This is a genomic window from Halomonas colorata (assembly GCF_014897985.1).
Taxonomy (GTDB): Bacteria; Pseudomonadota; Gammaproteobacteria; order Pseudomonadales; family Halomonadaceae; genus Vreelandella; species Vreelandella colorata.
This window is the reverse complement of record NZ_JABUZA010000009.1, coordinates 57,672-115,342: the sequence shown is the minus strand read 5'-3', so window position 1 is coordinate 115,342 and position 57,671 is coordinate 57,672. Positions and strand designations below refer to the sequence as shown.

Annotated in this window: 56 protein-coding genes, 4 tRNA genes and 1 pseudogene (2 of these 61 cut by a window edge); 13 read left to right on the top strand and 48 right to left on the bottom strand. The window is 55.6% G+C overall.

Annotated features, from left to right (window positions below; genetic code table 11):
* From rplO to INT33_RS06985, 39 genes are all read right to left on the bottom strand, one after another.
* Positions 1–195, bottom strand: the 5' portion of a protein-coding gene (gene rplO, locus INT33_RS07175) for a 50S ribosomal protein L15 (protein ID WP_018917721.1). Its footprint begins 240 nt before the window's first position; the window shows 195 of its 435 coding nt (coding positions 1–195); it begins with the start codon at positions 193–195; its stop codon lies beyond the left edge, outside the window.
* A gap of 3 nt (positions 196–198) precedes the next feature.
* Positions 199–381, bottom strand: a complete 183-nt coding sequence (gene rpmD / locus INT33_RS07170) for a 50S ribosomal protein L30 (RefSeq protein ID WP_018917722.1) — start codon at positions 379–381, stop codon at positions 199–201.
* A 6-nt stretch (positions 382–387) separates the two neighbouring features.
* The gene (gene rpsE, locus INT33_RS07165) at positions 388–888 is read right to left on the bottom strand and encodes a 30S ribosomal protein S5 (protein ID WP_192536494.1); all 501 of its coding nucleotides are present in this window, start codon (positions 886–888) and stop codon (positions 388–390) included.
* 11 nt (positions 889–899) lie between these two features.
* On the bottom strand, positions 900–1,250 hold the full coding sequence (rplR, locus tag INT33_RS07160; protein ID WP_018917724.1) for a 50S ribosomal protein L18: 351 nt from the start codon (positions 1,248–1,250) through the stop codon (positions 900–902).
* Positions 1,251–1,259: 9 nt separating this feature from the next.
* Positions 1,260–1,790: a 50S ribosomal protein L6 gene (gene rplF, locus INT33_RS07155; protein WP_018917725.1), complete on the bottom strand. Its 531-nt coding sequence runs from the start codon at positions 1,788–1,790 to the stop codon at positions 1,260–1,262.
* Between the two features lie 9 nt (positions 1,791–1,799).
* Complete coding sequence (gene rpsH, locus INT33_RS07150) at positions 1,800–2,192, bottom strand: 30S ribosomal protein S8 (protein WP_193091504.1); 393 nt, start codon at positions 2,190–2,192, stop codon at positions 1,800–1,802.
* A gap of 32 nt (positions 2,193–2,224) precedes the next feature.
* Positions 2,225–2,530 carry a 30S ribosomal protein S14 gene (gene rpsN / locus INT33_RS07145; RefSeq protein WP_192536492.1) on the bottom strand — a complete coding sequence of 102 codons (306 nt, stop codon included), beginning with the start codon at positions 2,528–2,530 and terminating at the stop codon, positions 2,225–2,227.
* Between the two features lie 10 nt (positions 2,531–2,540).
* Positions 2,541–3,080 carry a 50S ribosomal protein L5 gene (gene rplE, locus INT33_RS07140; protein WP_018917728.1) on the bottom strand — a complete coding sequence of 180 codons (540 nt, stop codon included), beginning with the start codon at positions 3,078–3,080 and terminating at the stop codon, positions 2,541–2,543.
* Positions 3,081–3,098: 18 nt separating this feature from the next.
* Positions 3,099–3,413: a 50S ribosomal protein L24 gene (gene rplX, locus INT33_RS07135; RefSeq protein ID WP_018917729.1), complete on the bottom strand. Its 315-nt coding sequence runs from the start codon at positions 3,411–3,413 to the stop codon at positions 3,099–3,101.
* Between the two features lie 14 nt (positions 3,414–3,427).
* Positions 3,428–3,799, bottom strand: coding sequence for a 50S ribosomal protein L14 (rplN, locus tag INT33_RS07130; RefSeq protein WP_009723896.1), 372 nt, complete (start codon positions 3,797–3,799; stop codon positions 3,428–3,430).
* Between the two features lie 51 nt (positions 3,800–3,850).
* Positions 3,851–4,111, bottom strand: coding sequence for a 30S ribosomal protein S17 (gene rpsQ / locus INT33_RS07125; protein WP_009723897.1), 261 nt, complete (start codon positions 4,109–4,111; stop codon positions 3,851–3,853).
* A gap of 1 nt (position 4,112) precedes the next feature.
* A complete protein-coding gene (rpmC, locus tag INT33_RS07120; protein WP_018917730.1) occupies positions 4,113–4,304 on the bottom strand; it encodes a 50S ribosomal protein L29 in 192 nt (63 codons plus the stop codon).
* Positions 4,304–4,717, bottom strand: a complete 414-nt coding sequence (gene rplP, locus INT33_RS07115; protein ID WP_007112000.1) for a 50S ribosomal protein L16 — start codon at positions 4,715–4,717, stop codon at positions 4,304–4,306. Before rplP ends, rpmC begins: the two co-directional genes overlap by 1 nt.
* A gap of 15 nt (positions 4,718–4,732) precedes the next feature.
* Positions 4,733–5,437, bottom strand: a complete 705-nt coding sequence (rpsC, locus tag INT33_RS07110; protein WP_018917731.1) for a 30S ribosomal protein S3 — start codon at positions 5,435–5,437, stop codon at positions 4,733–4,735.
* Between the two features lie 11 nt (positions 5,438–5,448).
* Positions 5,449–5,781, bottom strand: a complete 333-nt coding sequence (rplV, locus tag INT33_RS07105; protein ID WP_009723900.1) for a 50S ribosomal protein L22 — start codon at positions 5,779–5,781, stop codon at positions 5,449–5,451.
* 18 nt (positions 5,782–5,799) lie between these two features.
* The gene (gene rpsS, locus INT33_RS07100; RefSeq protein WP_009098993.1) at positions 5,800–6,075 is read right to left on the bottom strand and encodes a 30S ribosomal protein S19; all 276 of its coding nucleotides are present in this window, start codon (positions 6,073–6,075) and stop codon (positions 5,800–5,802) included.
* A 33-nt stretch (positions 6,076–6,108) separates the two neighbouring features.
* Positions 6,109–6,939, bottom strand: a complete 831-nt coding sequence (rplB, locus tag INT33_RS07095) for a 50S ribosomal protein L2 (protein WP_018917733.1) — start codon at positions 6,937–6,939, stop codon at positions 6,109–6,111.
* 17 nt (positions 6,940–6,956) lie between these two features.
* Entirely contained in the window at positions 6,957–7,253 is a 297-nt protein-coding gene (gene rplW / locus INT33_RS07090; RefSeq protein WP_009723902.1) for a 50S ribosomal protein L23, read from the bottom strand.
* Complete coding sequence (gene rplD / locus INT33_RS07085; RefSeq protein ID WP_018917734.1) at positions 7,250–7,855, bottom strand: 50S ribosomal protein L4; 606 nt, start codon at positions 7,853–7,855, stop codon at positions 7,250–7,252. The genes rplW and rplD overlap by 4 nt, the downstream gene beginning before the upstream one ends.
* Before the next feature lie 15 nt (positions 7,856–7,870).
* The gene (gene rplC / locus INT33_RS07080; RefSeq protein WP_192536491.1) at positions 7,871–8,509 is read right to left on the bottom strand and encodes a 50S ribosomal protein L3; all 639 of its coding nucleotides are present in this window, start codon (positions 8,507–8,509) and stop codon (positions 7,871–7,873) included.
* 151 nt (positions 8,510–8,660) lie between these two features.
* Entirely contained in the window at positions 8,661–8,972 is a 312-nt protein-coding gene (rpsJ, locus tag INT33_RS07075; RefSeq protein ID WP_007112007.1) for a 30S ribosomal protein S10, read from the bottom strand.
* A 159-nt stretch (positions 8,973–9,131) separates the two neighbouring features.
* Positions 9,132–10,325: an elongation factor Tu gene (tuf, locus tag INT33_RS07070; RefSeq protein ID WP_192536490.1), complete on the bottom strand. Its 1,194-nt coding sequence runs from the start codon at positions 10,323–10,325 to the stop codon at positions 9,132–9,134.
* A 29-nt stretch (positions 10,326–10,354) separates the two neighbouring features.
* A complete protein-coding gene (fusA, locus tag INT33_RS07065; protein ID WP_193091503.1) occupies positions 10,355–12,478 on the bottom strand; it encodes an elongation factor G in 2,124 nt (707 codons plus the stop codon).
* Positions 12,479–12,725: 247 nt separating this feature from the next.
* On the bottom strand, positions 12,726–13,196 hold the full coding sequence (gene rpsG / locus INT33_RS07060; protein WP_018917738.1) for a 30S ribosomal protein S7: 471 nt from the start codon (positions 13,194–13,196) through the stop codon (positions 12,726–12,728).
* Between the two features lie 163 nt (positions 13,197–13,359).
* Complete coding sequence (gene rpsL, locus INT33_RS07055; RefSeq protein ID WP_106374972.1) at positions 13,360–13,734, bottom strand: 30S ribosomal protein S12; 375 nt, start codon at positions 13,732–13,734, stop codon at positions 13,360–13,362.
* A gap of 188 nt (positions 13,735–13,922) precedes the next feature.
* On the bottom strand, positions 13,923–18,137 hold the full coding sequence (rpoC, locus tag INT33_RS07050; protein WP_193091502.1) for a DNA-directed RNA polymerase subunit beta': 4,215 nt from the start codon (positions 18,135–18,137) through the stop codon (positions 13,923–13,925).
* Between the two features lie 10 nt (positions 18,138–18,147).
* Positions 18,148–22,224: a DNA-directed RNA polymerase subunit beta gene (gene rpoB / locus INT33_RS07045; protein ID WP_193091501.1), complete on the bottom strand. Its 4,077-nt coding sequence runs from the start codon at positions 22,222–22,224 to the stop codon at positions 18,148–18,150.
* Between the two features lie 257 nt (positions 22,225–22,481).
* The gene (rplL, locus tag INT33_RS07040; RefSeq protein WP_087108966.1) at positions 22,482–22,853 is read right to left on the bottom strand and encodes a 50S ribosomal protein L7/L12; all 372 of its coding nucleotides are present in this window, start codon (positions 22,851–22,853) and stop codon (positions 22,482–22,484) included.
* Between the two features lie 111 nt (positions 22,854–22,964).
* Complete coding sequence (rplJ, locus tag INT33_RS07035; RefSeq protein WP_106374976.1) at positions 22,965–23,468, bottom strand: 50S ribosomal protein L10; 504 nt, start codon at positions 23,466–23,468, stop codon at positions 22,965–22,967.
* A 303-nt stretch (positions 23,469–23,771) separates the two neighbouring features.
* Positions 23,772–24,464: a 50S ribosomal protein L1 gene (gene rplA / locus INT33_RS07030; RefSeq protein WP_192536486.1), complete on the bottom strand. Its 693-nt coding sequence runs from the start codon at positions 24,462–24,464 to the stop codon at positions 23,772–23,774.
* Positions 24,465–24,466: 2 nt separating this feature from the next.
* On the bottom strand, positions 24,467–24,898 hold the full coding sequence (gene rplK / locus INT33_RS07025; protein WP_018917744.1) for a 50S ribosomal protein L11: 432 nt from the start codon (positions 24,896–24,898) through the stop codon (positions 24,467–24,469).
* A gap of 117 nt (positions 24,899–25,015) precedes the next feature.
* Complete coding sequence (nusG, locus tag INT33_RS07020; RefSeq protein ID WP_018917745.1) at positions 25,016–25,549, bottom strand: transcription termination/antitermination protein NusG; 534 nt, start codon at positions 25,547–25,549, stop codon at positions 25,016–25,018.
* An 8-nt stretch (positions 25,550–25,557) separates the two neighbouring features.
* Positions 25,558–25,941 carry a preprotein translocase subunit SecE gene (gene secE / locus INT33_RS07015; protein WP_018917746.1) on the bottom strand — a complete coding sequence of 128 codons (384 nt, stop codon included), beginning with the start codon at positions 25,939–25,941 and terminating at the stop codon, positions 25,558–25,560.
* A gap of 71 nt (positions 25,942–26,012) precedes the next feature.
* A tRNA-Trp gene (locus INT33_RS07010) sits at positions 26,013–26,088 on the bottom strand.
* Between the two features lie 157 nt (positions 26,089–26,245).
* Positions 26,246–26,320, bottom strand: a tRNA-Thr gene (locus tag INT33_RS07005).
* 14 nt (positions 26,321–26,334) lie between these two features.
* Positions 26,335–26,408 (bottom strand) — tRNA-Gly (locus INT33_RS07000).
* A 104-nt stretch (positions 26,409–26,512) separates the two neighbouring features.
* Positions 26,513–26,596 (bottom strand) — tRNA-Tyr (locus INT33_RS06995).
* A gap of 118 nt (positions 26,597–26,714) precedes the next feature.
* Positions 26,715–27,554, bottom strand: a complete 840-nt coding sequence (locus INT33_RS06990; RefSeq protein WP_192536485.1) for a type III pantothenate kinase — start codon at positions 27,552–27,554, stop codon at positions 26,715–26,717.
* The gene (locus INT33_RS06985) at positions 27,551–28,534 is read right to left on the bottom strand and encodes a biotin--[acetyl-CoA-carboxylase] ligase (RefSeq protein WP_192536484.1); all 984 of its coding nucleotides are present in this window, start codon (positions 28,532–28,534) and stop codon (positions 27,551–27,553) included. The genes INT33_RS06990 and INT33_RS06985 overlap by 4 nt, the downstream gene beginning before the upstream one ends.
* 163 nt (positions 28,535–28,697) lie before the next feature.
* Here INT33_RS06985 and typA point away from each other — a divergent pair, with 163 nt between their 5' ends.
* The 6 genes and pseudogenes from typA to INT33_RS06955 all read left to right on the top strand — a co-directional run bounded on the left by typA (position 28,698) and on the right by INT33_RS06955 (position 36,299).
* A complete protein-coding gene (typA, locus tag INT33_RS06980) occupies positions 28,698–30,524 on the top strand; it encodes a translational GTPase TypA (protein ID WP_018917749.1) in 1,827 nt (608 codons plus the stop codon).
* Positions 30,525–30,900: 376 nt separating this feature from the next.
* Positions 30,901–32,346 (top strand): annotated as a pseudogene (locus tag INT33_RS06975) (sodium-dependent transporter).
* Positions 32,347–32,394: 48 nt separating this feature from the next.
* On the top strand, positions 32,395–33,165 hold the full coding sequence (locus INT33_RS06970; RefSeq protein WP_193091500.1) for an ABC transporter ATP-binding protein: 771 nt from the start codon (positions 32,395–32,397) through the stop codon (positions 33,163–33,165).
* 65 nt (positions 33,166–33,230) lie between these two features.
* Positions 33,231–33,956, top strand: a complete 726-nt coding sequence (locus INT33_RS06965) for an ABC transporter ATP-binding protein (protein WP_193091499.1) — start codon at positions 33,231–33,233, stop codon at positions 33,954–33,956.
* Positions 33,957–33,969: 13 nt separating this feature from the next.
* The gene (locus tag INT33_RS06960; RefSeq protein WP_018917753.1) at positions 33,970–34,974 is read left to right on the top strand and encodes a branched-chain amino acid ABC transporter permease; all 1,005 of its coding nucleotides are present in this window, start codon (positions 33,970–33,972) and stop codon (positions 34,972–34,974) included.
* Positions 34,974–36,299: a branched-chain amino acid ABC transporter permease gene (locus INT33_RS06955; protein WP_193091498.1), complete on the top strand. Its 1,326-nt coding sequence runs from the start codon at positions 34,974–34,976 to the stop codon at positions 36,297–36,299. Before INT33_RS06960 ends, INT33_RS06955 begins: the two co-directional genes overlap by 1 nt.
* A gap of 78 nt (positions 36,300–36,377) precedes the next feature.
* On the opposite strand, the gene INT33_RS06950 is transcribed toward INT33_RS06955, so the two are convergent.
* The 3 genes from INT33_RS06950 to INT33_RS06940 all read right to left on the bottom strand — a co-directional run bounded on the left by INT33_RS06950 (position 36,378) and on the right by INT33_RS06940 (position 39,477).
* Positions 36,378–37,589, bottom strand: coding sequence for an ABC transporter substrate-binding protein (locus INT33_RS06950; RefSeq protein ID WP_192536478.1), 1,212 nt, complete (start codon positions 37,587–37,589; stop codon positions 36,378–36,380).
* 120 nt (positions 37,590–37,709) lie between these two features.
* Positions 37,710–39,248, bottom strand: a complete 1,539-nt coding sequence (locus tag INT33_RS06945; RefSeq protein WP_193091497.1) for a phospholipase D family protein — start codon at positions 39,246–39,248, stop codon at positions 37,710–37,712.
* Positions 39,241–39,477 carry a hypothetical protein gene (locus INT33_RS06940; protein WP_193091496.1) on the bottom strand — a complete coding sequence of 79 codons (237 nt, stop codon included), beginning with the start codon at positions 39,475–39,477 and terminating at the stop codon, positions 39,241–39,243. Before INT33_RS06940 ends, INT33_RS06945 begins: the two co-directional genes overlap by 8 nt.
* Positions 39,478–39,544: 67 nt before the next feature.
* On the opposite strand from INT33_RS06940, the gene INT33_RS06935 reads away from it, so the two are divergent.
* Together INT33_RS06935 and rapA are read left to right on the top strand one after the other, a co-directional pair.
* Positions 39,545–40,348, top strand: coding sequence for a TlpA family protein disulfide reductase (locus tag INT33_RS06935; protein ID WP_193091495.1), 804 nt, complete (start codon positions 39,545–39,547; stop codon positions 40,346–40,348).
* A 115-nt stretch (positions 40,349–40,463) separates the two neighbouring features.
* Entirely contained in the window at positions 40,464–43,409 is a 2,946-nt protein-coding gene (rapA, locus tag INT33_RS06930) for an RNA polymerase-associated protein RapA (RefSeq protein WP_193091494.1), read from the top strand.
* Positions 43,410–43,412: 3 nt separating this feature from the next.
* Here the strand turns inward: rapA and INT33_RS06925 are convergent, their stop codons facing one another.
* Positions 43,413–44,324 carry a TIGR01777 family oxidoreductase gene (locus INT33_RS06925; protein WP_193091493.1) on the bottom strand — a complete coding sequence of 304 codons (912 nt, stop codon included), beginning with the start codon at positions 44,322–44,324 and terminating at the stop codon, positions 43,413–43,415.
* Positions 44,325–44,832: 508 nt separating this feature from the next.
* Between INT33_RS06925 and INT33_RS06920 the strand changes: the two genes are divergently transcribed.
* Both INT33_RS06920 and phrB read left to right on the top strand, forming a co-directional pair.
* The gene (locus INT33_RS06920; RefSeq protein WP_192536472.1) at positions 44,833–45,753 is read left to right on the top strand and encodes a MerR family transcriptional regulator; all 921 of its coding nucleotides are present in this window, start codon (positions 44,833–44,835) and stop codon (positions 45,751–45,753) included.
* Positions 45,754–45,850: 97 nt separating this feature from the next.
* Positions 45,851–47,263 carry a deoxyribodipyrimidine photo-lyase gene (gene phrB / locus INT33_RS06915; protein WP_193091492.1) on the top strand — a complete coding sequence of 471 codons (1,413 nt, stop codon included), beginning with the start codon at positions 45,851–45,853 and terminating at the stop codon, positions 47,261–47,263.
* Positions 47,264–47,278: 15 nt separating this feature from the next.
* Here phrB and INT33_RS06910 read toward each other — a convergent pair whose 3' ends face one another.
* On the bottom strand, positions 47,279–49,111 hold the full coding sequence (locus INT33_RS06910; RefSeq protein WP_193091491.1) for a putative bifunctional diguanylate cyclase/phosphodiesterase: 1,833 nt from the start codon (positions 49,109–49,111) through the stop codon (positions 47,279–47,281).
* A gap of 369 nt (positions 49,112–49,480) precedes the next feature.
* Between INT33_RS06910 and fabA the strand changes: the two genes are divergently transcribed.
* Both fabA and fabB read left to right on the top strand, forming a co-directional pair.
* Positions 49,481–49,996, top strand: coding sequence for a 3-hydroxyacyl-[acyl-carrier-protein] dehydratase FabA (fabA, locus tag INT33_RS06905; protein ID WP_018917764.1), 516 nt, complete (start codon positions 49,481–49,483; stop codon positions 49,994–49,996).
* 12 nt (positions 49,997–50,008) lie between these two features.
* On the top strand, positions 50,009–51,226 hold the full coding sequence (fabB, locus tag INT33_RS06900; RefSeq protein ID WP_192536469.1) for a beta-ketoacyl-ACP synthase I: 1,218 nt from the start codon (positions 50,009–50,011) through the stop codon (positions 51,224–51,226).
* Positions 51,227–51,327: 101 nt separating this feature from the next.
* Here fabB and INT33_RS06895 read toward each other — a convergent pair whose 3' ends face one another.
* The 4 genes from INT33_RS06895 to INT33_RS06880 all read right to left on the bottom strand — a co-directional run bounded on the left by INT33_RS06895 (position 51,328) and on the right by INT33_RS06880 (position 55,191).
* The gene (locus INT33_RS06895; RefSeq protein WP_193091490.1) at positions 51,328–52,062 is read right to left on the bottom strand and encodes a lysophospholipid acyltransferase family protein; all 735 of its coding nucleotides are present in this window, start codon (positions 52,060–52,062) and stop codon (positions 51,328–51,330) included.
* Positions 52,059–52,949 (bottom strand): sugar nucleotide-binding protein, encoded by an 891-nt coding sequence (locus INT33_RS06890; protein ID WP_192536467.1) that lies wholly within the window; start codon positions 52,947–52,949, stop codon positions 52,059–52,061. The genes INT33_RS06895 and INT33_RS06890 overlap by 4 nt, the downstream gene beginning before the upstream one ends.
* 76 nt (positions 52,950–53,025) lie before the next feature.
* Positions 53,026–53,715, bottom strand: a complete 690-nt coding sequence (locus INT33_RS06885) for a single-stranded DNA-binding protein (RefSeq protein WP_193091489.1) — start codon at positions 53,713–53,715, stop codon at positions 53,026–53,028.
* A gap of 99 nt (positions 53,716–53,814) precedes the next feature.
* Positions 53,815–55,191 (bottom strand): MFS transporter, encoded by a 1,377-nt coding sequence (locus INT33_RS06880; RefSeq protein ID WP_192536465.1) that lies wholly within the window; start codon positions 55,189–55,191, stop codon positions 53,815–53,817.
* A gap of 169 nt (positions 55,192–55,360) precedes the next feature.
* Here INT33_RS06880 and uvrA point away from each other — a divergent pair, with 169 nt between their 5' ends.
* Positions 55,361–57,671: the 5' portion of an excinuclease ABC subunit UvrA gene (uvrA, locus tag INT33_RS06875; protein ID WP_193091488.1), read on the top strand. 533 nt of this gene lie beyond the right edge of the window; 2,311 of the gene's 2,844 nt are visible here — the first part of the coding sequence; it begins with the start codon at positions 55,361–55,363; the stop codon falls past the right edge of the window.

The following is a 57,671-nucleotide window of genomic DNA, read 5'->3' as shown; positions in this document are numbered from 1 at the left end:
GCCGAACTTCGGTAGACGACGCTGTAACGGCATCTGACCGCCTTCGAAACCAGGCTTGACGCTACCGCCACTGCGTGATTTCTGACCTTTGTGGCCACGGCCGCCGGTCTTACCAAGACCGGAACCGATACCACGACCAACGCGCTTTTCAGCGTGTTTGGAGCCCGGTGCCGGACTCAGGGTATTGAGTTTCATGGATTACTCTCCCTCAACGCGCACAAGGTAGTTAACCTTGTGGATCATGCCGCGTACGGCAGGGGTGTCTTCCAGTTCAACCGTATGACCGATGCGACGCAGACCCAAGCCCTTCATAGTAGACTTGTGCTTGGGCAAAACGCCGATGGTGCTGCGGATCTGGGTAACCTTGATCGTTGCTGCCATGGTGCCTTACCCCGTGATCGCTTCGACAGACAGACCGCGCTTGGCGGCGATGTCTTCCGGTGCTTGCATGGAAGAGAGACCTTTAACAGTCGCTCGAACCACGTTAACCGGGTTGGTGGAACCGTAGCACTTGGCCAGTACATCGTGGACACCAGCAAGCTCTAGTACAGAGCGCATAGCACCACCGGCGATGATACCGGTACCTTCGGAAGCCGGCTGCATGTAAACCTTGGAAGCGCCGTGACGGGCTTTCACAGGATACTGCAGCGTGCTGCCTGCAAGGTTAACCTTGACCATGTTGCGACGAGCCTGATCCATTGCTTTCTGGATCGCAACCGGCACTTCACGCGCCTTGCCACGACCGAAACCAACACGACCTTTACCATCACCTACGACGGTCAGTGCGGTGAAGCCGAAAATACGACCACCCTTGACCACCTTGGCGACGCGGTTGACCTGCACTAACTTCTCTTGCAGATCACCGTTTTGCTGTTCGTTCTTCGCCATCGTAAAACCCTTTAGAATTCCAGGCCGCCTTCACGAGCGGCGTCGGCCAGAGCCTTGACGCGACCGTGATACTTAAAGCCAGCACGGTCGAAGGCCACCTGGGTGATGCCTGCTTCTTTAGCGCGTTCGGCAATCAGAGCACCGACCTTAGAGGCCGCTTCTGAGTTGCCGGTCGCACCCTCGCGCAGTGCTTTGTCCAGCGTTGAAGCGCTGGCCAACACTTTGCCACCATCCGGCGAGATAATCTGCGCATAGATGTGACGCGGGGTACGGTTGACGCACAGGCGATACACGCCCAGCTCGCGGATCTTGGCGCGAGCGCGGCGGGCACGACGGAGACGAGATTCTTTCTTCGCGTTCATAACCCTGCCTTACTTCTTCTTGGCTTCTTTGCGACGCACCTGCTCGTCGGCGTACCGAACACCCTTGCCTTTATACGGCTCAGGCGGACGGAAAGCGCGGATTTCCGCGGCGCACTGACCGAGCTTCTGCTTGTCCGCGCTTTTCAGCACGATAACGGTGTTTTTCGGCGTTTCCGCGACAACACCTTCAGGCAGAATGTAATCGACCGGGTGCGAGAAGCCCAGTGAAAGATTGAGCGTCTGGCCCTTAGCTTGGGCACGATAACCGACGCCAACAATTTCGAGAGTCTTTGTGAAACCCTCGGATACGCCCTGTACCAGGTTCTGAACCAAGGCGCGGGTAGTACCGGCCATTGCCCAGCTCTTGGCTGATTCGCTCGGGACGAAGGTCAGCTGGCCGTCTTCTTGACCAATCACCACGTCCTGGTGAATGGGCATAGACAGCGTGCCCTGGCCGCCTTTAGCAGTCAGCTGGCCAGCATCGATTTTAACATCGACGCCAGCAGGCACTTTAACCGGATATTTCGCTATGCGGGACATTCCAGCCTCCTAGAATACGGTGCAGATGACTTCGCCACCGACGCCAGCTTGGCGTGCGGCACGGTCGGTCATGACACCATTGGAAGTGGTGACAATCGCGATACCCAGACCATCGGCAACCTTAGGCAGGTTGTCCTTGCCTTTGTATTGACGCAAAGACGGCTTGGAAACCCGCTGAATGTGCTCAATAACCGCCTTGCCCTCAAAGTACTTGAGAGTCACGGTAAGCGTAGGTTTAACGCTTTCAGCCACCGTAAAGTCGGTAATGTAGCCTTCTTCCTTTAGCACGCGGGCCACTTCCACTTTCAACTTGGAAGACGGCATGGTAGCCGTCTCCTTGGTGGCCATCTGCGCATTGCGGATACGAGTAAACATATCCGCCAGAGTGTCTTGCATGCTCATTTAATGTGCGCTCCTGATGAATCTACGTGGCGTTACCAACTGGACTTTTTCAGACCAGGAACGTCGCCACGCATGGCGGCTTCACGCAGCTTGTTACGGCCAAGGCCGAACTTGTTGTAAAAACCGTGCGGACGACCCGTGATGCGGCAGCGGTTACGCTGACGCACCGGGCTTGAGTCGCGCGGCAGTTGCTGCAGCTTCAGCGTCGCCTCGAAGCGCTCTTCCTCAGACGTATTCACGTTTGAGATGATTGCCTTGAGCTCAGCACGCTTGGCCGCATACTTCTCGACCAGCTGCGTACGCTTGAGCTCACGCTCTATCATACTTTTCTTAGCCATGATCCAACCCTTATTTCTTGAACGGGAAGTTCAGTGCTGCAAGCAGCGCACGACCTTCCTCGTCGGTGTTGGCAGTAGTAGTGATAGTGACGTCCAACCCACGGATACGATCGATTTTATCATACTCGATCTCCGGGAAGATGATCTGCTCACGCACACCCATGGAGTAATTGCCGCGACCATCAAAAGACTTCGGGTTTAGACCACGGAAGTCACGCACACGAGGAATCGCGATGTTTACCAGACGGTCCAGGAAGTCCCACATACGCTCAGCGCGCAGTGTAACTTTGACACCGATAGGCCAACCTTCACGCACCTTGAAGCCCGCGATGGACTTACGTGCTTTGGTCACCAGCGGCTTTTGACCGGAGAGTTTCTCCAGGTCGCCGACGGCATTGTCGATCAGCTTTTTATCACTAACCGCTTCGCCGATACCCATGTTCAGAGTCACTTTAGTGACCCGGGGTACCTGCATAACGTTGGCGTAGCTGAACTGCTCTTTGAGTTGAGCTACCACCTCGTTTTGATAACGTTCTTTCAAGTTCGCCATTTTGCTACCCGACTCGCGTTAGGCGTCGATCTGCGTCTGCGTCGACTTGTAGATACGTACCTTGGTACCGTCTTCCTTAACTTGGAAGCCGACGCGATCCGCCTTACCGGTCTCCGAATTGAAGATGGCTACGTTGGACGCGTGAATCGGAGCCTCACGCTCGACGATACCGCCCTGATTTCCCGCCATGGGATTCGGCTTGGTGTGACGTTTAATCATGTTCACACCGGACACCACGAAGCGGCTTTCTAGTACCCGCTTAACAGTGCCACGTTTGCCTTTATCCTTCCCGGCGATGACGATGACTTCATCGTCACGTTTGATCTTTTGCATATCCGCCTCGCTCCTTACAGCACTTCAGGCGCTAGGGAAATGATCTTCATGAACTTCTCATTACGAAGCTCACGAGTAACCGGCCCGAAGATGCGCGTGCCGATCGGCTGTTCGTTGGTGTTATTCAACAAAACTGCCGCATTTCCATCGAAACGGATCAGCGAACCGTCACTACGACGGACGCCACTACGGGTGCGAACTACTACCGCTTTTAGCACTTGGCCTTTTTTGACCTTGCCACGCGGAATAGCTTCCTTCACCGTTACCTTAATGACGTCACCAACACGAGCGTAGCGACGGTGTGAACCGCCTAGCACCTTGATGCATTGCACCCGGCGCGCTCCGCTGTTGTCGGCGACATCCAGCATTGTCTGAGTCTGAATCATCGGTTTTCTCCAAACCTAATCTGACTGCACTGGTTGGACAAGCTAAGGGAATTAACCCTTGGCTTGCTCGACCACCTCGACCAGCGTCCAAGCTTTCTTCTTGGAAAGCGGACGGCACTCCTGAATGGAAACCGTATCGCCTGCCTTAGCTTGGTTCGCCTCATCATGGGCGTGCAGCTTGGTGGAGCGCTTAACGTATTTTCCGTAGATCGGGTGACGCTCACGACGTTCGATCATAACGACGATGGATTTATCCATCTTGTCGCTCACCACCTTGCCGGTGAGCGTACGGGTTTTTTTCTCTTCGGCCATCTCAATCACCTGCCTTCTCGTTGAGCATAGTCTTAACGCGGGCGATATCCCGACGGACCTGCTTGAGCAGATGAGTCTGGCTCAGTTGGCCAGTGGCCTTCTGCATGCGCAGGTTAAACTGCTCGCGGAGTAGCTCGAGGAGCTGCTCTTTGAGCTCTCCTGCGGACTTTTCACGAATTTCCTGTGCTTTCATCACATCACCGTCCGTTTCGCAAAGGTGGTGGACAAGGGCATCTTCTGTGCGGCCAGCTCAAAAGCTTCACGGGCCAGCTCTTCGGATACACCTTCAATTTCGTACAGGACCCGACCCGGTTGGATCTGGGCTACCCAGTACTCAACAGAACCTTTACCTTTACCCATACGAACTTCGAGCGGCTTCTTGGAAATCGGCTTGTCAGGGAAAACGCGGATCCAGATTTTACCGCCACGCTTAACGTGACGTGTGATCGCACGACGGCCGGCTTCGATCTGACGCGCAGTGATGCGGCCGCGACCAGTAGCTTTCAGACCGTATTCCCCGAAGCTGATCTTGCTTCCGCGATGCGCCAGGCCACGGTTGCGGCCTTTCATCATCTTGCGGAATTTCATACGCTTGGGCTGTAACATCGACTCGCTCTCCCCTTACCTGGAACCTTTCTTCTTGGGCGCGTTGCCGGCAGGCTGTTGTTGCTTAGCCTTGGCACGTACTTCCTCGATACCGCCGAGGATTTCGCCCTTGAAGATCCACACTTTAACGCCGATGACGCCATAGGTGGTGTGAGCTTCGTAAGTGGCGTAGTCAATGTCCGCACGCAGAGTGTGCAACGGAACACGACCTTCGCGGTACCATTCGGTACGTGCGATTTCAGCACCACCAAGACGACCTGACAGCTGAATCTTGATACCGCCAGCGCCAAGACGCATTGCGTTCTGTACCGCGCGCTTCATGGCACGACGGAACATTACGCGACGCTCAAGCTGACCCGCTACGTTAGCAGCGACTAGCTTGGCATCCAGCTCCGGCTTGCGAACTTCTTCAATGTTCACATGAACCGGGACACCCATCATCTCGGTGAGATCGCGACGCAGACGGTCGACATCTTCACCCTTTTTACCAATCACGATACCCGGACGGGCAGTGTGAATGGTGATGCGAGCATTATTAGCCGGACGCTCGATGTGAATGCGGCTTACGGAGGCGTTTTTAAGACGCTCTTCCAGGAAGCTGCGCACTTCGAGATCGTTATTGAGCTTATCGGCATAGGCGCCGCGCTCGGCATACCAGACAGAAGCATGGTCTTTGACGATGCCCAGTCGAATGCCTGTTGGATTGACTTTCTGACCCATCTGGTCGACTCCTACTTCTCGGCTACCTTGACGGTGATGTGGCAGGTGCGCTTCAAGATACGATCCGCACGGCCTTTGGCGCGCGGCTTGATACGCTTGAGCGTCATGCCCTCATCGACGCAGATGGTCGAGACACGCAGCTCGTCGATGTCCATGCCGTTGTTTTCTTCCGCATTCGCGATGGCGGACTGAAGCACTTTCTTAACCAGCTTGGCAGCCTTCTTCGGTGAGAAGGTCAGCAGGTCAATAGCTTCGGCGACCGGTTTACCGCGCACCTGGTCAGCCACCAAACGGGCCTTCTGTGCGGATAAAGCAGCGCCACTCAGCTTAGCTGTGACTTCCATCTCTTAATCCTCTCTGGCTTACCGTTTGGCTTTCTTGTCCGCCGCGTGCCCACGATATGTGCGGGTAGCAGCGAATTCGCCAAGTTTATGACCCACCATTTCCTCGGAGACGTGCACCGGGACATGCTGGCGTCCGTTATGGACCGCAATAGTCAGACCTACCATGTTGGGTAGGATCATCGAACGACGCGACCAAGTCTTGATTGGTTTGCGATCGTTCTTCTCCACTGCAGCCTCTACCTTCTTCAAAAGATGAAGGTCAATGAAGGGACCTTTCTTTAGTGAACGTGGCACAGCCGTTACCTCTTAAGTTCTTGGCAATTTCGATTAACGCGTCTTGTTACGACGACGGATAATCAGCTTGTCGGTGCGCTTGTTCTTACGCGTCTTGTGACCCTTAGTCGGTACGCCCCACGGGGATACCGGGTGACGACCACCGCTGGTGCGGCCTTCACCACCACCGTGCGGGTGATCCACCGGGTTCATCGCGACACCACGAACAGTCGGGCGCACGCCTCTCCAGCGCTTCGCACCGGCCTTGCCAAGTTGACGCAGGCTGTGCTCGGAGTTGCTCACTTCACCCAAGGTTGCGCGGCACTCAGCCAGAATCTTACGCATTTCGCCAGAGCGAAGACGTAAAGTGGCGTAGTTACCTTCACGCGCAACCAACTGGGCGCTAGTACCGGCACTGCGAGCAATCTGCGCGCCTTTACCCGGCTTCAGTTCGATACCGTGAACGGTAGAACCGAGCGGGATGTTGCGCAGCGGCAAAGCATTGCCTTTCTTGATGGGCGCGTTTACACCAGATTCCAGCACGTCACCCGCGCTGACACCTTTCGGTGCAATGATGTAACGACGCTCACCATCTGCATATTTCAGTAAAGCAATATGCGCACTACGGTTCGGATCGTGTTCCAGACGCTCAACGGTGGCTGGAATGCCATCTTTGGTGCGCTTGAAGTCGATCAAACGGTAGTGTTGACGATGACCACCGCCCACGTGACGGGTGGTGATGCGACCGTAGTTATTACGTCCACCGGACTTGGACTGTTTTTCCAAAAGCGGTGCATAAGCACGGCCTTTGTACAGTTCCTCACCAACGATCTTAACGACGTGGCGACGACCGGCGGATGTGGGTTTGGTCTTGACGATTGCCATTATCCGTACTCCTGCCCTTATTCGGCGCCAGAGAAGTCTTCGAGCGTTTCGCCCGCAGCCAGGGTCACATACGCTTTGCGGTAACCCTTACGCAGACCAACGCCGTGTGCAGTACGTTTGGTTTTACCCTTCACGTTCAGCACTTGAACGCTGCCGACCTTCTTGCCGAACAGTGCTTCAACGGCTTTCTTGATCTCGGGCTTGGTAGCATCAGACGCCACCTTGAAAACGTACTGGTTGCGCTCTGCAGCCATCGCGGCCTTTTCGGTCACGTGCGGTCCAAGCAGAACCTTGAATACGCGTTCCTGGTTCATGCCAGCTTCTCCTCGAATTTACGCAGGGCGGAGACGGTAACCAGGACCTTATCAAAGGCAACCAGGCTAACCGGGTCAGCTGCCGCGACATCCACCACGTCAACGTGGGGAAGGTTGCGTGCGGCTAGATAGAGCGTTTCATCAAGTTCTTCGGTGATGATCAACACTTTCTCAAGGTTGAGCTCTTTCAGCTTGGCAGCTACCTGCTTGGTCTTGGGCGCTTCGACGCTGAACTCTTCAATCGCGACTAAACGCTCTTGACGTACCAGCTCAGACAAGATGGAGCGCATCGCCGCGCGGTACATTTTGCGGTTAACCTTCTGGGTGTAGTCTTGCGGACGTGCCGCGAAGGTTACGCCGCCACTGCGCCACAGCGGAGAACGGATGGTTCCGGCACGTGCACGACCGGTACCTTTCTGACGCCACGGTTTTTTACCACCACCGCGAACATCGGAACGGCTCTTTTGAGCGCGAGTACCTTGACGGCCACCAGCCAAATAGGCGGTAACAACCTGGTGAACTAGCGCTTCGTTGAATTCTTTGCCAAAAGTGGCGTCGGCTACTTCAACGGTACCCGTGCCTGCAGCAAGATTCAGATTCATTGGTAATTATCCCCTTCAGCCAGCTTTCACGGCGCTGCGAACGATAACGTCGCTGCCGGGTGCTCCCGGTACGGCGCCCTTGATCAGCAGCAGGTTACGCTCGGCGTCAACACGGACGATCTCAAGGCTCTGTACGGTGCAGCGGGCGTTACCCATCTGACCGGCCATTTTTTTGCCTTTAAATACGCGACCTGGTGTTTGACACATGCCGATAGAACCCGGTGCGCGATGCGACAGGGAGTTACCGTGGCTGTTGTCTTGGGTACGGAAGTTCCAGCGCTTAACAGCACCCTGGAAGCCTTTACCCTTAGAGGTGCCGGTCACATCGATCATTTGACCAGCTTCAAAGAGGGATACGGTGATTTCGCCACCCACTTCAGGAGCTTCCTCACCTTCTGCAAGGCGGAATTCCATCAGCGAACGACCAGCCTCAACGCCCGCCTTGGCAAATTGACCTGCCTGGGCTTTGGTGAGGTGTTTGGCTTTACGAGAACCTGTAGTGACCTGAACCGCTGCGTAACCGTCAGACTCGACAGTCTTAACGCGTGTAACACGGTTAGGATCAACTTCAATAACGGTTACGGGCACGGATGCGCCATCTTCGGTAAAGACACGGGTCATCCCGGCCTTTTTACCGACTAAACCGATAGTCATACTCAGTCTCCTATAGTGTACGGGGCTATCACCCGCTATGGCTGCCCTTTCCAGAGCATTCCACTAGCACATTGTATGGCGCCTCACGGCGCGGCGGCTGCTGTTCATGCGGTAAAAGTGATGAACGCTGGGCCGCAAGTGTCTAGTGTAATTAGTTGAGCTTGATTTGCACGTCTACGCCAGCAGCGAGATCGAGCTTCATCAGCGCGTCAACAGTTTTTTCAGTCGGCTCAACGATGTCGAGCACACGCTTGTGCGTGCGAATCTCATACTGGTCACGCGCATCTTTGTTGACGTGCGGTGAAATCAGAATGGTATAGCGCTCGCGGTTGGTCGGCAGCGGAATCGGTCCACGAACCTGAGCACCAGTACGCTTAGCGGTTTCAACAATCTCCGCTGTGGACTGATCGATCAGGCGATGGTCGAACGCTTTCAACCGAATGCGAATCTTTTGGTTCTGCATTTGCCCTAAACTCCAATGGATGTCGACGGCGCGAGCCGTCTACCCACGCATTCAAAGGATGCGCATTATAGGCACGCCAAAAGCCCATGTCAAACATTTGCTATTGGTGCGCAGAAAAGGGGGCTCGCGAGAGCCCCCTTCATCGATCAAGTAAAATGATTACTGAACGATTTTTGCCACAACGCCAGCACCAACGGTACGACCACCTTCGCGAATTGCGAAGCGCAGACCGTCGTCCATAGCGATCGGAGCAATCAGAGTAACAACCATCTGAACGTTGTCACCCGGCATTACCATTTCAACACCTTCCGGCAGTTCACAAGTACCCGTTACATCGGTGGTACGGAAGTAGAACTGGGGACGGTAGCCCTTGAAGAAAGGCGTGTGACGACCACCTTCTTCTTTGGACAGTACGTAAACTTCTGCTTCGAAGGTAGTGTGCGGCTTGATGGTGCCCGGCTTGGCCAGAACCTGACCACGCTCAACGTCATCACGCTTAGTACCACGCAGCAGGGCGCCAACGTTCTCACCTGCACGACCTTCGTCGAGCAGCTTACGGAACATTTCAACACCGGTAACGATGGTCTTGGTGGTCTCGCGGATACCCACGATCTCAACTTCGTTACCCGGATTGACAATACCGCGCTCTACACGACCGGTAACAACAGTACCACGGCCAGAGATAGAGAATACGTCTTCGATCGGCATCAGGAACGGCTGGTCGATAGCACGCTCCGGCTCAGGAATGTAGTCATCCAGAGCTTTGATCAGATTAGCAACGGCAGTAGTACCCATACCGTTCTCATCTTCACCGTTCAGAGCCATCAGCGCAGAACCAGTGATGATCGGCGTGTCGTCGCCCGGGAAGTCGTACTGGTCGAGGAGTTCGCGAACTTCCATCTCTACCAGTTCGAGCAGCTCTTCGTCATCGACCATGTCTGCCTTGTTCAGGAACACAACGATGAACGGTACGCCAACCTGGCGAGACAGCAGGATGTGTTCGCGAGTCTGCGGCATCGGGCCGTCAGCGGCAGAACATACCAGGATCGCGCCGTCCATCTGCGCTGCACCGGTGATCATGTTCTTGACGTAGTCAGCGTGTCCTGGGCAGTCAACGTGCGCGTAGTGACGCACTTCAGACTGATATTCCACGTGCGAAGTCGCGATAGTGATACCACGCTCACGCTCTTCAGGAGCGTTATCGATAGTATCGAATTCACGCCAGTCGCCGCCGAAAACCTCAGCAGAAACGCGGGTCAGGGCCGCAGTCAGGGTCGTTTTACCGTGGTCGACGTGACCGATGGTGCCGACGTTGACGTGCGGTTTGGAACGTTCGAATTTTTCCTTAGCCACTGCTATAACCTCTTTACGTTAGCTAACGGTTAACCGTTTTGATTGATGACGGCTTCAACGACGCTGGAGGGCGCCTCGTCGTACTTCGAGAACTCCATAGAGTAGCTCGCACGGCCCTGGGTTTGTGAGCGCAGGTCGGTTGCGTAACCGAACATCTCACCCAGCGGCACCGTTGCACGAATGACTTTACCTGCAGAAGAGTCATCCATGCCCTGCACCAGACCGCGACGACGGCTCAGGTCGCCCATGACGTCACCCATAAATTCTTCGGGAGTCACGATTTCGACCTTCATCACCGGCTCCAGCAGCACGGCCTTGGCCTTCCTGGCACCTTCCTTCACTGCCATAGAAGAAGCAATCTTGAACGCAGTCTCGTTAGAGTCTACGTCATGGAAAGAGCCATCGAACAGCGACACTTTAACGTCGATCATCGGGTAACCCGCGATGACACCGTTTTTAAGCTGCTCGTAAGCACCTTTCTCAACCGCGGGGACGTATTCCTTGGGAACCGTGCCACCTACGATTTCAGAGTTGAATTTGAAGAAAATCTCAGCTTCGCCTTCACCCTTCTCTTCAGCAGTCAGCGGCTCGATACGTAGCCAAACGTGACCGTACTGACCACGACCACCAGACTGACGTACAAACTTACCTTCCTGCTCAACGCTGCCACGAATAGTTTCGCGGTACGCTACCTGCGGCTTACCGATATTAGCTTCAACCTTGAACTCGCGACGCATACGGTCAACGATAATGTCCAGGTGGAGCTCGCCCATACCAGAGATGATGGTCTGGCCGGTTTCTTCGTCGGTTTTAACCTGGAAAGAGGGATCTTCCTGGGCCAACTTGCCCAGTGCAATACCCATTTTTTCCTGGTCGGACTTGGTCTTCGGCTCAACGGCTACCGAGATAACCGGATCCGGGAACTCCATGCGCTCGAGAACAATTTTGTTATCGATATCGCACAGTGTGTCACCCGTGGTGACGTCTTTCAGGCCGATACACGCTGCAATATCGCCCGCCAGGATCTCTTTGATCTCTTCACGCGAGTTGGCGTGCATCTGAACGATACGACCCACACGCTCTTTCTTCTGCTTAACGGAGTTATATACACCGTCACCAGACTTCAGAACGCCCGAGTAGACGCGGATAAAGGTCAGCGTACCAACGAAGGGGTCGGTCGCGATCTTGAATGCCAACGCCGCAAACGGAGCATCATCATCGGCCACACGAGTAGCGATGGTGCCGTCTTTATCGTCCAGCTCACCTTCGATCGCCTTAACTTCAGTCGGCGAAGGCATGTATTCGATAATGCCGTCCAGCACTGCCTGAACGCCTTTGTTCTTAAAGGCAGAACCACAGGTAACCAGAACAATGTCGTTAGCCAGAGTACGTGCACGAAGGCCAGCCTTGATCTCTTCGATCGAAAGCTCACCACCTTCCAGGTACTTCTCCATCAGCTCGTCAGAGCCTTCGGCAGCCGCTTCAACCATTTGCTCGCGATATTTCTCGGCAGTTTCTTGCAGCTCAGCCGGAATATCCACGAGGTCAAAATTCATACCCAGGCTAGCCTCATCCCACAGAATAGCCTTCATCTGAATTAGGTCGACAACACCTTTAAAGTCTTCTTCCGTACCCCAGTTAATCTGGATCGGCACGGCATTCGCACCCAGACGCTCTTTCAACTGGTCTACAACCATGAAGAAATCAGCGCCGGTACGGTCCATCTTGTTGACGAAGACCATACGCGGTACTTCGTACTTATTGGCCTGACGCCATACGGTTTCGGTCTGCGGCTGAACGCCGGAAGAACCGCACAGTACAACGACCGCGCCATCAAGAACACGCAGCGAACGCTCAACTTCGATAGTGAAGTCAACGTGCCCAGGTGTATCGATGATGTTGATACGGTGCTCGTCGAACTGCTTGGCCATACCCTGCCAGAAGGTAGTTACAGCAGCTGAGGTGATAGTAATACCACGCTCCTGCTCCTGCTCCATCCAGTCAGTCGTCGCCGCACCGTCGTGCACTTCGCCCACTTTGTGAGAAAGACCGGTGTAGAACAGTACACGCTCGGTCGTCGTGGTTTTACCCGCGTCGACGTGCGCTACGATACCAATATTGCGATAACGCTTAAGTGGTGTCTTGCGTGCCACGGTGAAACTCCCGTTAGTTGGCGATGCTCGTTAATTTAGCAGCGGCAAAAGTGAGCCTTACGCTACCGCCGCTATCACAAAATGATAACGGCGGGGTGTTGCAACAAAGCGACTCGACTTAACACTTTCAATGACGCCCTGCTGAAACAACGTGCATATATAAACGCGAACTCTACAAACACTGCGCTTACAAACGCCGTACGTCGAATCGTCTTTCTTAGAAACGACGCTCTTAGAAACGACGCTCTTAGAAACGATAGTGCGAGAAAGCTTTGTTGGCTTCGGCCATACGATGCACGTCTTCGCGCTTCTTAACGGCTGAACCTTTCCCTTCTGCCGCATCCAGCATTTCGCCTGCCAGACGCTGTACCATCGTTTTCTCACCGCGACGACGCGCCGCGTCCACCAGCCAGCGCATAGCGAGCGCTTGACGGCGAGACGGACGAACTTCAACCGGCACCTGATAGGTCGCACCACCTACGCGGCGCGACTTCACTTCGACCATCGGCTGGATGGTTTCCAGCGCTTTGTCGAAGATTTCCAGCGGCTCTTCACTACTACGCTCGGCAACCTTGTCCAACGCACCATAAACGATGCGCTCAGCTATGGACTTCTTGCCGCTGACCATCAGGTGGTTCATGAACTTCGCCAGACGCTCACTTCCGAACTTAGGATCCGGCAGGATTTCGCGTTTAGCTACAACTCTTCTTCTAGGCATGATAAGCCCTCAATTAAGGATCCTTCAGGTAAACCCGGAACTCGCGCTAGGCTTTCGGCGCTTAGCGCCGCCCGACCTTACTCTTATCAGACCGTCATATATTCGTGTTAAAGATAACAGACGGAAATACAGCACCGTCTCAAGCAGCCTTGACGCCCAGAACTTAGGACTTCGGCTTCTTGGTACCGTACTTGGAACGACCCTGCTTACGGTTCTGTACGCCAGAGGTGTCCAGGGCGCCACGAACGGTGTGATAACGCACACCTGGCAAATCCTTGACACGACCGCCGCGAATCAGAACAACAGAGTGCTCTTGCAGGTTGTGACCTTCACCACCGATGTAAGAAGAAACTTCGAAACCGTTGGTCAGGCGCACACGGCAAACCTTACGCAGGGCCGAGTTCGGCTTCTTAGGGGTAGTAGTGTATACACGCGTACATACGCCGCGTTTTTGCGGACAAGCTTGCAGCGCGGGCACGTCACTTTTAGTAACGGGGCGCTTGCGCGGCTTGCGCACTAGCTGATTAATCGTTGCCATGGTGTTTAGCTGACTCCAATGGTTGCCTAGCCTTCAACAAATACGGGCAGCGGATGCGGGCGCACCCACCCCACTGTTAAAGGCTGCGCATTCTAAAGGCTGATCCTAGGCGCCGTCAAGTCTTGCCGGCGGTTTAACCGGCAAGTTAACGGCTCTAGGATCAGATACTCATTTTTTACTACTCGGTTTTAGAGCTCGTCGTCAGAATCAAGCGCTGTCAACTGTGCTCCAAGCTCCTGCTCTACCTCAGTCGCTGAGGGATTGAACAGGCGCTCAACGTCTTCGCGTTTGCGGCGACGTTCAGCGTGGTGAGTCAGACCGGTACCTGCCGGAATCAGACGCCCAACTACCACGTTTTCTTTCAGGCCGCGCAGATAATCGCGCTTGCCGGTGACTGCCGCTTCGGTCAGTACACGGGTTGTCTCCTGGAAGGAGGCCGCAGAGATGAACGACTCGGTCGCCAGACTGGCCTTGGTAATACCCAGCAGCAGACGCTGATACTTAGCCGGGAACTTACCTTCTTTCTCGAGACGGGCATTTTGCTCCAACACACGCACAAGCTCAGCCTGGTCGCCAGTGATGAAGTCAGAATCGCCCGAATCGGCAATTTCTACTTTGCGCAGCATCTGACGCACAATAACTTCAATGTGCTTATCGTTGATGCCAACACCCTGCAGACGGTAAACGTCCTGCACTTCGGCCGTAATATACTTGGCAAGTTCCGCGACACCCAGCAGACGCAGGATATCGTGCGGGTTGCTCGGGCCATCGGAGATGACTTCACCCTTCTCAACCGCTTCACCTTCGAACACGGCGATTTGACGCCATTTCGGGATCAGCGCTTCAAACGGATCGCCAGACTCCGGCGTAATCGTCAAACGACGCTTACCTTTGGTCTCTTTACCGAAGCTGATAACACCGCTGATTTCAGCCAGGATCGCTGATTCTTTCGGCTTACGCGCTTCGAACAGGTCGGCAACGCGCGGCAGACCACCGGTGATATCTTTGTTACCTGATGCCTCAACCGGAATACGGGCAACTACCTCACCCACACCGATAGTCGAGCCATCATCTACAGAGATAATGGAATTACCCGGCAACAGGTATTGCACTGGCGTATTCGAGCCGGAAACCGACACGTACTCACCGGCGGCGTCCTGCAGCATTACCATCGGACGCTTGTCGCGGCCAGCCATCGGGCGGGCGGCGGACTCAATAACCTCGATAGAAGAAAGACCGGTCATCTCGTCGACTGAGCGGTGCATGGTGACACCTTCGTCGAGATCGATGAACTGCGCTTTACCCTCTACTTCTGCAATGATCGGGTGGGTGTGCGGATCCCACTTAGCGACCATCGCACCGGCATCAACCACGTCGCCGTCACGTACGGAAAGCTCGGCGCCATAAGGCAGCTTGTAGTACTCACGCTCACGGCCGTGATCATCGGCGACCGCCAGGGCGCTGGAACGCGATACGACGACCAGTTTGCCGTCAGCACGCTCTACGTGCTTGATGTTGTGCAGACGCACCTTACCGCCGTGCTTGACCTGTACACTATCCACGGCTGATGAACGCGATGCCGCGCCACCGATGTGGAACGTACGCATGGTCAGCTGGGTACCCGGCTCACCGATTGACTGAGCGGCGATAACACCGACAGACTCACCGATGTTGACCTGGTGGCCGCGGGCAAGATCACGTCCATAACAGGACGAACACACGCCGTGTGGCGTATCACAGGTAATGGTTGAGCGTACGATAATCTCATCCACACCCATGGTGTCGAGCTCAGCACACCATTTCTCGTCAAGCAGCGTACCGCGCGGAATCAAGATCTCCTCGGTACCCGGATCAACAACGTCCAGTGCCACCACACGACCCAGTACACGCTGTGACAGCGGTACGATGATGTCGCCACCCTCGATGATCGGGTGCAGGGTCAGACCGTTTTCAGTACCACAGTCGACCTCGGTGATGACCAGATCCTGGGCCACGTCGACCAGACGACGGGTCAGGTAACCGGAGTTAGCCGTTTTCAGGGCCGTATCCGCCAGACCTTTACGCGCGCCGTGGGTCGAGATGAAGTACTGAAGTACGTTCAGACCTTCACGGAAGTTGGCCACGATCGGCGTTTCGATGATCGAGCCATCCGGCTTGGCCATCAGACCACGCATACCGGCAAGCTGACGGATCTGAGCGGCACTACCCCGGGCACCGGAGTCGGCCATGATGAAGACGCTGTTGAACGAATCCTGCTCAACCTCGTTACCATCGCGATCGATAACGGTCTCTTTCGAGATGCCGACCATCATCGCCTTGGCGACTTTATCGTTGGCCTTGGACCAGATATCGATAACCTTGTTGTACTTCTCACCCGCTGTTACTAGGCCAGAAGAGAACTGGTCTTCGATCTCTTTAACTTCGGCTTCGGCCGCATCGACGATTTCGGTCTTGGCATCCGGGATAACGAAGTCGTTAACACCGATGGAGGCGCCCGACCAGGTTGCCAGGCGGAAACCGGTATACATCAGCTGGTCAGCGAAGATAACCGTCGGCTTGAGGCCTGAGCGGCGATACACCTCGTTGATCAGGCCGGAAATAGCCTTTTTCTTCATCGGCTGGTCGATCAGCGGGAACGGCACGCCTTCCGGCAGAATGCGGAACAGCATGGCGCGACCCACCGTCGTTTTATACAGGCGACGATGGTAAGACTTGGCACCGGTCTCTTCTTCGATATCCACTTCGTCCAGACGCACGGTAATGCGGGCATGAAGCGATACAGACTGAGTTCCGAAGGCGCGCTCAACCTCATTGAGGTCGGAGAACACCATGCCTTCGCCTTTGGCGTTGATCTTTTCGCGGGTCATGTAGTAAAGACCCAGAACAACGTCCTGCGACGGTACGATGATCGGCTCGCCGTTAGCGGGCGACAGCACGTTGTTGGTCGCCATCATCAGCGCACGGGCTTCAAGCTGGGCTTCCAGGGTCAGCGGTACGTGTACCGCCATCTGGTCACCGTCGAAGTCGGCGTTGTAGGCCGCACACACCAGCGGGTGCAGCTGGATCGCTTTACCTTCGATCAGCAGCGGCTCAAACGCCTGGATACCCAGACGGTGAAGCGTCGGTGCACGGTTAAGCAGTACCGGGTGCTCGCGGATAACATCAGCAAGGATGTCCCACACTTCCGGAAGCTCGCGCTCAACCATTTTCTTCGCGGCTTTAATCGTTGAGGCGAAGCCCAGCGACTGAAGCTTGGAGTAGATAAACGGCTTGAACAGCTCCAGCGCCATTTTCTTCGGCAGACCACACTGGTGCAGGCGCAGGGTCGGACCCACGGTAATTACCGAACGGCCCGAGTAATCGACGCGCTTACCCAACAAGTTCTGACGGAAACGACCCTGCTTACCTTTGATCATGTCGGCGAGCGATTTCAGCGGACGCTTGTTGGAGCCCGTGATCGCGCGGCCACGACGACCGTTGTCAAGCAGTGCATCGACCGCTTCCTGAAGCATACGCTTCTCGTTGCGCACGATGATATCCGGCGCATTAAGGTCGAGCAGACGCTTCAGGCGGTTGTTACGGTTGATCACACGACGGTAAAGGTCGTTAAGATCGGAGGTCGCGAAGCGGCCGCCGTCTAGAGGTACCAGCGGACGTAAATCCGGCGGCAGGACAGGCAGCACTTCCATGACCATCCACGCCGGCGCATTGCCGGAGTGGTAAAACGCTTCAAGCAGCTTTAAGCGCTTCGAAAGCTTCTTGATCTTGGTTTCAGAGTTGGTCTGCGGAATTTCTTCACGCAGGGTATTAATCTCTTCTTCAAGATCGATATCTTTGAGCAGTTCCTGCACCGCTTCGGCGCCCATGCGGGCATCAAAGTCATCGCCGAACTCTTCAAGAGCTTCAAAGTACTGCTCATCGTTTAAGAGCTGACCACGCTCAAGCGTGGTCATGCCTGGATCGATAACCACGAAGCTCTCAAAGTACAGCACGCGCTCGATATCACGCAGCGTCATATCGAGGAACATACCGATACGCGACGGCAATGATTTCAGAAACCAGATGTGGGCAACTGGGGATGCCAGCTCAATGTGACCCATGCGCTCACGGCGCACGGCAGCCTTGGTGACTTCAACGCCACACTTTTCACAAATGATGCCGCGGTGCTTCATGCGCTTGTACTTACCGCACAAGCACTCGTAATCCTTTACCGGGCCAAAAATCTTGGCGCAGAACAGACCGTCCCGCTCCGGTTTAAAGGTACGGTAGTTGATGGTCTCAGGCTTCTTCACCTCGCCAAACGACCAGGAGCGAATCATGTCCGGCGACGCCAGAGTAATCTTGATCGCGTCAAACTCTTCGGACTGAGATTGCGATTTGAGTACTTTCACCAAATCTTTCATAGCACGGCTCCTAGCTCTCTAACTCGATATCGATGCCCAGCGAGCGGATTTCCTTCACGAGTACATTGAAGGATTCCGGCATGCCTGCCTGCATGGTGTGGTCGCCATCCACGATGTTTTTGTACATCTTGGTGCGGCCTTCGACGTCGTCCGATTTGACGGTGAGCATCTCTTGCAGGGTGTAGGCCGCGCCATAGGCTTCCAGCGCCCACACTTCCATCTCACCAAAGCGCTGACCACCGAACTGTGCTTTACCACCCAAGGGCTGCTGGGTAACCAGCGAGTAAGAGCCGGTAGAACGAGCGTGCATCTTGTCGTCTACCAGGTGGTTCAGTTTCAGCATGTACATGTAGCCGACGGTTACCGGGCGATCAAACGCATCACCGGTACGGCCATCGTGCAGTTTCATCTGACCTGACTCAGGGATGTCCGCAAGCTTCAGCAGGTGTTTGATTTCGTGCTCTTTGGCACCATCAAATACCGGCGTGGCCATGGGCACACCGCCTTTAAGGTTCTTGGCCAGCGCAATGACTTCTTCATCACTGAGCGAGTCCAGATCTTCAGCGCGAGCACCCGGCGTGTTGTACACCTGCCCCAGGAAGTCACGAATCTCGGCAACCTGCTGGCCACGCGCATCGCGGAGCATAGCGTCAATCTTGACACCCAGCCCACGTGCCGCCATACCCAGGTGGGTTTCCAGAATCTGACCCACGTTCATACGTGACGGTACACCCAGCGGGTTAAGTACCACGTCGACCGGTTCGCCCTTCTCGTCGAATGGCATGTCTTCGATCGGCATGATCGCGGAGATAACACCTTTGTTACCGTGACGACCGGCCATCTTGTCGCCTGGCTGGATGCGACGCTTGACCGCCATGTAAACCTTGACGATTTTGAGAACGCCAGGCGCCAGATCATCGCCCTGGGTCAACTTGCGTTTCTTATCTTCGAAACGCTCATCCATCTCTTTACGACGGTTTTCCAGCTGCTCGTCGGCCTGGGCCAGAAGCTCATTGTAGGACTCATCCTGCATGCGCAGTTTGAACCACTGCTGACGCGGCAGCTCGTCGAGGTAAGCCTCGTCCAGCACGTCGCCTTTCTTGAGGTTCGGGCCGCCGTTAACGGCTTGGCCATCCAGCGTACGCTGCAGACGCTCAAACGTTGCATCTTCAGCAATACGGTAGGTTTCCTGCAGGTCCTTACGCACTTCATCCAGCTGCATTTGCTCGATGGAGAGCGCACGTGAATCTTTTTCCACGCCGTCGCGAGTGAACACCTGAACGTCGATAACCGTACCTTTCATGCCCGTAGGAGCACGCAGGGAGGTATCTTTAACATCAGACGCCTTCTCACCGAAGATCGCACGCAGCAGCTTCTCTTCTGGCGTCAGCTGGGTTTCGCCCTTCGGCGTTACCTTACCGACCAGAATGTCGCCCGGGCCAACTTCAGCACCGATGTAAACAACGCCCGCCTCGTCCAATTTGCCCAGTGCGGATTCACCGACATTGGGAATATCAGAGGTGATCTCTTCCGGCCCCAGCTTGGTGTCGCGAGACACACAGGTCAGTTCCTGAATATGGATCGTGGTGAAACGGTCTTCTTGAACCACCCGCTCAGATAGCAGGATGGAGTCCTCGAAGTTGTAGCCGTTCCAGGGCATGAACGCGATACGCATGTTCTGACCGAGTGCCAGATCACCCATATCGACAGACGGGCCGTCGGCGAGAATATCGCCGCGCGCAACGCTGTCACCAGGACGCACGATGGGGCGCTGGTTCATACAGGTGTTCTGGTTCGAACGGGTGTACTTGGTCAGGTTGTAGATATCAACGCCGGCTTCACCGCCGATGATCTCATCTTCGCTAACCCGTACCACCACACGACGTGCATCTACCGAGTCGATAACACCGCCACGACGCGCCACGGCACATACGCCGGAGTCACGTGCCACGAAACGCTCCATGCCGGTTCCCACAAGCGGCTTGTCAGCACGCAGAGTAGGAACGGCCTGACGCTGCATGTTCGCACCCATCAAGGCGCGGTTAGCATCATCGTGCTCCAGGAACGGAATCAGGGCAGCCGCCACCGATACAACCTGACGCGGAGAAACGTCCATCAGCGTCACTTGCTCAGGACGCATGAAGGTGGTTTCACCACGGTGACGTACCTGAACCAGGTCGTCAGAAAGCTTGTTGGACTCATCCACAGCAGCAGATGCCTGGGCGATAACAAAGTCGCCCTCTTCGATCGCTGACAGGTGAACGATATCGTCAGTTACCTGACCGGCATTAACCTTACGGTACGGCGTTTCAAGGAAGCCGTAGCTGTTGGTGTGGCTGTAAGTGGCCAGCGAGTTGATCAGACCGATGTTCGGGCCTTCAGGTGTCTCGATGGGGCACAGACGACCGTAGTGCGTGGCGTGTACGTCGCGCACCTCAAAGCCAGCGCGCTCACGGGTCAAACCACCCGGGCCGAGTGCAGACACGCGACGCTTGTGGGTAACTTCCGAAAGCGGGTTGTTCTGGTCCATAAACTGGGACAGCTGGCTTGAACCGAAGAACTCTTTCACCGCCGCTGCAACCGGTTTGGCGTTGATCAGATCCTGCGGCATTAGGCCTTCGCTTTCCGCCATGGAAAGACGCTCTTTGACCGCACGCTCAACACGCACCAGACCTACACGGAATTGGTTTTCGGCCATTTCGCCTACGCAGCGAATACGACGGTTACCCAGGTGATCGATATCGTCGACGTCACCGAAGCCGTTACGAATATTGATCAGCTCGCGCAGTACGTCGAGAATGTCTTTGCGGTCCAGCACGCCGGAACCCGTGTCGGCTTCGCGACGCAGACGACGGTTAAACTTCATGCGGCCCACACCTGAAAGATCGTAGCGATCTTCAGTAAAGAACAGGTTGTGGAACAGCGTTTCAGCCGACTCTTTAGTGGGCGGCTCGCCGGGACGCATCATGCGGTAAATTTCAACCAGCGCTTCCAACGCCGATCCGGTCGTATCCAACTTCAGGGTGTCGGAAATGAACGAGCCGCAATCCAGGTCGTTGGTGTAAAGCGTTTCAATGCGCGTGATACCGCCCTGAGCCATACGCTCAAGCACTTCAGGGGTAATTTCAGTATTACACGGGCAGATCAGCTCGCCGGTCTTGGTATCCACTTGATCGTGGGCCAGCGTTTTGCCGAACAGGTACTCCATCGGCACGTCCAGACGCTCAAGGCCGGCTTTTTCAAGCTGACGAATGTGCTTCTGAGTGATCCGACGACCTTCTTCAACAATCAGCTCGCCGCTGCCATCTTTAATGTCAAAGGTGGCGGTTTCACCGCGCAGGCGCGACGGCACCAGCTCCACAGAGAAACCGGATTTCTCAATGTGGAATACGCTAGTTTCGAAGAATTCACTAAGAATTTCTTCAGTGCTCATGCCGAGCGCACGCATTAGTACCGAAGCCGGCAGTTTACGGCGACGGTCAATACGCACGAACACGTTGTCTTTCGGGTCGAACTCAAAGTCCAACCAAGAGCCACGGTAAGGAATTACGCGGGCAGAGTAGAGCAACTTGCCTGAGGAGTGGCTCTTACCTTTGTCGTGATCGAAGAACACACCGGGCGAGCGGTGGAGCTGGGAAACGATAACCCGCTCAGTACCGTTGATCACAAAGGTACCGTTCTCAGTCATCAGGGGGATTTCCCCCATGTAGACTTCTTGCTCTTTAATATCCTTGATTGCCTTGTTCGAGGAATCGCGATCATAAATGATCAAGCGAACCTTGACGCGCAGCGGGGCGGAATACGTCACGCCGCGCAGCTGACACTCCTTAACATCGAACGCCGGCGTGCCAAAACGGTAGCTAACGTACTCAAGTGCTGCGTTACCCGAGAAACTCTCGATCGGAAACACGGACTTGAACGCCGCATGCAGGCCAACTTCGTGACGCTCGTCAGGCGAACGATCTTGCTGGAGAAAGTCGTAATAGGAATCAAGCTGGATGGCCAGCAAGTAAGGCACATCCATCACTTGGGGCAGTTTGCCGAAATCCTTGCGGATGCGTTTTTTCTCAGTATATGAGTAAGCCATCTGTATTCCCCAGCTTGTTCACCATGGGTGACCGATGCGTGGTCATCGCTGCCCTGCGCGGGCGTGTCAGACGCAGACAGCAAGCTCCTAAATCGGTAGCTCGCCGTCGAAAATCTTGATCGATAACAGTATTACAACAACGGTATTACTGTGTTTCTGTAACAACCTATAAGTTGCAACAGAAAAAGGCCGGCAGCGGGAAAACCCGCCGCCAGCCGTGGAAGCTTACGCAGCGCGTAAAGCCGTCAGCACAAGAATTACTTGAGCTCGACGCTTGCGCCCGCTTCTTCCAACTTCGCTTTTGCTGCTTCTGCGTCGTCTTTGGACATGGCTTCTTTGATAGTTGCCGGAGCGCCGTCAACAGCGCCTTTAGCTTCTTTCAGGCCAAGACCAGTGATTTCACGAACGGCTTTGATGACGTTAACTTTCTTGTCACCAGCAGCGGTCAGAACCAGGTCAAACTCGGTTTGCTCTTCTGCAGCAGCTTCGCCGCCAGCAGCCGGGCCAGCCATAACAGCTGCAGCAGCTGATACGCCGAACTTCTCTTCCATTGCTTCGATCAGCTCAACAACTTCCATTACGGACATGTCGGCTACAGCATTGATGATATCGTCTTTAGACAGTGCCATTTTTCATTCCTAACTTTGCGGGAGTCTCGGTCGGCCGAGGACTCAGGATTCATTGCTCGGTTCAGGCAACGCAATCGGCATAGCGTTCACGCCGCCTGCAAAAAGGTCTGCTTACGCAGCTTCTTCTTGCTTCTGATCGCGCAGGGCGGCCAGGGTACGAACCAGCTTGCCAGCGGAGGCTTCTTTCATTACCGACATCAACTTGGCAATTGCTTCGTTGTAAGTCGGCAGGGTTGCCAGACGGTCGATGTCAGCAGCCGGGATCAGTTCGCCTTCGTAGGCCAACGCCTTCACTTCGAAGTTCTGCTCAGTTTTAGCAAAATCTTTGAACAAGCGAGCGGCAGCGCCCGGATGATCAGTAGAGAAAGCCAACAGAGTCGGACCAACAAAGCTCTCGTTCAGACACTCCCACTGAGTGCCCTCGAGGGCGCGGCGAGCCAGCGTGTTGCGAACAACGCGCAGCTCTACACCATTCTCACGTGCCTGCTTACGCAGATCGGTCATTTTACCGACCGTTACACCGCGAGAATCGGCAACTACGACGGAGAGTGCGCCCTTGGCCGCTTCACTGACCTCGGCAACAATCGCTTTCTTGCCTTCAAGTGCTAGTGGCACAGTGATCACTCCTTCGTGCCGAAACCTTTTCAAGGCTTCGGAGGTTACCATCTCTTCCAGGCCTGATATAACCAGCGCTGGAAGCCTTAGGGGATGGTGCTCACCAGAAAGCGAAGTCGCTAAAAAGCTACAACCAACTGGCGGCCACACCATCTGCGCAGGCGCTTTAGGCAATTAAGCCGCGTTGAGATGAGACATCCAGCGCGGCACCTGCGGTCTTTGACGGTGCTCCGGCAGGTTTACCTAACCAGAGGACCGCAAAGTTCTTGCTCGGTTCTTACTTAAAACCTGTCGACGACCTGCTTATACCAGCGCAGAGTGGTCGATAGTCAGACCTGGGCCCATGGTAGTGGACAGGGTGACTTTCTTAAAGTAAATACCTTTAGAGGAGCTCGGCTTGAGCCTCTTAAGGTCAGCAACCAGTGCTTCAAGGTTGCCTTGAACAGAAGCCGCATCAAACGTCACTTTACCCAGCGTAGTGTGGATAATGCCGTTTTTGTCAGTACGGAAGCGTACCTGACCAGCTTTGGCGTTCTTGACAGCAGTCGCAACGTCAGGCGTTACGGTGCCGACTTTCGGGTTGGGCATCAGGCCACGCGGACCCAGAATCTGGCCCAGCTGACCGACAACGCGCATAGCATCCGGAGAAGCGATAACGACGTCAAAGTCCATTACGCCCTTCTTCACTTGCTCAGCCAGATCTTCCATACCCACAATGTCAGCGCCTGCTTCTTTAGCAGCATCGGCGTTAGCACCTTGAGTAAAGACCGCTACGCGTACGTCTTTACCGGTGCCGTTAGGCATAACGGTAGCGCCACGTACAACCTGGTCAGATTTACGCGGATCAACACCCAGGTTGATCGCAACGTCAACAGACTCGTTGAACTTAACGGTAGACAGCTCAGCAAGCAGTGCAACCGCTTCTTCCAGAGAGTAAGCCTTGTTGGCATCTACTTTCTCGCGAATTACCTTCGCGCGCTTAGACAGTTTAGCCATGATCAGAGACCCTCCACGTTAAGGCCCATGCTACGAGCGCTGCCTGCGATAGTACGTACGGCGGCATCGAGATCAGAAGCCGTCAGATCCGGCTCTTTAGTCTTGGCGATCTCTTCAAGCTGCTCGCGAGTCACGGTGCCGACCTTCTTCTTGTTCGGCTCGCCAGAACCCGACTTGATACCAGCGGCTTTTTTCAGCAGCACGGCAGCAGGCGGCGTTTTGGTAACGAACGTGAAGCTACGGTCAGAGTAGACAGTGATCACGACAGGCGTCGGCAGGCCCGGCTCAATTTCTTGAGTCGCGGCGTTAAACGCCTTACAGAATTCCATGATGTTCACGCCGTGCTGACCCAGCGCGGGGCCTACGGGCGGACTTGGATTGGCTTTACCTGCAGCTACCTGCAGTTTGATATAAGCCTGGACTTTCTTGGCCATGGTAAATACTCCAATTGGGTAATAGCGCCTTGCGGCTCCCCGGGACTAACGAGACAGCCACAGGCTGCCTCTTACGAATATATGGCGCTATTAGCGCCCTACTCTTAACGTGCGAGCTTACTCTTTTTCAACCTGAGAAAACTCTAGCTCGACAGGCGTGGCACGCCCAAAAATCAATACACTGACCTGCAAACGGCTCTTATCGTAGTTGACTTCCTCAACCACACCGTTGAAGTCAGCGAACGGACCATCGATAACACGCACCGACTGACCCGGCTCAAACATTGTTTTGGGCCGCGGCTTGTCGGTTCCGTCTTTAACGCGGCGCAAAATAGCGTCCGCTTCACGGGTCGTGATCGCAGCCGGTTTTTCTTTCGTTCCGCCAATGAAGCCCATTACACGCGGGGTTTCATTAACGAGGTGCCATGTTTCGTCGACCATTTCCATCTCGACCAGTACATAGCCGGGATAGAATTTACGCTCACTCTTGCGGCGCTTACCGTCGCGCATCTCAACGACTTCTTCCGTCGGCACCAGAATCTCGCCAAAACGATCTTCCATACCGTGCATTTTCACACGCTCGATCAGCGAGCGCATAACATGCTTTTCAAAACCGGAATAGGCGTGGACGACGTACCAACGTTTGGACATGAAAACTCCTAACCAATGACGCCGGACATTGCCCAGCCAAGAAGAGTATCGATCAACCACAGCATCAAACCCACCACAACAACCGCCACCAAGACAATCGCGGTGGTTTGAATTGTTTCGGGGCGGGTCGGCCATACAACGCGCTGAATCTCTTTCTTGGCGCTAACGGCAAGCTCTGTCAGGTCGCGACCTTTGGCGGTGGTAAGTGCGATCAAGCCAGCAAGCGCACATAAAACCACTACACCCAACACGCGGTAGAGCAGACCAGTATCGGCGAAATAGGTATTACCAACGACAGCAACGACAAGCAGCGCTATAACCGCCGCCCACTTGAGCCCGTCATGGCGCGCCTGTTGCACCTCGGTACCGTGCTTTACAGAACCAGGCTTCATAAAACGAGACTCCTTAGGGTGCGGCTACAATAAAGGAATTCTGGAAAATCACATGCCAACCTGGGGAAGGTTGGCAGGCCAGGAGGGACTCGAACCCCCAACCTGCGGTTTTGGAGACCGCTGCTCTGCCAATTGAGCCACTGGCCTGTATCATCCTGCGCATAGGCACTCACTACCACCTACACAACAGCGGGCGCCATGGTAGCGGAAATAAACCCACCTGACAACCCTTTCCTCCACATCAAGCCCGAAGACATATATGCAGAGACAAAAAAAGCGAGCTTCGCTCGCCTTTCTCGCAATATGGAGCTCATGGACGGAATTGAACCGTCGACCTCACCCTTACCAAGGGTGTGCTCTACCCCTGAGCTACATGAGCCAAAACACATCAACTGGAGCGGGCGGCGGGAATCGAACCCGCACCATCAGCTTGGAAGGCTGAGGTTCTACCGTTGAACTACGCCCGCGTAACTGCTGCCAGGATTACAAGCCGCCGCACGCCGAACGATAGACAATGCCCACTACCGGCTTTCATCCCACAACACCGACCAAAGTCGCCGCTGTTTAAATCTGGTGGAGAGAGAAGGATTCGAACCTTCGAAGCTTACGCGGCAGATTTACAGTCTGCTCCCTTTGGCCACTCGGGAATCTCTCCAGCTTTGGCGGCACATTATGCCAGCCTCCAAAACACTGTCAAGCTAGATATTACTTAATTTATCGTAGCTTGCGATGCTTGCGCATCTGTTTGCTGCCTTGGAACGCGCTGCATTCTGTCAAAGCAGCATTGAGAATGCAAGTCCCGCGCGAATTTTTTCTAATGATACCGGCTCGGGGACTTTCGGCGCCCCAGACATTTTGCCTGCGCGCTCGGCAAACGTTAGCGGGTAACAGGCTTCAAGCCCGCCATACACCATATCGGGCCACACAGCGTGTGGCACCTGCACGCCTCGCGACACCACTCGAGCGTCCCCCCCGGTAAGCAGCATGGGCAGCGAGATGCCCTGCTGGTCGCACACTTCGCTGTAAATACGGTTGATGGCGCTGACGGCTGCCATATAAATACCGTGATTGACTGCGTCCACCGTTCGCCGCCCAGGCTCCAGCAAAGCATCTGCCTCGCTTTCCGGGTCAATGGCTACGTTGCGCGTGCCCAACTTCAAGCTTTCTTTCATCAGGCGCAGCCCAGGGATAATAAAGCCCCCCAAATGTATACCACCGGGCAATACGAAATCGATAGTGATTGCACTGCCGCAATCTACCGCACAGCAGCCACCGGCTAATTGGTACCCGGCCAACGCGCCCATCCAACGATCCACCCCTAGACGACCGGGCTCGTCGTACCCGTTAACCACGCCCAGTGCTTCCGGTAGCGAGCGGGCCACAAACACGTGGCGCACCTGACGGCGCAGCAAGGTGACCGTTTCATCGAGCACCCCAGCGCGGGCAACGCTTGATATACGCACTGCCTCGACAACATCGAGATCAGGAATATCCGCCCCAGGACGCCACTCCTCGCGGGTCCACACTGCCCCCCGCGAGCGTATTTCACTACTTTCGGCATCCTTGAGTCGCCATTTCGACAAGGTGTTACCGATATCCAAATCCAGAATCATAAGCGCCTGCGTACGCTGATCTCACCGCCTGCCAAGCGCCGCGAGTGACCATTTTCAGTAACCCATAAGTTACCGCTCTCATCTACGTCGCCTGCGATCGCATCGCTTGCGCGCTCCCCTTGAATAATACGTACCGGCATTCCCGCATAGGCGTGCCGCTTGTTCCACTCATCACGCCAGGCGCCAAAACCAATCTGCTCGAAGTCTGCCAGCATGCTTAAAAGCCCCGCGACGACGTCCGAAGCTAGCTGGTTGCGCGAGAGCCCCGCGTGCATATCAAACAGTGCAGCTACCGGCTGGTCAATGGCTGCGCGCTGGGATTCAGAAAGCGAGAGGTTCATTCCCATGCCAATGACCACTTCGCAAGGGCCTGCGGCATCACCGGTCACTTCGATCAAAATGCCCGCCAGCTTACCCAGCTCATCACCTTTTTCAGCCAGCAAAATATCGTTGGGCCACTTAAGCTTTGGCGCACTGCCCAGCTGCTCAAGCACTTGGGATACCACCACACCGACCGCGAGACTTAGCCCTTCCAGAGACGCCACGCCTGCGTCGAAGCGCCACCCCAGCGAGAGCATCAGGCTTTGTCCCCAGGGCGTTGTCCATACTCGCCCTCGCCGTCCGCGCCCGGCGGTTTGCAACTCAACCAAGCACACTTCACCGTGACCCGCGCCCTGATTAAACCGCTGCCGCAGATACTCATTGCTTGAGGGTAGCTGGTCCTCAACAAACAGCCGCGTCAGCAAATGGCGCGCCTGAGCGGGCAGCCGCTCGACGATTTTGGCGCCCTCCAGCGGCTCCAGCCGAGTGGCCAAGCGGTAGCCCTTGCCCTTCACTGCCACTACGTCCACGCCAAGTGCATCCAATTTTTTCAGCTGTTTCCACACGGCAGCCCGTGAAACGCCTAGCGCTTCACCTAATTGCTCACCAGAGTGAACGTTGCCATCGCTCAACAAACGCATCAGGTTACCGATGGTCATGTGCCTGCCCCAACTGGGAAAACGCCTATCTTAACGGATGCATCGCAGAGGCGAAAACTGCCGCGTTTGGGTTATTGACTTAACGCTTTATTTGAGACAAGGCTGGTAGTCGACCACACCGAGACCCTATAATGCCGCCCTATTTTCCCAGCAGGATCGCGTCGTGATCGAGAATCTTCGTAACATTGCCATCATCGCCCACGTTGACCACGGCAAAACTACCTTGGTAGACAAGCTGTTAAGTCAATCAGGCACACTAGACCGCAAGGCCGAAGGCCAAGAGCGGATTATGGACTCTAATGACCAGGAGAAAGAGCGCGGTATTACTATCCTGGCCAAAAACACGGCCATTCAGTGGCAAGATGGCAATGGTACGGGCTACCACATCAATATCGTTGACACCCCTGGGCACGCTGACTTCGGTGGTGAAGTTGAGCGCGTAATGTCCATGGTCGATTCGGTTCTGCTGCTGGTCGATGCGGTTGACGGCCCGATGCCGCAAACCCGCTTTGTTACCCAGAAAGCCTTCTCCCAGGGCCTTAAGCCGATCGTCGTCGTTAACAAGATCGACCGCCCCGGCGCACGTCCTGACTGGGTTATCGACCAGATTTTTGATCTGTTTGACAACCTGGGCGCCACCGACGAGCAGCTTGATTTCCCGATCATCTACTGCTCAGCGCTCAACGGCATTGCCGGCATGGACCCTGAAGAGCTTGCCGACAACATGGACCCGATGTTCCAGGCCATCGTTGATATCGTTGAGCCGCCGAAAGTCGAAATCGATGGTCCTTTCCAGATGCAGATTTCCGCACTGGACTACAACAGCTACGTAGGTGTTATCGGTCTTGGCCGTATCAAACGCGGTAGCGTTAAGCCGGGCCAGCAGATCAGCGTTATCACTAAAGAAGGTGAGACGCGCAAGGGCAAGATCGGCCAGGTCATGACTCACATGGGCCTGGAGCGCGTACAGACCAACGAAGCCACTGCAGGCGACATCGTTTGCGTTACTGGCATCGATAAACTGGCGATCTCCGACACGCTGTGCGACGTCAATACGGTTGAGGCACTGCCGCCGCTGTCCGTTGACGAACCGACCGTTTCGATGACGTTCCAGGTCAATGACTCACCGTTCGCCGGTAAAGACGGCAAGTACGTTACCAGTCGGAACATCAAGGACCGTCTGGAGCAAGAGCTGATCCACAACGTTGCACTGCGCGTTGAAGAAGGCGAAACGCCGGAGAAATTCAAGGTTTCTGGGCGTGGCGAGCTTCACCTGTCGGTACTGATTGAAACCATGCGTCGTGAAGGCTTTGAGCTGGCCGTTGGTCGCCCCGAAGTTATCATCAAAGAGATTGACGGTGAGAAGCAGGAGCCCTACGAAGAAGTCATCATCGACTGTGAAGAGCAGCATCAGGGCTCGATCATGGAAGAGCTTGGCTATCGTAAGGGTGAGCTTTCTAACATGAACCCGGATGGTAAAGGCCGTGTTCGTCTGGACTTCATTATTCCTGCGCGTGGCTTGATCGGCTTCCGTGGTCAGTTCCTGACCCTGACGTCCGGCACCGGTATCCTGACCAGCCGCTTTGATCACTACGGCCCGCTGAAACCCGATGCGTCTATCGAGCGTCGTAACGGCGTACTGGTCTCCATGGTTGGCGGCAAGGCCCTGGCCTATGCCCTGTACGCTCTGCAGGAGCGCGGCAAGCTGATCATCGATCACGCCACCGAAGTCTACGAAGGCATGCTGATCGGTATTAACAACCGTGCCAACGACATGGTAGTTAACCCGACCAAGGGTAAAAAACTCGATAACATGCGCTCAACCGGTAACGATGAAAACATCGTTCTGACGCCACCCATCAAGTTCACCCTGGAACAGGCGATCGAATTCCTGGATTCCGATGAGCTGGTTGAAGTGACGCCGAGCCATATCCGCCTGCGTAAGAAGCATTTGACCGAGAACGAGCGCAAGCGCGCTGGCAAGAAGTAAGCTTTTGAGACTGGCTCTTAAAGTCTAAAGCCAGTTCTTGAAGCTAGTTCTTGAAGCTAGTTCTTAAAGACAGTTCTTAAGCAAGCCCCTAAAGCCCGCCTCGTGCGGGCTTTATTGTGAGTGAGCCATGCGCTTTTGGATTCTCTTGTGTGTTATCCCGCTCATTTTGTCTTAGCCCTGCCCTTCACTTGGTTTTCATAGCGCCGCCAAGTGCTTCGATAAACGCAGCCTAAACGCTAGCATACTGGAAAGCCGACGCGTTCTATCGCAAAGTAGTATTAATCTCGGCGCGGCCACGGCCTACTGGCAGCCTACAATTCATACAGGTGTTTGGATATTTACCCCCGTCCAGTCACCCGCATAGGGACACTCTTACATGAGCGGTCACAACGTATGGACACATAAGGGCACTTTTTTACTAGCAGCGGTAGGCTCTGCGGTGGGTTTGGGCAATCTTTGGCGCTTTCCCTACTTGGTGGGTGAATACGGCGGCGGGGCATTTATCCTGGTCTATGCGCTGACCATCTTTGCGGTAGGCATTCCGATTTTAATTGCCGAAATCATGTTGGGCCGCACCAGCCGTCAGAGCCCGATTATGGGCATGCGGCATTTGACCAAGACTCACCATACATCGCGCACCTGGGAATCGATTGGCTGGCTAGGCGCTCTAGCCGCCTTTTTAATCCTAAGCTTCTATTCGGTGATTGCTGGCTGGGCGATTCATTACACCTGGCTAATGTTGACCGGCTCACTGGTGGGCGCCGATGCGCAAACCATCAGCGACGGCTTTGCACTGCTGTAAAGTTCGCCGGGCTTGATGACGGTCTATCACACGCTATTTATCGCAGGCTCAGGGCTAATTGTAGCCCTGGGTATTCACACCGGCATTGAGTCGGCGCTGCGCATTATGATGCCTGCTCTGTTTATTATTTTATTGATCGTGCTGGCTTATAGCGTGATTCACGGTGATATTGCGGCAGCCGCAGATTTTTTGCTTACCTTCAATCTTGCCAGCTTAAGTATCGAAGGCTGGCTGCAGGCCATGGGCCAATCGTTTTTTACGCTTAGCCTGGGTATGGGCGCCATCATGGCTTACGGCGCGTATATGACCAGCGAGGTATCACTCACCCGCACGGCGATTGCCATTGCGATTATCGACACCCTAGTGGCCATGGTGGCCGGGCTTGCGATCTTTGCTCTCGTGTTTGGCGCAGGCCTGGATATCGCTCAAGGGCCGGGGTTGATGTTTGTCACGCTGCCGTTGGCTTTTGCCGAGATGCCTATGGGCGCACTGGTAGGCGGGGTGTTTTTTATTCTGGTTTTAGGCGCTGCGATCAGCTCGTCGATATCGCTGATTGAGCCGGTGGCCGCTTATCTTGTTGAGCGCTTTGATATGACCCGGCCACAGGCCGTAGCCGTCATAGTGATAGCAGCCTGGGCCGTGGGTCTGCTAACCGTGGTGAGCTTTAATATCTGGGCGGAAGGCACGTTCTTCCACGCAATCTGGGGACGCAGCGCGTTTGAGCTTATTGAGCTTTTGACCAATGTCCTTATGCCCTTGAGTGGGCTTATGATTGCTCTCTTTGCTGGCTGGGCGCTCACCCAAACGGAAGTTAAAAAGGAACTCGACACCACCGCGATGTGGTTCGCCATGTGGCGGTTTCTGGTGCGCTTTATTAGCCCGGCGGCGGTAGCGTATGTGCTATTGCGCAGCCTTCCCTTTATGGATGGCTACCTGCTCCCGGCGGTCGGCGCACTGCTGTTCGTCGGCCTGTTTGCCGCAAACCAGCGATGGAAAGCCAAGCGTCGCCCACTCACATAACAACAGATAAGCCTTGGCAGTATCAGCTGCCTTTAGCGCGAGGATGCGATGACACCCCTTATTGAAGTTCAACACGTCAATAAAGCCTTTGGTGGCCTGCACGTTATCAACGACTGCTCGATTAGCGTCGAAAAAGGCTCAATCACCGGCATGATTGGCCCCAACGGTGCGGGAAAATCCACACTTTTTAACCTCATTGCCGGCGCACTGATGCCGGATAGTGGTCGCGTTCTGCTCGACGGTGAAGATATTACGCCGCTGAGTGCCGATCAACGATTCCACAAAGGGCTTTTGCGCACCTTCCAGATCGCGCATGAATTCAGCCAGATGAGCGCGCTGGAAAATCTGATGATGGTGCCACCCCGCCAGGCGGGCGAAAGTCTTTTCAACACGTGGCTCAAGCCAGGCCAGGTCCGTGAACAGGAAGCCGAGGTGCGAAAGCGCGCCCTTGAGGTGATCGAATTCGTCGGTCTTCACCATGTGCGCAATGAGCTTGCCGGCAATCTTTCCGGCGGCCAGAAAAAGCTTTTAGAGCTTGGCCGCACCATGATGACCGAAGCCAAAGTGGTTCTTCTGGATGAAATTGCCGCAGGTGTTAACCGCACCCTGCTGGGCGACTTGATTGGCAATATCGAGCGTTTGAATCGGGAAATGGGCTACACCTTTCTGGTTATCGAACACGATATGGAAATGATCGCGCGGCTATGCGACCCCGTCATTGTGTTGGCCCAGGGCAGTGTGATGGTAGAAGGCCATATTGAGGATATTCAAAATAACCCCGAGGTAATCGAAGCCTACTTTGGCACCGATGCCGCCTAAGCGGCGCCTTGCACAAAAACTACGACAATACGCCGTTTAAAAGCGGCACTGCGAGACACTTTTTTATGCCATTAGCTACATCAACAACGCCCCTGCTCGAAGCACGCGACGTGCACGGCGGTTATGGCAGCATGAACATTCTTAACGGGGTGAACATGACGCTTAACGCCAATGAAGTGGGTGTGATCGTCGGCCCTAACGGCGCCGGCAAGTCCACCATGCTAAAAGCCGTGTTTGGATTGCTGCATGTCAATCAGGGCGAGATCCTGCTTAACGGCCAACCGATCCATAACCTGCCGCCCAACAAGCTGGTGGAACGGGGCATGGGCTTTGTACCCCAGGAAAAAAACGTCTTCCCAAGCCTTACGGTAAAAGAAAACCTAGAAATGGGTGCCTATCTCAAGCCCCAAAACGTCAAGCGCATGCTTGAGCAGGTGTACGCCTTTTTCCCACCGTTGGTGGAAAAGCGCCATCAGCCAGCGGGCGAGCTCTCCGGCGGCCAGCGTCAAATGGTGGCCATGGGCCGGGCGCTAATGGCCGAGCCAAGCCTTTTGCTGCTGGATGAGCCTACCGCCGGGCTATCGCCGCTTTACATGAACGAGATTTTTGATCGTGTTAAGCAAATCAATGCCGCAGGGGTGGGGATTTTAATGGTCGAGCAGAACGCCAAACAGGCGCTGGCCATTGCCGATAAAGGCTTTGTACTGGCCGCGGGCCAAAACCGCTTCACTGATACGGGGGCAGCGCTGCTTGCCGACCCCGATGTCGCCAAAAGCTTTTTGGGCGGCTAGCCCGGGGGAAAACATGAACGAACTGGTCTTTTTTATCAATAACGTGGTGATTGCCGGTAGCGTTACCGGCTCGATTTATGCCATTGGCGCCATCGGGGTAACGCTGATTTTCAGCATTATGCGCTTTGCCCATTTTGCGCATGCCGACATGATGACTTTCGGCGCATTTATGGTACTGCTGCTGACCACGCTCTTCCCCGCCGCCGGGGCGAGTATCGGTGTCCCTACCGCGCTTATCATGCTTCCTTTAGCCATGGTGCTAACCGCCGCGCTGGCGGTGGGGATCGATAAGGCGTTTTACAAACCGCTACGCGCGCATGGTGTTAAGCCCATCGTGCTGGTGATTGGCTCATTGGGGGTCACCCTGATGCTGCAAGGGCTTATCCGGCTGTTTTCAGGCACCGGCGGCCAGAGCCTGTATGTGGATGACCGTAAGGAAATCTTCCGCTTGGCGCTGCCCTTTGAAGGCGTTCGCGCGCCGATCGTGATTACCGAACCGCAGCTGTATCTTTTCGTGATCACACTGGTTGCCGTGGTGGCTCTGCATATATTTCTTAACCGTTCGCGGTTGGGCAAAGCCATGCGGGCGATGTCGGATAACCCCGAGCTTGCCCAGGCCTCGGGTATCAACACCAACACCATCGTAGCGGTCACCTGGGTGATTGCGGGCGGTTTAGCCGCGATTGCGGGCACACTGCTCTCACTGGATGTAACCTTCAAGCCCGACCTGAGCTTCTTCCTGCTGCTGCCGATCTTTGCCGCCGCGATTGTCGGCGGGGTCGGCCATCCCTACGGCGCTATCGCGGGTGGCTTTGTGGTGGGCTTTGCCGAAACCCTGGCGGTGTTTAACTGGAACGTATTGCTGCGCCCCTTCCGCGACAGCCTGCCCGCTTGGCTGGAGCTGCCTTCCAATTTGGCCTTCGTGGGTACCGAGTACAAGATTGTGGTGCCGTTTTTCATTCTGGTGGCCATTCTGGTGTGGCGTCCTACCGGCCTCTTTAAAGGCAAGGTGATCTAATGAGCAATTCAACAGAAACCCGCGATCCAACCTATACGCCGCGTGACGCCACGCCTACACGGCGTTTTCCCGTACGCGAAATCGTACTTTTTGGTGCGCTCTTGGCCGCCATTCTGGCGGTTTATGCCTTGATGGGTGCGGCCTACAGCACGCGCATGCTGGTAGAGGCCGCCTGCTACGCCATTCTGGCGCTGGGCCTGACCATTCAATGGGGTTACGCCGGGCAGTTCAATGCCGGGGTGATGGGGTTTGTCGCCCTCGGCGGCTTTTGCGCCATGCTGTTCAGCGTGCCGGTCAACGATGCCTTCTGGGGCACAGAGCTTCCTGGTGAGCTTGGCCGCGTGCTGCTCTACGGCGTGGCTGCCACCTTTTTAGTGGTAGGCGCCAGCCGGCTTGACCGCCTGGGCGTGCCCAAAAAGCTGCGCACCTTGATTACCGTGGTGCTGGCGCTTGTGCTGTATCTGATGATTATCAGCCAGCTGCGTGAAGTGACCAGCCAGATCCAGTCCCAGGCCGGGTTTGTGGGCGGTTTTGGCCTGCCGGCCTGGGTAGGTTGGATCATGGGTGGCGCGCTGGCCGGCGGGGTGGGCTATTTTATCGGCCACGTATGTCTGGGGCTACGCAGTGACTATCTGGCGATTGCCACGCTGGGCATTGCCGAAATCATCAAGGCATTTTTGAAAAACTCCGACTGGCTGACCCGCGGTACCGCTACCGTGTCGCCGCTGCCCTGGCCCACGCCCGGCCCAGCAGAGATCGGCTTTACCCTTTCCCGCGCGGTGTACCTTTCGTTCACGGCGGTGGTGATTGCGGTGATCTTCTTTCTGCTTCACCGCGCCTATCACGCCCCCTGGGGGCGGATGATCCGGGCGATTCGCGATAACGAAGTGTCTGCGGCGGCCATGGGTAAGGATATCAACAAGCGGCGCCTGGAAATCTTTGTGCTGGGCTGCATTTTAATGGGCCTAGGCGGCGGTATGCTAGGCACCTTCAATAGCCTGTTCGACCCGCAGGGCTATTTGCCGCTCAACCACACTTTCTTGGTCTTGGTCATGGTGATACTGGGTGGCCCCGGCAATAACCTGGGGACCATTTTCGGTGCCGTGGCGGTGTATATCATTTGGATCATGTCAGAGCCTTTAGCGTTATTTTTAATGCAGCTGGCCGTAAGCTTTGGCGAAGGTGTATTTGGCTGGGACGCGCCGAGCAACCTGGATAGCCGGGCGCTGCAGGCTCGGGTATTGGTCATCGGCATGCTAATCACACTGGTGCTGCGGTTTGCGCCTAAGGGACTATTACCTGAAAAGATCGCCCATCACAGTTAATACCCAACGCACTAAAAAGCCCCAGTCCTTGACCGGGGCTTTCTGGTTTTAAATAGCGTGTTTCTGCGTCAGATGTCCTTACAGGTCAACCTGCCCCTTGCTAGTAAAGGTGCCGTTTTCGACCGCCATTTCTACAACTACACCAGGCACATCGCCATTTTCATCAAAATCGTGAGAGCCGGAGGCGCCTTCGTAGTTGATCTCGGTGCCAGCGGCAATCAGCTCGACTGCTTTCTCCCACTCGCCGGGCAGGATCACCTCGCCTGGGGCGCTGGAAACGCTGCGCAGCGCATCGACCAGGCCTTCACGCTCAGCGCTGCCGTTCTGTTCAATAGCCAGCGCCAGTAGGAAGGCGGCGTCATATGCCTGGGCAGCAAAGACTGCACTTGGATCGAAGCCTGCGGTTTCAGCAGCGTCGGTGAAAATCGGCGTGCCGGGAAGATCCGGGCTACCCGGGCGGGTGGCGATCATGCCGTCGAGCACATCAGCGCCGATAGCCTCAATCAGGCTGTCGCCTACCATGCCGTCAGCGCCTACATATTGGGTAAACATACCGCTTTCATAGGCCTGTCGGAGCACCGTCTGTCCCGAGGTGTCGGCATAGGCCAGCACGACCAGCGTATCGACACCGCTTGCCGAAAGCGAACCAAGCTCCGAGCGGTAATCGGCACGGCTATCTTCATGGGCAAGATTTTCGGCCACTTCGCCGCCGCCCGCTTCAAAGGCCGCGCTAAACGCGTCGGAAAGGCCGCGGCCGTAGTCGTTATTGACGAAGGTCACGACGACAGCATCAATTCCCTTGTCCAGCAGCAGCTTGGCGAGTATTTCCCCCTGGAAAGCATCCGAGGGTACGGTACGAAATACCAGATCGTTGTCATCAAGCTCGGTGACGGCAGGCGCTGTAGAAGCAGGCGAGACCATGACCACGCCACCAGGGATGGCTGCGTTGTTGGCCGCCGCAATGGTTGCCCCGGTACACAGCGCGCCGACAATCGCGGTCACCTGTTCAGAGTTAACCATGCGGTCAGCGGCGTTGGAGGCCGCTGAGGCGTCGGAACAGGTCGTATCGCCTGAAGGCATGACCAGCGTTTGACCATCCAGGATCCCGCCCTGTTCGTTTACTTGTTGAACGGCAAGCTTCGCGCCTTCAAAGATAGGTGGCGTAAGACTTTCAATTCCCCCGGTAAAACCACCCAAGAAGCCAATTTTGACCTCCTGCGCCTGAGCCATCCCAGTCAAAGCAAGTGAAGAGGCCGCCACGGCGGTGGCTAATGCGCGTTTATTGATCATATTGTTCGTCGCTCCCAGTAAGGTAAACATTTTCGCGCTAAAGCACGAAAACTCCCTTTAATCTGGAACCACTGCGCGAAAAACACAAGCACCGTTTTCTAACGTTTCTTTGATGCAAGGTTACAGCCAACGCTCCAATCGGAGCGTATGGCTCAGCCAGGCATTAAAATGCTGCCATGTGCTGCCGGGCTCTTCGGTAAGCACCTGAGGTTCGCCGCGATGCTCAAGTTCCCAGTTCAGAATATTGTTGTCATCCAGCACCACACGGTAGCTAATCGCCGGATCCCGACCAACGTTCACCAGCGTGTCAAAAGCCTCCATCAAGGTATCGCTGCTCACCAGCACGCCCACTTCGGTATTCCACAGCACCGAGCGTGGGTCGACATTGAAGGAGCCGACAAACAGCTGATCATCAAAGCTAATGGCCTTAATGTGCAACGCGGAGGCTGAGGCACCGGGAACGCGCATTTCGTTATCATCGGTTGAGCCATTAGCTTCCTGCTCAGGGCGCAATTCATACAGCGTTACACCATGCTCCAGCAGCGTCTTGCGCCAGGGAGCATAAGCACCATGCACAACCGCTGCATCGGTGGATTCCAGTGAATTGGTAATAATCTCGACCTGAACGCCTTGGTCTGCCAGCGCCGTTAATCGCGCAACGCCACGCTCCGTGGGTACAAAATAGGCGGAAATCAGGATTAGTCGTTCTTTAAGCTGAGTATTAGCCGTTAGATCGCCAAGGAGAGTGTCTTTCCAATCAGGAGCGCCGCTTTGGGTAAGTTTGCCCGGTGCATCCCACAGCGCCAGCCCTTCGCCCCTGTGCAGCTCTTCCCAGGGCGGCGTATTGTACGACTGCTGGCGCAGCTCAGAGAAGTACGCCGAGTCGGCATTATCGTCCAGCCACGCGTTGAGTTCGGCCTGCAGCGCCTGCCAGGCATTCGCCGACACCTGATGATAGCGCTCGATGGGCTGGGCCAATCCATGATTCCAGTAAAGGTCAAAGCTTTGCGATAGCGTCGGTACAACCTCGCCAATCGCCACCAGATCAAGGTCGGCGAAATTACGTGAATCGTTGGCGTCGAAATACTCATCCCCCAGATTACGTCCGCCGACAATCGCCACGCTGTTGTCAGCGATCCAAAGTTTGTTATGCATGCGCCGGTGTTGCTGCGCCGGGTTGGCCACCGAGGCTAAAACACGCGTCACCAAGTGCCCCCTGCCCACTGACACCGGGTTATAGACCCGCACGTAAATCCCTGGATGGCTCGCCAGAGCCGCCAGGCGTTCGCCCTGGCCCACCGCGCCCATATCATCCACCAACAGCCTGACGCGCACGCCCTCTTCCGCCGCCGTTAATAAGCGCGAGAAAACCAGGTTAGTGGTTTGTCCTTCGCCCAGCAGGTAGGTTTGAATATCCAGTTCTCGCTGAGCCTGCTTGATCAGCCCGGCCCGCACCCCGAACGCTTCCTGTCCGTTAGCCAGTAATCCAAAGCCATCGGGATCGGTTTGCTCAGCCAGGGCCTGCTGTGCCTGCCCACCGAGCCAGGTTTGCCGGGCGTCATCCAGCGCCAGCGCGCTATGGTGCTCACGTACTACCGACTGAGCACAGCCGGCAAGCACCACACACAGAGCAATCGAGGCCAGCCATCGTTTACCCATGGTCGTTATCGCCCAGCCGCTCTGCGTGCTGTTTGCGCAAACGGTTACGGCGATACACACGCACCAGGGCAATCGCTAAGGCAGTGGCGAGCATTAAACCAAGCGCTAGCCCCTGCCATGGGCGCGCTGCGTCGCCCAGCAGAGTTTCCAACGTGATAATAGCGATCAGGCCCAACGCCTGAGAACCAATGGCCAGCGCGCGCAGCACATCAAAGGCTGGTTGAGGCATAGACAAACTCCGTAATTTACAGCTCACGTGATATGGTCACGTAGTGTACCTGCTTATCGGGAAGACCATGAACGCCATTGCCCTTGGGCCATTATTGATTTCATTACCCAGGCTATACGCCATTGGCTGCGCACTGCTGGTATTGCTGGCCGCGCGTTACTTACTGCGCTTGCCACCGCCGCTCTTGCAGCGCTGGTTCACCGGGCTGATCTTTACCTGGTTGATCGGGGCGCGTATAGCGCATATTACGCTTCATCTGGAAAGCTACAGCGCCGTCCCGCTTGATGCGCTTAAAGTCTGGCAACCGGGCTACCACGGCATTGGTGGGCTGTTAACCGGCCTGCTATGGACGGCCTGGACGCTTCGCAAGCGGCTATCAGCGCTACTCGGCGGCACCGCCATTCTTCTCGGCGCCTCTGGCCTGTGGCTGATTCTGGTATCCCTATCACCCTTGGGTAGCTCATCGGGGGTAAGCCAATTACCCGAGGTCAGCCTGGAAAACGTTGACGGCGAGGACGTTTACCTGCCGTCGCTGGCAGACGGCAGTAACCGCATCATCGTTAATTTATGGGCCACCTGGTGCCCGCCTTGCCGACGCGAGATGCCGTTACTCGAAGAAGCCGCTCAGCGCGAGGGGGTTAACGTGGCGGTGATTAACCAGGGCGAGGATTTATTGCCCATCGTGCGTTATTTGGACGCACAGTCGCTGAATTTCACCTATGCGTTACGCGACCCCGGTCAAACGCTAATGACCTTGTTGGAAGCGCCTGGACTGCCCACCACAGTGCTTTTTGACGGCCAGGGCAATACGCTGGACATCCACGTTGGCGAGCTTACTCGTGCCCACCTTGAACGCTGGCTGGAAGATTGACGCCAATACACCTTAATCCCCCGGCGCCTTTGCGTTAGAATCCCCCGCCCTACTGCTGTCGATGGTGCGCCCTCGGCAGCGTAAGACCCGTTTTTGTAGACTTCCCCGAGGCATCATGAGCGATTTTTCTCCCGGCCAGCGCTGGATTAGCGACGGCGAAGCTGAGCTTGGACTCGGCACCGTGCTTAACTGCGACGCCCGTAGCGTTACCATTTTGTTCAGTGCCAGCCAGGAAACCCGTACGTATAACACGCGCCAAGCGCCTCTGACCCGCGTGATGTTTGGCAGCGGCGACCGGGTGCTCTCAGCCGACGGCTGGCAGATGATCGTTGATGACAGTAAAGAGTCCCACGGTCTGATTACCTATATCGGCGAGGATAGTGAAGGCGCGCTCCGCGAGCTGCCTGAAGCCAAGCTTGCCGACACCATGCAGTTTGATCAGGCCCGCGACCGCCTGCTGACAGGCCAGGTGGACCGCAACGACTGGTTTGACCTGCGCTTTCGCACCCTGCACCACTTTCAGCGTATCGAACAGCATAGCGCGCTGGGATTTGCCGGGCCGCGCATCGATTTGATTCCGCACCAGCTGTATATCGCTGATGAAGTGGCTAACCGTCACGCGCCTCGGGTTTTGCTTGCCGACGAAGTGGGTCTGGGCAAAACCATTGAAGCTGGGCTGATTCTGCACCGCCTGCTATTGACGGGCCGTATTGAGCGGGCACTGATTTTGGTGCCTGACAGCCTGACGCACCAGTGGCTGGTAGAGCTTCTGCGCCGCTTCTCGCTGAACGTCAGCCTGCTTGACGAGCACCAGAGTCAGGCCCACGGCAGCGCCAATCCGTTTGAGAGCGCCCAACTGGTGCTGGCAAGCCAGGGCTGGTTGTTTGCCAATATCCATCGCCAGGACCAGGCGCTGGCCAGCCGGTTTGATCTGCTGGTCGTCGACGAGGCCCACCACCTTGATTGGAGTGCTGAGGGCAGCGGCCCAGGCTATCAGTGCGTAGAGCAGCTCGCCGCTGAGATTCCCGGCTTACTGCTGCTAACCGCCACGCCTGAGCAGATGGGCATTGAAAGTCACTTTGCCCGCCTGCGCCTGCTGGACGCCGAACGTTACCACGACCTGGAACGCTTCAAAGACGAAGAACGCCACTACAGCGCTGTCGCCAGCGCCATCGACGCTTTAGATGAACTGCCCGCCACGCCGGACGCCCGAGCCCGGGTAGATGCCGTGGCCGACGACCGCGACAGCCAAGCGCTATTGGCAACGCTGTGCAACGCTGAAGCCAGCGAAGAGCAACAGGACGCAGCGCGTTATCAACTGCGCGACGCCTTGCTTGATCGCCACGGCACGGGACGGGTGATGTTCCGCAATAGCCGCCGTCATGTTGGAGGCTTTCCCGAGCGCCGCCTGCACCTCTCTTCGCTTGAGCTACCTTCAGCGTATCGCCGCGTGCTGCGCCGCCTGGAGCGCGATGATGACTACCTGGACGAGCTGCTGATCGAAACCGGCATGGATCACCCGGATGTATTGATCTACCCGGATGCCATGTACCGGGAGCTGCGCAACGACCCGCTCAACGGTGAAGCCTGGTGGCATATCGATCCACGGGTTAACTGGCTGCTGGATAAACTCAGCGACGATAGCGAGTCAGGTTTTGCCAACGATAAAGTGTTGGTCATCGCCCACCACCGTGAAACCGCCGAAGGGCTTGCTGAAGGGCTGCGTGTATTGGGCGGCTACCAGGCACCGGTCTTCCATGAAGGGCTGTCGCTGGTCGAGCGTGACCGCGCCGCCGCCGCGTTTGCCGATGAAGAAGAAGGCGTACAGGTACTCGTTTGCTCGGAGATTGGCTCAGAGGGGCGCAACTTCCAGTTCTGCCGCCACCTGGTCATGTTCGATATGCCCCAGCACCCAGACCAACTGGAGCAACGCATTGGGCGTCTGGACCGTATCGGCCAGAAGCACGCCATCGAGCTACACGTGCCCAGCTTTATTGGCAGCCCCGGCGAGCGCCTGCTGCGCTGGTATCACGAAGGCATGGACGCATTTAGCGCACCCCACGGCATCGGTAGCGACCTGTACGAGGCCTTTGGCGATGCGCTTGCCGATGCGCTTCTCGACGATGAAACGCTGGACGAAATCATCGCTGAAACGCGGGAAATGTTTACCGCCAAGCTGGCTGAACGTGATGCGGGTCGCAACCGTCTGCTGGAGCTTAACGCCTGTCGGCCGGCACGCGCCCAAGAGGTGATTGCGGCAGTACGTGAGCTGGATGAAGATACCGCGCTCCCGCGCTATGTAGAGCGGGCGCTGGATGTATTTGGCGTGGACAGCCAGGAGATCGGCAAGGGACTCCTTCATTTGCAGCCCAGCCAGCATATGCTGGACGGGCTGCCCGGCCTGGTGAAAGGTGAAGAGGGTTTTACCACTACTTATAGCCGCTCTCAAGCACTGGCCCGGGATGATGTTCAGCGCCTTTCCTGGGAGCACCCGCTGCTGCGCGAAATGATGGAGCGCATTTTAGACGGCACCATGGGTAATACCGCTCTGGCGCTGCTGCGTCACACGGCCATTCCCAGCGGGCGCCTCATGGCGGAGCTTATTTTCCGCACCCACTGCCCGGCACCGAAGTCGCTGCACCTTAACCGCTTCTTGCCGCCGACGGCCGTACGTGTGTTGCTTGATGAGTCAGGTGCCAACCTGACCAGCAAAATCTCGTTTACGGGTCTGGGTAAAAATCTACAAAAGGTCAATAAATCGCTGGCGCGGGATTTAATCAAGAGTCGCCATGATCAGCTTCGCGAACTACTGACTCAAGGCGAAGGCGAGGCAGAACGTGAGCTGCCCAGCATTGTAGAGGCCGCTGAAACGCGTATGCGCGCCCAGCTGGATGCCGAGCTTGCCCGCCTGACGGCGCTCGCCGAGCATAACCCGTCGGTACGCGCCGAAGAGCTGGATGCCTTGAAGCAGGAACGTCAGGCGTTGAGCGAAGCAATCGAAAACACTCGCCTGCGGCTGGACTCCGTTCGGGTAGTGATTACGGTCGACCCGAACGCTTAAAACTCAATCTCGCTTTAAAATCTCTGCAAGCGCCTTATCGAGCGTGGGGTACTGAAACTCAAACCCCGCCTCGATAAGGCGCGCCGGGCGCATGTCCGCCCCGGTTAGCAGCAGCCGTGACATCTCACCCAGGCCTGCTTTTAACACAACGGCAGGCACTGGAAATATGGCCGGACGGTTAAGCCGTTTGGCCAGCGTTTTGGAAAACTCGGCATTAGTTGCCGGGTGCGGCGCACTGCCGTTAAAGGCGCCATTCAGGCCCTCTTTTTCCAGCAGGAACACAATCGCATCCACCAGATCCTCGCGATGAATCCAGGGCATATACTGCTCACCACTGCCAAAGCGCCCGCCTAGCCCTAGCTTAAACGGCGGCAGCATTTTTTGAAGTGCCCCGCCTCCTGCATCCAGCACCAACCCCGTGCGTAAAATAGCCAGACGTACGCCCAGCGCTTCAACAGGTTTTGCCGCAGCCTCCCATTTAACGCACAGCTGATGGGCAAACTCGTCGTGTGGTGGCGTTTCCTCGGTCACCATTCGGCTTCCCTGATCGCCGTAATAGCCCATCGCTGAGCCGCTGATCATGACCTTGGGTACCGGCTGACCGTTGGCCTGCAACTGCTCGCACAAGGTAACCAGCTGGTGGGTAGCTTTGATACGCGACTGCACTAGCTTGGCTTTTTGCGCTTCGCTCCAGCGCTTGGCCGCGATTGGCTCACCGGCCAGGTTGATAATAGCGTCCGGCGGCGTGTCTATAAATCCAAGCGCGCTATCACGAATATCGCATTCATCAGGTAACTTCCCGCTGGCTTTACGCGGGTGCCGGGATACCACCTGTACCAAATGCCCGTTTGACAGCAATTTTTCGCAAAGGCGCTGGCCAACAAACCCACTGCCCCCGGTCACTACTACACGCATGGTGCCACTCCTGTTAATCACGCCACGATAATCTGCCGTCAATTAATGACTAAGCATTAATGCTGTGACGACAGACAGAGGTTGTTAGCGATCTAACCCTCAACGCTGGTTATGCTCACACTAGTGTAGTACTACGTGTCGTGCTACGTGCACTACCTATACATTAGTAACGCGCTCGCTTTCATGAAAATAGCTTTGGTAATAGCTGTGTAGAAGTTGCTGATTTCATAAACATAGGTTATAGAACCTTAATAGGCCAGTCGGTCTAATAACATCACGCACTTAGCTCAACTTTACATTTCTGTTAATTGCTGAATTAAATGCAAAGGTTGTACCTGATAGCGACAAGTTGTACAAAGAGAGCTACGATAGTGCGCAACCCCTACTATTTTCATTTACCATTTTCATTCAAGCGACACTACATGGACTGTGGATCATTTTTGCCCCAGCGAATACGAATAGCCGTTTATGTCCTGGAGCTTCAGACAACCAAGAGGCAAAGGCGCCCATGAACACCAAGGCGACCCACCCACCCGATACCCCGCTCTATCCGATTCGGGAAGTATCCCGTTTAACGGGTGTGAACTCGGTCACCCTGCGCGCCTGGGAGCGTCGCTACGGTTTAATTCGTCCCAAACGCACGCCTAAAGGCCACCGCCTATATGCTCAGGACGATATAGCACGCATTGAACGCATCTTGCAGTGGCTTAACCGTGGCGTACCCGTAAGCCAAGTAGTTGATCTGCTTGACCAGCCTGAAACGATAGAAGCGCCTGCACCGGATGCTGGCGACTGGATCAGCCAGCGACAGCAGTTGCAAACGACGATAGAAGCACTCGATTTACCCAAACTGGAAACGCTTTATCACCAGAGCCTCGCTCTTTACCCGCTGAGCATTGCGATTAACGAGTTGTGGCAACCGGTTATTTTGGCGCTGGAAGCCAAATGGGCGATTCAACCCGATAATCTGGTACGCCGGACTCTGGAATCCTTTCTACGCAGTCAGGTGGGCACGCGGCTTCATTACGCTAACCAGTCAACGCGTGGCCCTTTGATACTGCTTAACGCGATGCCCGATGACCCTGGCCCGCTATGGGTGCTGATGGCAGCGCTTATGGCCAGCGAACAGGGCTACCGTATCCAGATGCTCGATCATTCGCTGCCCCTGGAAGACCTGCCCCAGGCTGTTGCACGACTGCACTCATCAATGGTGCTGCTGGCAAGCGGCCAGCGCGAAAGCGACAGCTATATCCATACGGCGCTGCCTAATGCTGCTGAAGCTTTAAACGTACCGCTGGGCGTGTGTGGGGAAGTTGCCCGGCTGCGCGATAATGAACTGCGTAGCGGGCCTGTGCACACGCTAGGCAGTGATCTACCCCAGGCCATCGCACGGCTGCGTCCGCTACTCCGAGAGTCGGGCGTTCTATAAGCTTTTTTAGCTTAAGACCGAGTGTTAAAAACCCCGTTTGACTAATGGCCGCTATGAGATATAGCGGCCATTAGTTGTTTATTGCATCGGAGAAAACATGGACGTTCAACTAGTTTGGTTACGAAGTGACTTACGAATTCACGACAATACCGCGTTGGCCGCTGCGGCAGCCAAAGGGCCAGTGATTGCGATCTTTCTGCGCACTATCTCTCAGTGGCAATCCCACGGCCATGGGGCGAACAAGATCGACTTTTGGGGCCGCGGCGTGGAAGCCGTGCAAAGCGCGCTGAACGGGCTGAATATTCCTCTTTTGCACCGTGATATTGAGCATTATAGCGAGGCGCCCCAGGCACTATTGGCGATTGCTCATGAACACTCTGTTCAGCAGCTGCATTTTAATTACCAGTATCCTCTCAATGAGCAGCGCCGCGATAAGGCCGTCATTCAAGCCTTTAAAGAAGCAGATATTACCGCTCATGGCTACCACGATGCCGTCGCCTTCGCGCCGGGAACACTGCTGACCGGCAAAGGTGACTATTACGGGGTGTTCACACCGTTTGCCAAAGCCTGGCATAAGCAGGTCAGCGTTGAACAGCTGGCGCTACGCGATACGCCTGAGCCACAAACGCCGTTATCGATCAAAAGCGATAAATTGCCTAAACTGCCTAAGCTCGATAGCCAATCGGTAGGCCACCACGAATGGCCTGCTGGTGAAGAGACGGCAGGCGACCATCTGGCGCGTTTTTTACGCTTTCGCAGCCGCCATTATCACCAGCAGCGCGATATCCCCAGCGTACGCGGCACCAGCGAGCTTTCGCCCTATTTAGCGCTGGGCATGATTTCTCACCGCCAGTGCATGCAAGCAGTGATGAGCGAAAATGGCGGCCACTTGGCCGATGGCGATGTTGGACTAACCACCTGGGTGAACGAGCTTATTTGGCGTGAGTTTTATCAGCACGTCGCGGTAGGCTTTCCTGAAGTATGCCGCTACCAGCCGTTTCAGGAGCATACCAAGCAGCTTGCCTGGCGTGATGATGACGAAGGCTTTCAGACATGGTGTGAAGGACGCACAGGCTACCCGCTAGTGGATGCGGCAATGCGCCAGATGGTGGCGACAGGCTGGATGCACAACCGATTACGCATGGTCACGGCGATGTTTCTAAGCAAGCACCTGTTGATTGATTGGCGCCGTGGCGAGGAGTTCTTTATGCAACACTTAGTGGATGGAGAGTTTTGTGCCAACAACGGCGGCTGGCAGTGGGCCGCATCGACAGGTACCGATTCCGCGCCCTATTTCCGCATTTTTAATCCCACCACTCAGTCAAAGCGCTTTGATCCAGACGGCGAATTTATCGCTCGATGGCTACCCGAACTTAGCGAGCTGCCCGCAAAGGCCCGCCATGCACCGCCGCACGATATGCTTACTCAAGTGAATTATCCAACGCCGATCGTTGACCATAAAACGGCTCGCCTACGCGCTTTAGAGGCTTTTAAAGCCCTTTCACGCTAGCCGCGTAGCGAGCTTTCATCCTCCTGAGGCGAGGGGTAGCGCCCAGCGCTGCTCCAATTCAGCGGCAGGCAGGGGCCTTGCGAAATAGAATCCCTGGACGATGGAGCAGCCTGCATTTACCAGGAACTGGCACTGCTCCTGTGTTTCTACTCCTTCGGCCACCACTTCAAGCCCCATGCCTTCAGCCATTTCCAAAACGGCTTTGACGATAGCGGCATCCGCCTTGCTGTCCGGTAGTTCTCGAATAAAAGCGCGATCCAGCTTTATTTTATCGACCGGCAGCCGCTTAAGGTAGCCAAGCGATGAGTAGCCGGTCCCAAAGTCATCAATGGCAATGGCGTAGCCCTGCTCACTGAGGGCTTTCAAGCGAGGCCCCATGTCGCCTGCACGCTCATCTATCAATACCGACTCCGTTAGCTCCAGGCCAATCTGCGAGGGCTTTAACTGATAGCGCTTTAAGCACGTGGCCAACTGCGTTTCTAGGTCGCCCTGAAAAAGCTGAAGGGCTGAAATATTGACCCAAATGGTCAGCTTGGGCATGCCGCTGTTTTGCCAGTGTGACTGCTGGGCACACGCCTTTTCAATCACCCAACTGCCTAATTCAGCCATCAGCCCATGCCGCTCAGCCAGCGGAATAAAATCGCCTGGTGAAATCATTCCATTTTGAGGATGCCGCCAGCGCAAAAGCGCCTCCATCCCCAACAGATCCCCAGTACTCGGGTGGTGCTGGGTTTGGTAATGTAGCTCCAGCTGATCACCGGAGATCAGTGCGGCACGCAAATCACTCACCAGCGCCAGCTGTGGGTTATCCTGCTTATCCAGAGCCGGGCGAAAACGCAGATTATGGTTTCGGCCTAACCGCTTGGCGCTATAAAGAGCGGATTCCAGGCGCTGAAATAGAACCCCCGAATCACGCCCATCCTCAGGGGCGCGGCAGCTGCCGATAGTAAGTCCCAGGCGCAGAAGCTGATCTCTAATTTCAAAAGGTCGGCCCATATGCTCACGCAGCGATGCAATCCACGTGTCGTGATCGTCAAAGGTGGTGGTGCGAATCACCATGAATTCATCCCCACCTAAGCGCCCGACCACGCTACCCGCGACATAGCCTGCAAGCCGTTGAGCAAAACGCGCCAGCAACCGGTCGCCCTGCTCCACCCCCAGGCTATCGTTAACCGATTTCAAACCGTCAATATCAACCAAAGCAATGTCCAGGCTTTCACCGGCACGCAGGTGGCGTAAGCGCGATGCCATTAGGTCATGTAAACGACGCCGATTGGGCAAGCCGGTCAGCGGGTCTTCGTACCCGATACGACGCAAGTCATGTTCACGCGCTTTTTGCGCCGAAATATCGGTAAATAGGCTGATAAAATGCGTGACATTACCCTGCTTATCAGTAACCGCACGCATCTTTAACCACTCAGGATACTCATCCCCATGCTTGCGCCGATTCCACATTTCACCTTCCCAGCGCCCGGTCGCTTTTAACGTGCTCCAGAAGGTTTGGTAAAACGCTTTATCGTGGCGGGGGGCGGCCAGCGTTTCCAGTTTGCGGCCGATTATTTCATGACTTTCATAGCCGGTAATTTCCGTGAAGGCCGGATTAACCGCCATCACCCGATTTTGGACATCGCTAATTACAATCGCATCGCTCGCTAGGCTAATAGCGCCCTGAGACAAACGATAGCGCAGGCGCTGTTGGCGTACTTGATGCCAGGCATCCCACAGTCCACAAATGACCAGGCTAGCGGCCACAAGGCGCAACATGGCATCGGGCAGCCAAACACAGGCCGGTAGCGCCATTAAAGCTACCCAAACCAGCGGGCGATTAAGAGAAACTGGTAGCCACATGGCGATTCGCTACGTCCTATCACTGAAAACTGACATTAAATAAATATAACGCTAAGCAATATACGTATCATGCTACCTTACCAAAAGCTTGAATAACGCATATTACGTTAATAGGCCGTTTAAGTGGATAAATTCGCTGACGACAAGTTGGATAAAAAAGCTTACCTTGAACCATCACCACTTAATAAAAAACGTTAGTTATAAGTAATCAATAGCGACTTGCGTGCATTCAGCGGTTTCGGGAAGTAGACTAGGCTAGGCCTCGCGGGCCGTGCCTCGGCGCTAGACGTTACGTTTAGGCCCCGGTGCTATGCCTCGGCTGTAGGTGCCGCACGCGGCCAACAACCATTTTGAACTCGGAACGATTCAGTGACCAAGCAACATTCCTTTGATCGCGAAGAACTGCTGGCCTGCTCCCGCGGCGAGCTATTTGGCCCCGGAAACGCACAGCTTCCGGCTCCCAACATGCTGATGCTTGACCGTATTGCGCATATTCATGAGGAAGGCGGTGAGCATGGCAAAGGCGAATTAATCGCCGAGCTGGATATCTCTCCTGACTTGTGGTTTTTTGATTGCCACTTCCCAGGCGACCCGGTCATGCCCGGCTGCCTTGGCCTTGACGCCATGTGGCAGCTGGTAGGCTTCTATCTGGGCTGGTTAGGCCACCCTGGGCGCGGGCGGGCGCTTGGCTGCGGTGAAGTAAAATTCAGCGGCCAGATCATGCCTGACGCGAAAAAAGTAACTTATCGTATTAATATAAAGCGTATTATTACCCGTCGACTTATTTTGGGTATCGCTGATGGCACCGTATCCGTCGACGGACGCGATATTTATCAGGCTAATGATTTACGCGTTGGCCTATTTACCTCCACTGCGAATTTCTAACAGGAGGCTTCCATGCGACGAGTGGTAGTCACCGGCCTTGGCATCGTGTCTTGTCTAGGCAACGACCAGCAACAGGTCCTTGAAGCGCTCAAAAATGGGCGCAGCGGCATTCGTTTTAAGGAAGAGTACGCTGAGCGCGGCTTTCGAAGCCACGTAGCGGGCAGCATCGATATTGATCTTGATGCCCTTATCGACCGCAAACTACGCCGCTTTATGGGTGATGCGGCAGCGTATGCCTATGTTTCCATGGCACAAGCCATTGAAGACTCTGGGCTGTCTGCCGAGGACGTTTCCAACGAACGCACCGGGCTTATCGCAGGCTCTGGTGGTGCATCAAGCGCCAACCAGGTAGAGGCTGCTGACGTCATGCGCGAAAAAGGCCTGCGCCGCGTAGGTCCTTACCGCGTGACCCGCACCATGGGCAGCACGGTATCAGCGTGCCTTGCCACCCCATTTAAGATTAAAGGCGTGAACTACTCGATTTCGTCGGCCTGTGCCACCTCGGCGCACTGCATTGGCAGCGCAATGGAGCAGATTCAGCTAGGTAAGCAGGACGTGGTGTTTGCTGGCGGCGGTGAAGAAGAGCACTGGACTCTCTCGTGCCTCTTCGACGCCATGGGAGCGCTTTCCACACAGTATAACGACGCACCAGAAAAAGCTTCGCGTCCGTATGATCAGGCGCGCGATGGGTTTGTCATTGCTGGCGGCGGCGGTATGTTGGTGCTTGAAGAACTTGAGCACGCCAAGGCACGCGGCGCCAAGATCTACGGCGAGCTAGTGGGCTATGGCGCCACATCTGACGGCCATGACATGGTGGCACCTTCCGGTGAAGGCGCTATACGCTGCATGCATCAGGCAATGGCCTCCGTGAGTGGCGATATTGATTATATCAACACCCACGGCACCTCAACGCCGGTGGGTGATGTGGCTGAGCTAAAAGCGGTACGTGCAGTGTTTGGTAACTCAACGCCTGCCATGAGCTCCACTAAATCCCTCACGGGCCACTCGCTGGGTGCGACCGGCGTTCAGGAAGCCATCTATTCACTGCTGATGATGCAACACAACTTTGTCGCGGCCTCTGCCAATGTCGAGCATCTCGACGAGCAGGCAGACGGTTTTGATATCGTGACAGAGCGGCGTGACGGCGTAACGCTCGAGCGTGTCTTGTCCAATAGCTTCGGTTTTGGCGGTACTAACGCCTGCTTGGTATTCCAGCGCTTTAACGGCTAAGACCCGACGTCAGTCGTGTCGTAAAAACGGCGCCTTATTTATAAGGCGCCGTTTTTGTAGTTCAATGTTGTGTAGATCAACCGAGATATCTGTCCAGACCACTAACGCTTAAGCGGGCGTGGCACCTCGGAAATTTCCTGTAGCTGACCCTCAATCCAGCCTTCCACCTCGGCAACAACTTCATCAGGCGTACGCCCGTGGGTTTCAATAGGCGCGCCAATCCGTACCCGCAAAACGCCCGGCTGCTTGACCCAGTGGCGACCCGGCCAACGCTCGCCCGCGTTATGGGCAACCGGCAGCACCGGCACACCGGCCCGGCAGGCAACCACGCTACCACTCTTGTTGTAGCGTTTGCGTACGCCCGGGTCTACTCGTGTCCCTTCGGGAAAGATCAGCACAGAAAGCCCTGTGCCTAACCGCGCAACGCCCTGGGTCAGCACCTGTTTCAAGGCACGCGCCGGTTTCGAGCGATCAAGGCTGATAGGGCGCAGCAGGCGCAACGCCCAGCCAAAAATAGGAATACGCAGCAGCTCTTTTTTTAGCACAGTGCATACCGGCGGCTTCATTACCTGCAAAAAGACCGTTTCCCACTCGCACTGATGGTTTGCCTGAATAACACAGGGGCCGTCGGGAATAAGATGACGCCCTTGAATATCGTAACGAACCCCACACGCCACTCGAAACCAAACCATCAAGAAGTGGTTATACAGATTCAGCAGCCGGTAGCGGCCTGACAGCGGTAAAAAGGGAGCAATCGGTAGAAAAAGTACGCCAGAAATCAGCATGGCGAAAAAATACCCGGCATAAAACACCAGGCTACGAACCACATTGATCAAACGGACTCTCCTGTACTGGCGTCAGATAGGTCATCGCGCGTTAAGCACCATGCATCCAACATGCGCCCTACTTCTAACCGCCAGGGTTTCTGATGCACACCAAAGACATCCAGCACTCGACGGCAATTTAAAACACGCCGCAACTTAGCATCGTGATGGTGATTAAGTGCGGTGACGTCGCCAAGCGCAATCTGTTCGCCACGGCCTTCCAAGTGTGTTGCCAATTGGGTACGTACCATGGACGTAAACGTGAAGGCGCTAACGGGCTCAGTACCTGCCAAATGATAGGCGCCCCAGGCATTAGCGCCGCTGGCCTGCTGCTGTAGCATACCAATCAACGCCATTGCCACTGCGTCCACCGATGTTGGGCAACATACGACGTCCTCTGCAGCCCGAACGCTCTTTCCGACCACCAGGCTATCGATAATTTCATTTAGCCAAGCATGGCTGCCTTCAAGCGCAAACAGCGGGCCAAGGCGCACAATCAGATGGCGATGATACTCCGCCCGGATACGATCTCCCGTCATGACCAGCCGACGTAAGCATTCATCGCGCGGCGTGGGCACCACATGCTCGTCAATTGGTTCATCGAAGCCGTCTTCATAGAGCTGATCTGAGACGCACCATACCAGCGGCACCTCCTGAGCAATACACGCTTCCAGGCAACAGTCGACCGCATCGGCATGCGCGCCGACGGCCGCTGGCGTCATGCTTAACGGCTGCGCCAGCGGCGGGATAATCACCGCATCCGGGGCGATCTCCTGCAACTGCGCCGCGGTGATAGCGATGTTCTGCTCAATCACCAGCTCCGTATCCGCGCGACGGCTTGCTTCCCGGGCCAACGCTAAACTTAAGCAGTGCCCTGCATCGAGTATCAGCAGCTTCAAGACAGACCCTCTCCCATCAACGAACGTAGCTAACGAGCATGCGCAACGAGCTTAACCGTTAATCCAACAAGGATGATCAGAACGGAATTTCATCGTCGAAATCGTCAAAGCTACCCGGGTCCGGCGCACCATAGTTGTTTTGCTGGCCCTGTTGCTGCGAAGGCGCGGTATTCTGGCGTGCAGGCTGGCCTTGCTGTGGCGCTGGCTGGGGACGCTGGGCCGGTTGACCGCCCTGATTCTGACCGCCCTGGTTTTGGCCGCCCTGGTTTTGACCACCATAGTTCTGACCACCGTAACCTTGTCCACCAAAGTTATTGCCTTGTGGCGCGCCACCCTGCTGAGGATATCCACCTTGAGGTGCAGCGTCATTACTCTGGTTACTCGGAGCGTAGCTGCCCTGCGGGGCGTTACCGCCCTGGAAATCGCCGCTACGGCCATCCAGCATCTGCATATCGTTGGCCACGATCTCGGTGCTGTAGCGGTCTTGACCGTTTTGGTCCTGCCATTTGCGTGTTTGCAGGCGACCTTCAATATAAACCTTGGAGCCTTTTTTCAGATACTGCTGGGCAATTTCAGCCGTTTTATTAAACAGCACGATCCGATGCCACTCGGTACGCTCCTGGCGCTGGCCGCTTTGGCGATCCATCCAGGTGTCAGAGGTAGCCAGATTCAAATTAGCCACTGCCGTGCCGCTGGGTGTAAAGCGTACCTCAGGATCCTGCCCTAGGTTACCGATCAGAATCACTTTGTTGATACCGCGAGCCATAAGGCGCTCCTTCCATTGTGTTGCGTATAGATAGACATCGACACGCTCATACATAACTTGCCGATGTCACTGATTATTGCCACGGCTGCGGCAGCCGCGCTAGGTTTTTGGGGGAATCAGCCTGGCCAGTGCGGCCCTATCAAGCTGCTGACGATTTACCTTTAAATAGACCAGATGCTCTTCGGGTACCACCATGACGTCTTCGACACCTACAACGTCGGCCAGCCGCTCCATCAATAACTCCCATGTATCTGGGGGCGTATCATGCAGGGCCACCACTTCGCTGGATAGCGGCGGCGGCGAAGGCATTTTCCACATCGCAAGCCACCATAGCAGAGCCAGTACCGCACAGCCGATAAAAACGGCGTCTAGGCCCCACACATTAGCTAACAAGCCTCCCAGCGTGCCGCCTAGAAAAGCGCCTAAAAACTGACTTGTAGAGTACACGCCCATGGCGGTGCCTTTGGCTCCCGCCGGGGCAAGCTTGCTGAGCATTGACGGCAGCGTGGCTTCCAGCAGATTAAAACCAGTAAAAAAAACAAATAGCCCTACGAACAGCCAATGGCCATGGGAGAGCGACGATCCAAGCCCGCCCAGGCTCACCGTAATGGCGCCAATCGCCAACAGGCATACCACTTTGATCTGCTGTTTTTTCTCAGCCACGATCATGAGCGGCACCATAGCCACAAATGAAAGCCCCATAATGCCCAGGTAGGCTAAACCGTGATGCGCCAGCGGTATGCCGGCTTCCTGCAGCCGAAAAGGCACCGCGACAAAAATAGCCATCAGCACCAGGTGCAGTGTAAAAATCGACAGATCCAAGCGCCACAAATCAGGGCGCGTAATCACGCTTTTAAACTGCTGGCGATCCAGCCCTACATCACGGTGATGCAGCCGCCGGGGAGCAGGCGGTACCCAGCGCCATAGAACCACTAATCCTAAAAGCGTTAGCAGCGCCGTAAACCAGAACACGCCGGAAAGCCCCGCCCAGGAGGCAAGCCAGGGACCCACGACCATGGCAATACCAAATGAAACGCCTATCGATAGCCCTATGGTGGCCATCGCCGCTGTCCGCACTTGCTCGCGCGTCTGGTCGGCAAGCAGCGCCATGATAGCCGCCGCCACCGCTCCGCCGCCCTGCAGCGCTCGCCCAATAATAATCCCGCCGATGGAGTCGGCCAGCGCGGCCACGACGCTTCCCAGGATAAAAATAATCAGCCCAAATGCGATAACCCGTTTGCGTCCGATACGGTCTGACAATAGACCAAACGGAATTTGCAGGATGGCCTGGGTAAGCCCGTAAACGCCTAATGCAAAGCCCACCAGCAAGGGGGTCGCCCCTTCCAGCGCGTCGGCATATAGCGCTAGCACCGGCAGGACCATGAAAAGTCCTAACATTCGAGACGCATAAAGCCCGGCCAGGCCGCTGATTGCACGACGTTCAGAGGCCATTAGCAGTGCAGAAACCTTGCGCATAATGCCCTTGTATATGATGGTTGAGGCCAAAACCCTCGAATAACCCCCCATTCTAGCGGTTTGCATCCACGCTGGAAACGCTGTCCTGCGTTAAGCTATAAAAGCGTTTTTGCCGGAAGGTGGATGGCAAACGTATAATTACTCTTTTGCCGCGCGAGTCGAGGTGTTGATGGACAGCATTCTGGTCAGGGGTGCACGCACCCACAACCTCAAGCAGATCGATGTGGAACTGCCCCGCGACAAGTTAATCGTGATTACTGGGCTTTCAGGTTCAGGTAAATCGTCGCTGGCATTTGATACGCTCTATGCCGAAGGACAGCGGCGCTACGTAGAGTCGCTCTCTACCTATGCGCGCCAGTTTCTGTCAATGATGGAAAAGCCCGATGTGGATCACATCGAAGGGTTATCGCCCGCCATTTCCATTGAGCAGAAATCTACCTCCCACAACCCACGCTCAACCGTGGGTACCATCACCGAAATTTATGACTACCTGCGCCTGCTGTTTGCACGCGCTGGAACCCCCCGCTGCCCCGAACACGGCGAAGAGCTTGAGGCTCAGACCATTTCGCAGATGGTCGACCAGGTAATGAACCTGGCCGAAGGCACTAAACTGATGTTACTGGCCCCAGTGGTTAAAGGGCGTAAGGGAGAACACTTACAGCTTTTGGCCGAGCTTCGCGCGCAAGGCTTTGTCCGCGCATTAATCGATGGTCAAGTGCTGGAGCTTGACGATATTGCGCCGCTCGACAAGCGCAAAAAGCACGACATTAGCGTGGTCGTTGACCGTTTCAAAGTGCGCGACGATATTGCTCAGCGGCTTGCCGAATCGTTTGAGACGGCAGTTAATCTCACCGATGGCACCGCCATGATCCACTTTATGGATGGCGAGCAGGAAGATTTGGCGTTCTCATCACGCTTTGCCTGCCCGGTCTGTGGCTATTCACTTGCCGAACTTGAACCGCGCATGTTCTCGTTTAATAACCCAGCCGGTGCCTGCCCTACCTGCGATGGCCTGGGTATACAGCAGTATTTTGATCCTGAAAAGCTGATTAGCCACCCTGAGCTTTCGTTAGCCGAAGGCGTCATTAAAGGCTGGGATCGGCGCAATATTTATTATTTCACCCAGTTGCAGGCGCTTGCCAAACACTACCAATTTGAGCTGGAAACGCCCTGGAAAGATCTCGCTCGACATGAGCGGGATGTGATCCTTAACGGTAGTGGCGACGAGCAAATCCCCTTTGCCTATGTTGGCGACCGGGGACGTAAGGTAACGCGCGAGCATGTTTTTGAAGGCGTATTGCCTAACATGCAGCGCCGCTACCGGGAAACCGAGTCCAACATGGTGCGCGATGATCTGGCGAAGTACATTGCCATGCAGCCTTGCGCCACCTGTCATGGCACGCGCTTACGCAGAGAGTCGCGCCATGTGTATGTCGATGACCGTAATATCGCCGATGTAGTTTGTATCCCAATCGGTGAGGCGTGGCGCTATTTTGCCAAGTTAAGCCTGCCCGGTCGCAAAGGCGAAATTGCCGACAAGATCGTTAACGAAATCCATGCTCGCCTGGAGTTTCTGGTTAATGTCGGGCTTGATTACCTGAACCTTGAGCGCAGTGCCGATACGCTTTCCGGTGGCGAAGCCCAGCGAATTCGCTTGGCAAGCCAAATTGGCGCGGGCCTGGTGGGGGTCATGTACATTCTGGACGAGCCTTCGATTGGCCTGCACCAGCGTGACAACGACCGCCTGTTAAAAACCCTTGAGCGGCTGCGCGATTTGGGTAATACCGTCATCGTGGTAGAGCATGACGAGGACGCCATCCGCGCGGCTGATCATGTGCTGGACATCGGCCCGGGTGCGGGCGTACACGGCGGTGAAATTGTGGCTCAAGGCACGCCGCAGCAGGTAATGGATAACCCCGCCTCGTTAACCGGTCAGTACCTTTCAGGCACACGCGAAATCAGCGTTCCGCCTTATCGTATCCCCGGTAACCCGGAAAAGCAGCTGGTGTTACGCGGCGCAACCGGTAACAACCTGCAGAACGTGACGCTCAGCCTGCCGCTGGGCCTGTTTATTGCGATTACCGGCGTGTCGGGCTCGGGTAAATCGACACTGATCAACGGCACGCTAATGCCCATCGCGGCCCGGGAGCTTAACCGTGCGACCACGCTGACGGCCGCGCCCTACGAGAAAATTGAAGGGCTCGATCAGCTCGATAAAGTCATCGATATTGACCAAAGCCCGATTGGGCGTACGCCGCGCTCTAACCCGGCGACCTATACCGGCATCTTTACGCCTATCCGTGAGCTGTTTGCTGGTACCCAGGAGGCGCGCTCGCGCGGCTACAAACCGGGACGCTTCAGCTTTAACGTCAAGGGCGGGCGCTGCGAGGCCTGTCAGGGCGAAGGCATGATCAAGGTCGAGATGCACTTCCTGCCAGATATCTATGTGCCGTGTGACGTTTGTAAAGGCAAGCGCTATA

Coding starts and splice junctions, on each gene's coding strand:
- rpmD (WP_018917722.1), bottom strand. CDS start 381: ATGGCAGCAACGATCAAGGTTACCCAGATCCGCAGCACCATCGGCGTT.
- rpsE (WP_192536494.1), bottom strand. CDS start 888: ATGGCGAAGAACGAACAGCAAAACGGTGATCTGCAAGAGAAGTTAGTG.
- rplR (WP_018917724.1), bottom strand. CDS start 1,250: ATGAACGCGAAGAAAGAATCTCGTCTCCGTCGTGCCCGCCGCGCTCGC.
- rplF (WP_018917725.1), bottom strand. CDS start 1,790: ATGTCCCGCATAGCGAAATATCCGGTTAAAGTGCCTGCTGGCGTCGAT.
- rpsH (WP_193091504.1), bottom strand. CDS start 2,192: ATGAGCATGCAAGACACTCTGGCGGATATGTTTACTCGTATCCGCAAT.
- rpsN (WP_192536492.1), bottom strand. CDS start 2,530: ATGGCTAAGAAAAGTATGATAGAGCGTGAGCTCAAGCGTACGCAGCTG.
- rplE (WP_018917728.1), bottom strand. CDS start 3,080: ATGGCGAACTTGAAAGAACGTTATCAAAACGAGGTGGTAGCTCAACTC.
- rplX (WP_018917729.1), bottom strand. CDS start 3,413: ATGCAAAAGATCAAACGTGACGATGAAGTCATCGTCATCGCCGGGAAG.
- rplN (WP_009723896.1), bottom strand. CDS start 3,799: ATGATTCAGACTCAGACAATGCTGGATGTCGCCGACAACAGCGGAGCG.
- rpsQ (WP_009723897.1), bottom strand. CDS start 4,111: ATGGCCGAAGAGAAAAAAACCCGTACGCTCACCGGCAAGGTGGTGAGC.
- rpmC (WP_018917730.1), bottom strand. CDS start 4,304: ATGAAAGCACAGGAAATTCGTGAAAAGTCCGCAGGAGAGCTCAAAGAG.
- rplP (WP_007112000.1), bottom strand. CDS start 4,717: ATGTTACAGCCCAAGCGTATGAAATTCCGCAAGATGATGAAAGGCCGC.
- rpsC (WP_018917731.1), bottom strand. CDS start 5,437: ATGGGTCAGAAAGTCAATCCAACAGGCATTCGACTGGGCATCGTCAAA.
- rplV (WP_009723900.1), bottom strand. CDS start 5,781: ATGGAAGTCACAGCTAAGCTGAGTGGCGCTGCTTTATCCGCACAGAAG.
- rplB (WP_018917733.1), bottom strand. CDS start 6,939: ATGGCAATCGTCAAGACCAAACCCACATCCGCCGGTCGTCGCCACGTC.
- rplW (WP_009723902.1), bottom strand. CDS start 7,253: ATGAACCAGGAACGCGTATTCAAGGTTCTGCTTGGACCGCACGTGACC.
- rplD (WP_018917734.1), bottom strand. CDS start 7,855: ATGAATCTGAATCTTGCTGCAGGCACGGGTACCGTTGAAGTAGCCGAC.
- rplC (WP_192536491.1), bottom strand. CDS start 8,509: ATGACTATCGGTTTAGTCGGTAAAAAGGCCGGGATGACCCGTGTCTTT.
- rpsJ (WP_007112007.1), bottom strand. CDS start 8,972: ATGCAGAACCAAAAGATTCGCATTCGGTTGAAAGCGTTCGACCATCGC.
- rpsG (WP_018917738.1), bottom strand. CDS start 13,196: ATGCCTAGAAGAAGAGTTGTAGCTAAACGCGAAATCCTGCCGGATCCT.
- rpsL (WP_106374972.1), bottom strand. CDS start 13,734: ATGGCAACGATTAATCAGCTAGTGCGCAAGCCGCGCAAGCGCCCCGTT.
- rpoC (WP_193091502.1), bottom strand. CDS start 18,137: ATGAAAGATTTGGTGAAAGTACTCAAATCGCAATCTCAGTCCGAAGAG.
- rpoB (WP_193091501.1), bottom strand. CDS start 22,224: ATGGCTTACTCATATACTGAGAAAAAACGCATCCGCAAGGATTTCGGC.
- rplL (WP_087108966.1), bottom strand. CDS start 22,853: ATGGCACTGTCTAAAGACGATATCATCAATGCTGTAGCCGACATGTCC.
- rplA (WP_192536486.1), bottom strand. CDS start 24,464: ATGGCTAAACTGTCTAAGCGCGCGAAGGTAATTCGCGAGAAAGTAGAT.
- rplK (WP_018917744.1), bottom strand. CDS start 24,898: ATGGCCAAGAAAGTCCAGGCTTATATCAAACTGCAGGTAGCTGCAGGT.
- nusG (WP_018917745.1), bottom strand. CDS start 25,549: ATGTCCAAACGTTGGTACGTCGTCCACGCCTATTCCGGTTTTGAAAAG.
- secE (WP_018917746.1), bottom strand. CDS start 25,941: ATGAAGCCTGGTTCTGTAAAGCACGGTACCGAGGTGCAACAGGCGCGC.
- INT33_RS06990 (WP_192536485.1), bottom strand. CDS start 27,554: ATGATTCTGGATTTGGATATCGGTAACACCTTGTCGAAATGGCGACTC.
- INT33_RS06985 (WP_192536484.1), bottom strand. CDS start 28,534: ATGACCATCGGTAACCTGATGCGTTTGTTGAGCGATGGCAACGTTCAC.
- INT33_RS06970 (WP_193091500.1), top strand. CDS start 32,395: ATGACACCCCTTATTGAAGTTCAACACGTCAATAAAGCCTTTGGTGGC.
- INT33_RS06965 (WP_193091499.1), top strand. CDS start 33,231: ATGCCATTAGCTACATCAACAACGCCCCTGCTCGAAGCACGCGACGTG.
- INT33_RS06960 (WP_018917753.1), top strand. CDS start 33,970: ATGAACGAACTGGTCTTTTTTATCAATAACGTGGTGATTGCCGGTAGC.
- INT33_RS06955 (WP_193091498.1), top strand. CDS start 34,974: ATGAGCAATTCAACAGAAACCCGCGATCCAACCTATACGCCGCGTGAC.
- INT33_RS06950 (WP_192536478.1), bottom strand. CDS start 37,589: ATGATCAATAAACGCGCATTAGCCACCGCCGTGGCGGCCTCTTCACTT.
- INT33_RS06945 (WP_193091497.1), bottom strand. CDS start 39,248: ATGGGTAAACGATGGCTGGCCTCGATTGCTCTGTGTGTGGTGCTTGCC.
- INT33_RS06940 (WP_193091496.1), bottom strand. CDS start 39,477: ATGCCTCAACCAGCCTTTGATGTGCTGCGCGCGCTGGCCATTGGTTCT.
- INT33_RS06935 (WP_193091495.1), top strand. CDS start 39,545: ATGAACGCCATTGCCCTTGGGCCATTATTGATTTCATTACCCAGGCTA.
- rapA (WP_193091494.1), top strand. CDS start 40,464: ATGAGCGATTTTTCTCCCGGCCAGCGCTGGATTAGCGACGGCGAAGCT.
- INT33_RS06925 (WP_193091493.1), bottom strand. CDS start 44,324: ATGCGTGTAGTAGTGACCGGGGGCAGTGGGTTTGTTGGCCAGCGCCTT.
- INT33_RS06920 (WP_192536472.1), top strand. CDS start 44,833: ATGAACACCAAGGCGACCCACCCACCCGATACCCCGCTCTATCCGATT.
- phrB (WP_193091492.1), top strand. CDS start 45,851: ATGGACGTTCAACTAGTTTGGTTACGAAGTGACTTACGAATTCACGAC.
- INT33_RS06910 (WP_193091491.1), bottom strand. CDS start 49,111: ATGTGGCTACCAGTTTCTCTTAATCGCCCGCTGGTTTGGGTAGCTTTA.
- fabB (WP_192536469.1), top strand. CDS start 50,009: ATGCGACGAGTGGTAGTCACCGGCCTTGGCATCGTGTCTTGTCTAGGC.
- INT33_RS06885 (WP_193091489.1), bottom strand. CDS start 53,715: ATGGCTCGCGGTATCAACAAAGTGATTCTGATCGGTAACCTAGGGCAG.
- INT33_RS06880 (WP_192536465.1), bottom strand. CDS start 55,191: ATGCGCAAGGTTTCTGCACTGCTAATGGCCTCTGAACGTCGTGCAATC.